This window comes from Burkholderia sp. JP2-270, from assembly GCF_003233675.1.
Lineage (GTDB): Bacteria > Pseudomonadota > Gammaproteobacteria > Burkholderiales > Burkholderiaceae > Burkholderia > Burkholderia pyrrocinia_C.
Genome location: NZ_CP029826.1, coordinates 518,097 through 575,000 on the forward strand (window position 1 = coordinate 518,097; position 56,904 = coordinate 575,000).

Annotated in this window: 52 protein-coding genes and 2 pseudogenes (2 of these 54 running past the window's edge); 37 read left to right on the forward strand and 17 right to left on the reverse strand. The window is 65.8% G+C overall.

Translation table 11 applies throughout. The features are described from left to right. The 3 genes from DM992_RS35005 to DM992_RS35015 all read left to right on the forward strand — a co-directional run. Window positions 1-363 carry the 3' end of a DMT family transporter gene (locus DM992_RS35005; RefSeq protein WP_111020839.1) on the forward strand. Its footprint begins 537 nt before the window's first position, so only the last 363 of its 900 coding nucleotides appear in the window; its start codon lies beyond the left edge, outside the window; the stop codon is at window positions 361-363. 631 nt (window positions 364-994) lie between these two features. After that, window positions 995-2,149 carry a branched-chain amino acid ABC transporter substrate-binding protein gene (locus tag DM992_RS35010; protein WP_111020840.1) on the forward strand — a complete coding sequence of 385 codons (1,155 nt, stop codon included), beginning with the start codon at window positions 995-997 and terminating at the stop codon, window positions 2,147-2,149. 87 nt (window positions 2,150-2,236) lie between these two features. Continuing rightward, complete coding sequence (locus DM992_RS35015; protein WP_111020841.1) at window positions 2,237-2,539, forward strand: XRE family transcriptional regulator; 303 nt, start codon at window positions 2,237-2,239, stop codon at window positions 2,537-2,539. A gap of 93 nt (window positions 2,540-2,632) precedes the next feature. On the opposite strand, the gene DM992_RS35020 is transcribed toward DM992_RS35015, so the two are convergent. After that, a complete protein-coding gene (locus tag DM992_RS35020) occupies window positions 2,633-5,680 on the reverse strand; it encodes an FAD-binding and (Fe-S)-binding domain-containing protein (RefSeq protein ID WP_111020842.1) in 3,048 nt (1,015 codons plus the stop codon). Between the two features lie 152 nt (window positions 5,681-5,832). On the opposite strand from DM992_RS35020, the gene DM992_RS35025 reads away from it, so the two are divergent. Further along, window positions 5,833-6,720 carry a LysR substrate-binding domain-containing protein gene (locus tag DM992_RS35025; protein ID WP_111020843.1) on the forward strand — a complete coding sequence of 296 codons (888 nt, stop codon included), beginning with the start codon at window positions 5,833-5,835 and terminating at the stop codon, window positions 6,718-6,720. Between the two features lie 22 nt (window positions 6,721-6,742). Here the strand turns inward: DM992_RS35025 and DM992_RS35030 are convergent, their stop codons facing one another. Continuing rightward, complete coding sequence (locus DM992_RS35030) at window positions 6,743-7,594, reverse strand: LysR substrate-binding domain-containing protein (RefSeq protein ID WP_111020844.1); 852 nt, start codon at window positions 7,592-7,594, stop codon at window positions 6,743-6,745. Between the two features lie 106 nt (window positions 7,595-7,700). Here DM992_RS35030 and DM992_RS35035 point away from each other — a divergent pair, with 106 nt between their 5' ends. Then, the gene (locus DM992_RS35035; RefSeq protein ID WP_111020845.1) at window positions 7,701-8,348 is read left to right on the forward strand and encodes a LysE family translocator; all 648 of its coding nucleotides are present in this window, start codon (window positions 7,701-7,703) and stop codon (window positions 8,346-8,348) included. A gap of 60 nt (window positions 8,349-8,408) precedes the next feature. On the opposite strand, the gene sfnG is transcribed toward DM992_RS35035, so the two are convergent. Together sfnG and msuE are read right to left on the reverse strand one after the other, a co-directional pair. Beyond that, on the reverse strand, window positions 8,409-9,512 hold the full coding sequence (gene sfnG, locus DM992_RS35040) for a dimethylsulfone monooxygenase SfnG (RefSeq protein ID WP_111020846.1): 1,104 nt from the start codon (window positions 9,510-9,512) through the stop codon (window positions 8,409-8,411). A gap of 35 nt (window positions 9,513-9,547) precedes the next feature. After that, entirely contained in the window at window positions 9,548-10,108 is a 561-nt protein-coding gene (gene msuE, locus DM992_RS35045; protein ID WP_111020847.1) for an FMN reductase, read from the reverse strand. Between msuE and DM992_RS35050 the strand changes: the two genes are divergently transcribed. From DM992_RS35050 to DM992_RS35060, 4 genes are all read left to right on the forward strand, one after another. After that, on the forward strand, window positions 10,095-10,274 hold the full coding sequence (locus tag DM992_RS35050) for a hypothetical protein (protein WP_111020848.1): 180 nt from the start codon (window positions 10,095-10,097) through the stop codon (window positions 10,272-10,274). The two genes, msuE and DM992_RS35050, sit on opposite strands and share 14 nt — an antisense overlap. A 202-nt stretch (window positions 10,275-10,476) precedes the next feature. Then, window positions 10,477-10,707, forward strand: a complete 231-nt coding sequence (locus DM992_RS42020; protein WP_162631809.1) for a hypothetical protein — start codon at window positions 10,477-10,479, stop codon at window positions 10,705-10,707. Beyond that, the gene (locus DM992_RS35055; protein WP_111020849.1) at window positions 10,704-11,861 is read left to right on the forward strand and encodes a sigma 54-interacting transcriptional regulator; all 1,158 of its coding nucleotides are present in this window, start codon (window positions 10,704-10,706) and stop codon (window positions 11,859-11,861) included. Before DM992_RS42020 ends, DM992_RS35055 begins: the two co-directional genes overlap by 4 nt. A gap of 238 nt (window positions 11,862-12,099) precedes the next feature. Continuing rightward, the gene (locus DM992_RS35060; protein WP_111020850.1) at window positions 12,100-13,800 is read left to right on the forward strand and encodes a dihydroxyacetone kinase family protein; all 1,701 of its coding nucleotides are present in this window, start codon (window positions 12,100-12,102) and stop codon (window positions 13,798-13,800) included. Between the two features lie 87 nt (window positions 13,801-13,887). Here the strand turns inward: DM992_RS35060 and DM992_RS35065 are convergent, their stop codons facing one another. Next, window positions 13,888-14,748: a MaoC family dehydratase N-terminal domain-containing protein gene (locus DM992_RS35065; RefSeq protein WP_111020851.1), complete on the reverse strand. Its 861-nt coding sequence runs from the start codon at window positions 14,746-14,748 to the stop codon at window positions 13,888-13,890. 314 nt (window positions 14,749-15,062) lie between these two features. Between DM992_RS35065 and DM992_RS35070 the strand changes: the two genes are divergently transcribed. From DM992_RS35070 to DM992_RS35105, 8 genes are all read left to right on the forward strand, one after another. Continuing rightward, complete coding sequence (locus tag DM992_RS35070) at window positions 15,063-15,542, forward strand: MarR family transcriptional regulator (protein WP_111020852.1); 480 nt, start codon at window positions 15,063-15,065, stop codon at window positions 15,540-15,542. Continuing rightward, a complete protein-coding gene (locus DM992_RS35075) occupies window positions 15,539-17,671 on the forward strand; it encodes an FUSC family protein (RefSeq protein WP_111020853.1) in 2,133 nt (710 codons plus the stop codon). Before DM992_RS35070 ends, DM992_RS35075 begins: the two co-directional genes overlap by 4 nt. 34 nt (window positions 17,672-17,705) lie before the next feature. Beyond that, window positions 17,706-17,918 (forward strand): DUF1656 domain-containing protein, encoded by a 213-nt coding sequence (locus tag DM992_RS35080; protein WP_011350409.1) that lies wholly within the window; start codon window positions 17,706-17,708, stop codon window positions 17,916-17,918. A 1-nt stretch (window position 17,919) separates the two neighbouring features. After that, the gene (locus DM992_RS35085) at window positions 17,920-18,897 is read left to right on the forward strand and encodes an HlyD family secretion protein (RefSeq protein ID WP_111020854.1); all 978 of its coding nucleotides are present in this window, start codon (window positions 17,920-17,922) and stop codon (window positions 18,895-18,897) included. After that, entirely contained in the window at window positions 18,894-20,402 is a 1,509-nt protein-coding gene (locus DM992_RS35090; RefSeq protein WP_111020855.1) for an efflux transporter outer membrane subunit, read from the forward strand. The genes DM992_RS35085 and DM992_RS35090 overlap by 4 nt, the downstream gene beginning before the upstream one ends. 189 nt (window positions 20,403-20,591) lie before the next feature. Further along, a complete protein-coding gene (locus tag DM992_RS35095; protein ID WP_111020856.1) occupies window positions 20,592-21,017 on the forward strand; it encodes a TOBE domain-containing protein in 426 nt (141 codons plus the stop codon). A gap of 84 nt (window positions 21,018-21,101) precedes the next feature. Continuing rightward, complete coding sequence (locus tag DM992_RS35100; protein WP_111021604.1) at window positions 21,102-21,704, forward strand: nitrogen fixation protein NifQ; 603 nt, start codon at window positions 21,102-21,104, stop codon at window positions 21,702-21,704. 59 nt (window positions 21,705-21,763) lie between these two features. Beyond that, on the forward strand, window positions 21,764-22,129 hold the full coding sequence (locus DM992_RS35105; RefSeq protein ID WP_111020857.1) for a bleomycin resistance protein: 366 nt from the start codon (window positions 21,764-21,766) through the stop codon (window positions 22,127-22,129). Window positions 22,130-22,264: 135 nt separating this feature from the next. Here DM992_RS35105 and DM992_RS35110 read toward each other — a convergent pair whose 3' ends face one another. Both DM992_RS35110 and DM992_RS35115 read right to left on the reverse strand, forming a co-directional pair. Next, a complete protein-coding gene (locus DM992_RS35110; protein ID WP_111020858.1) occupies window positions 22,265-23,326 on the reverse strand; it encodes a DMT family transporter in 1,062 nt (353 codons plus the stop codon). Window positions 23,327-23,824: 498 nt separating this feature from the next. Next, a complete protein-coding gene (locus tag DM992_RS35115) occupies window positions 23,825-24,523 on the reverse strand; it encodes a ProQ/FinO family protein (protein ID WP_111020859.1) in 699 nt (232 codons plus the stop codon). A gap of 752 nt (window positions 24,524-25,275) precedes the next feature. Between DM992_RS35115 and DM992_RS35125 the strand changes: the two are divergent. Further along, window positions 25,276-25,754, forward strand: a pseudogene (locus tag DM992_RS35125) (DUF2889 domain-containing protein). A 61-nt stretch (window positions 25,755-25,815) separates the two neighbouring features. Here DM992_RS35125 and DM992_RS35130 read toward each other — a convergent pair. Both DM992_RS35130 and DM992_RS35135 read right to left on the reverse strand, forming a co-directional pair. After that, window positions 25,816-26,307, reverse strand: a complete 492-nt coding sequence (locus tag DM992_RS35130) for an NAD(P)H-dependent oxidoreductase (protein WP_111020861.1) — start codon at window positions 26,305-26,307, stop codon at window positions 25,816-25,818. Window positions 26,308-26,504: 197 nt separating this feature from the next. Further along, window positions 26,505-27,158: a TetR/AcrR family transcriptional regulator gene (locus DM992_RS35135; RefSeq protein WP_111020862.1), complete on the reverse strand. Its 654-nt coding sequence runs from the start codon at window positions 27,156-27,158 to the stop codon at window positions 26,505-26,507. Between the two features lie 83 nt (window positions 27,159-27,241). Here DM992_RS35135 and DM992_RS35140 point away from each other — a divergent pair, with 83 nt between their 5' ends. The 3 genes from DM992_RS35140 to DM992_RS35155 all read left to right on the forward strand — a co-directional run bounded on the left by DM992_RS35140 (window position 27,242) and on the right by DM992_RS35155 (window position 32,216). Next, the gene (locus DM992_RS35140; protein WP_111020863.1) at window positions 27,242-28,369 is read left to right on the forward strand and encodes an MBL fold metallo-hydrolase; all 1,128 of its coding nucleotides are present in this window, start codon (window positions 27,242-27,244) and stop codon (window positions 28,367-28,369) included. Window positions 28,370-30,496: 2,127 nt separating this feature from the next. Continuing rightward, window positions 30,497-31,192, forward strand: a complete 696-nt coding sequence (locus DM992_RS35150; protein ID WP_006759638.1) for a ParA family protein — start codon at window positions 30,497-30,499, stop codon at window positions 31,190-31,192. Beyond that, window positions 31,185-32,216 carry a ParB/RepB/Spo0J family partition protein gene (locus tag DM992_RS35155; protein WP_111020864.1) on the forward strand — a complete coding sequence of 344 codons (1,032 nt, stop codon included), beginning with the start codon at window positions 31,185-31,187 and terminating at the stop codon, window positions 32,214-32,216. Before DM992_RS35150 ends, DM992_RS35155 begins: the two co-directional genes overlap by 8 nt. Window positions 32,217-32,309: 93 nt before the next feature. On the opposite strand, the gene DM992_RS35160 is transcribed toward DM992_RS35155, so the two are convergent. Next, on the reverse strand, window positions 32,310-33,626 hold the full coding sequence (locus DM992_RS35160; RefSeq protein ID WP_072440344.1) for a replication initiation protein: 1,317 nt from the start codon (window positions 33,624-33,626) through the stop codon (window positions 32,310-32,312). 1,976 nt (window positions 33,627-35,602) lie between these two features. Further along, on the reverse strand, window positions 35,603-35,824 hold the full coding sequence (locus DM992_RS42025; RefSeq protein WP_162631810.1) for a hypothetical protein: 222 nt from the start codon (window positions 35,822-35,824) through the stop codon (window positions 35,603-35,605). Between the two features lie 400 nt (window positions 35,825-36,224). Here DM992_RS42025 and DM992_RS35165 point away from each other — a divergent pair, with 400 nt between their 5' ends. Continuing rightward, window positions 36,225-36,536 (forward strand): DUF4148 domain-containing protein, encoded by a 312-nt coding sequence (locus tag DM992_RS35165; protein WP_111020865.1) that lies wholly within the window; start codon window positions 36,225-36,227, stop codon window positions 36,534-36,536. A gap of 179 nt (window positions 36,537-36,715) precedes the next feature. Here the strand turns inward: DM992_RS35165 and gcvA are convergent, their stop codons facing one another. Next, a complete protein-coding gene (gene gcvA / locus DM992_RS35170) occupies window positions 36,716-37,621 on the reverse strand; it encodes a transcriptional regulator GcvA (protein ID WP_111020866.1) in 906 nt (301 codons plus the stop codon). A gap of 140 nt (window positions 37,622-37,761) precedes the next feature. Between gcvA and DM992_RS35175 the strand changes: the two genes are divergently transcribed. Together DM992_RS35175 and DM992_RS35185 are read left to right on the forward strand one after the other, a co-directional pair. Continuing rightward, on the forward strand, window positions 37,762-39,060 hold the full coding sequence (locus tag DM992_RS35175) for an adenylosuccinate synthase (RefSeq protein ID WP_111020867.1): 1,299 nt from the start codon (window positions 37,762-37,764) through the stop codon (window positions 39,058-39,060). 299 nt (window positions 39,061-39,359) lie between these two features. Continuing rightward, a complete protein-coding gene (locus tag DM992_RS35185) occupies window positions 39,360-40,301 on the forward strand; it encodes a LysR family transcriptional regulator (RefSeq protein WP_111020868.1) in 942 nt (313 codons plus the stop codon). A 351-nt stretch (window positions 40,302-40,652) separates the two neighbouring features. Here DM992_RS35185 and DM992_RS35190 read toward each other — a convergent pair whose 3' ends face one another. The 3 genes and pseudogenes from DM992_RS35190 to DM992_RS35200 form a co-directional block, all read right to left on the reverse strand. Then, entirely contained in the window at window positions 40,653-41,366 is a 714-nt protein-coding gene (locus DM992_RS35190) for a dienelactone hydrolase family protein (protein WP_111020869.1), read from the reverse strand. A 297-nt stretch (window positions 41,367-41,663) separates the two neighbouring features. After that, a complete protein-coding gene (locus DM992_RS35195; RefSeq protein ID WP_111020870.1) occupies window positions 41,664-41,975 on the reverse strand; it encodes a DUF4148 domain-containing protein in 312 nt (103 codons plus the stop codon). A gap of 319 nt (window positions 41,976-42,294) precedes the next feature. Continuing rightward, window positions 42,295-42,456: pseudogene (locus DM992_RS35200) on the reverse strand (helix-turn-helix domain-containing protein); the annotation flags it as partial. Between the two features lie 7 nt (window positions 42,457-42,463). Here DM992_RS35200 and DM992_RS42470 point away from each other — a divergent pair. From DM992_RS42470 to DM992_RS35215, 3 genes are all read left to right on the forward strand, one after another. Next, window positions 42,464-42,655 (forward strand): catalase, encoded by a 192-nt coding sequence (locus DM992_RS42470; protein WP_343212489.1) that lies wholly within the window; start codon window positions 42,464-42,466, stop codon window positions 42,653-42,655. Window positions 42,656-43,068: 413 nt separating this feature from the next. Next, the gene (locus tag DM992_RS35210; protein ID WP_111020871.1) at window positions 43,069-43,524 is read left to right on the forward strand and encodes an antitoxin Xre/MbcA/ParS toxin-binding domain-containing protein; all 456 of its coding nucleotides are present in this window, start codon (window positions 43,069-43,071) and stop codon (window positions 43,522-43,524) included. Then, window positions 43,521-44,000: an RES family NAD+ phosphorylase gene (locus DM992_RS35215; RefSeq protein ID WP_111020872.1), complete on the forward strand. Its 480-nt coding sequence runs from the start codon at window positions 43,521-43,523 to the stop codon at window positions 43,998-44,000. Before DM992_RS35210 ends, DM992_RS35215 begins: the two co-directional genes overlap by 4 nt. Window positions 44,001-44,031: 31 nt before the next feature. Here DM992_RS35215 and DM992_RS35220 read toward each other — a convergent pair whose 3' ends face one another. Further along, complete coding sequence (locus tag DM992_RS35220; protein ID WP_111021607.1) at window positions 44,032-44,970, reverse strand: site-specific integrase; 939 nt, start codon at window positions 44,968-44,970, stop codon at window positions 44,032-44,034. A gap of 226 nt (window positions 44,971-45,196) precedes the next feature. Between DM992_RS35220 and DM992_RS35225 the strand changes: the two genes are divergently transcribed. From DM992_RS35225 to DM992_RS35265, 10 genes are all read left to right on the forward strand, one after another. Beyond that, complete coding sequence (locus DM992_RS35225; RefSeq protein ID WP_111020873.1) at window positions 45,197-47,182, forward strand: gamma-glutamyltransferase family protein; 1,986 nt, start codon at window positions 45,197-45,199, stop codon at window positions 47,180-47,182. 79 nt (window positions 47,183-47,261) lie between these two features. Next, window positions 47,262-47,801, forward strand: a complete 540-nt coding sequence (locus DM992_RS35230; RefSeq protein ID WP_239511526.1) for a hypothetical protein — start codon at window positions 47,262-47,264, stop codon at window positions 47,799-47,801. Between the two features lie 137 nt (window positions 47,802-47,938). Beyond that, entirely contained in the window at window positions 47,939-48,481 is a 543-nt protein-coding gene (locus tag DM992_RS35235) for a hypothetical protein (RefSeq protein ID WP_111020874.1), read from the forward strand. A 377-nt stretch (window positions 48,482-48,858) separates the two neighbouring features. Continuing rightward, window positions 48,859-49,638, forward strand: coding sequence for a hypothetical protein (locus DM992_RS35240; protein ID WP_111020875.1), 780 nt, complete (start codon window positions 48,859-48,861; stop codon window positions 49,636-49,638). Between the two features lie 124 nt (window positions 49,639-49,762). Next, entirely contained in the window at window positions 49,763-50,002 is a 240-nt protein-coding gene (locus DM992_RS42030) for a hypothetical protein (RefSeq protein WP_162631811.1), read from the forward strand. Window positions 50,003-50,081: 79 nt separating this feature from the next. Further along, the gene (locus DM992_RS43115; RefSeq protein WP_162631812.1) at window positions 50,082-50,174 is read left to right on the forward strand and encodes a CbrC family protein; all 93 of its coding nucleotides are present in this window, start codon (window positions 50,082-50,084) and stop codon (window positions 50,172-50,174) included. Window positions 50,175-50,228: 54 nt separating this feature from the next. Next, entirely contained in the window at window positions 50,229-51,479 is a 1,251-nt protein-coding gene (locus tag DM992_RS35250) for a DNA repair exonuclease (protein WP_111020877.1), read from the forward strand. Window positions 51,480-51,482: 3 nt separating this feature from the next. Next, complete coding sequence (locus DM992_RS35255; RefSeq protein ID WP_111020878.1) at window positions 51,483-54,953, forward strand: YhaN family protein; 3,471 nt, start codon at window positions 51,483-51,485, stop codon at window positions 54,951-54,953. Between the two features lie 121 nt (window positions 54,954-55,074). After that, a complete protein-coding gene (locus DM992_RS35260) occupies window positions 55,075-55,599 on the forward strand; it encodes an HD domain-containing protein (protein ID WP_111020879.1) in 525 nt (174 codons plus the stop codon). A 9-nt stretch (window positions 55,600-55,608) separates the two neighbouring features. Continuing rightward, a complete protein-coding gene (locus DM992_RS35265; RefSeq protein WP_111020880.1) occupies window positions 55,609-56,295 on the forward strand; it encodes a DUF429 domain-containing protein in 687 nt (228 codons plus the stop codon). Between the two features lie 186 nt (window positions 56,296-56,481). On the opposite strand, the gene DM992_RS35270 is transcribed toward DM992_RS35265, so the two are convergent. Continuing rightward, on the reverse strand, window positions 56,482-56,904 hold the 3' portion of the coding sequence (locus DM992_RS35270; RefSeq protein WP_111020881.1) for an ATPase. Its footprint extends 48 nt past the window's final position; only the last 423 of its 471 coding nucleotides appear in the window; its start codon lies off the right edge, out of view; its stop codon occupies window positions 56,482-56,484.

A 56,904-nucleotide genomic window follows, 5' to 3' on the forward strand; every position in this document is an offset into this window, starting at 1 on the left:
CGGCGGCTGATTCCCGTGTACGGCGCGCTGCCCTGCGCCGCGTACACACTGCTGGCCGGCGCGCTGCTGCTCGCGCCCTGGTTGCCCGGCGCGCTCGACTCGCTCGCCGGCGCGTCGCACGACACGACGCTGGCGGTATTGATCCTCGGCGTATTTCCGGCCGCACTCGGTTACGCGACCTGGACCTTCGCACTCGGCTACTTCGGCGCGGCGCGCGCCGCCAACTTTCTCTATCTTACGCCAGCGGTGGCGACAGCCCTGTCGATGGTGCTGACGGGCGAACGGCCTGGCAGCGAGACGGTGTGCGGCGGCCTGCTGGCGATTGCAGGCGTGGTCTTCGTCGCATTGCGCGGACGTTCGTAGGATCGCGGTTGCATCGGATGGCATGCCGGCCCGACGATCCGGAAGCAGGGCGGTCCAGGCGGGCCCCGACATCTGCAAAGCGGATGCATTGTACCGGCAGTCGACCCGCGCCAATTCGTCGGCTCTGCCCGGCTTGACCGTTAGTTGCATGTGAGAGGTGTCTCGCTCGATGAAGCTTTTCGATGAATCCGGGTGCGCGATTGCGAGCGTCCAAACTGTGCAGACAAATCGACCGAACAGTTCCCGACTGACCGCGTATCAGTGTCCATGGCTTCACCACCGCGACCAGCCGAATAATGGATGCGGCCGTAAGGCCATCGACAGCGAACCGCAGCCTGGCCGCCACGGCGCACGATTTCCGGCATCCGGAACCCGCGAAATCCGGGCGTCGAACCGGACCATGCCCGCCCCGTCACGCGATTCGCTGCAGCGCGCAAAATCGGCTTCGGATATATTCATACGAATTGCATGGTGCCGGGCGATAGCCCGCCCGCTCGCCCGGGCGGCCCGTCACACGGCCGGGTGCGATGCAAGTGAAGCCCATGATGGGTATAGAGACTCGTCCGATCGCCCCGGCCCGCAGCCGGCCGGTCGAGACGTCAAAGAAAGACATTCAATTCGGAGATGGCAGATGGAACGAAGCACTGTCGGCATGCGCTGCAAACCCCTGATCACCGTTGCACTGGCCGCCGCCGCGTTCGCGGCCGCGTCTACCGCGATGGCCGACCAGGTCGTGAAGATCGGCAGCGTCGAACCGACGACGGGCGGCATTTCGCACCTCGGCAAGGACAACGAGAACGGTGCGCGCCTCGCGGTCGAGGAAATCAACGCGAAGGGGCTGACGATCGGCGGCAAGAAGGTCACGCTGCAGTTCGACGCGCAGGATGACGCGGCCGACCCGCGGCAGGCGACGCAGGTCGCGCAGAAGCTCGTCGACGACAAGGTCGTCGCCGTGATCGGCCACCTGAACTCGGGCACGTCGATCCCGGCATCGAAGATCTACAGCGATGCCGGCATCGTGCAGATCTCGCCGTCGGCCACGAACCCGACCTACACGCAGCAAGGCTTCAAGACCACGTACCGCGTGGTGGCGACCGACGCGCAGCAGGGTCCGGCGCTCGCGAGCTACGCGCAGTCGAAGGGCGTGAAGAGCGTGGCGGTGATCGACGATTCGACCGCATACGGCCAGGGCCTCGCGAACGAGTTCGAGAAGAAGGCGAAGGCGCTCGGCCTGAAGGTGCTGTCGCACGACGCGACCAACGACAAGGCGGTCGACTTCCGCGCGATTCTCACGAAGATCAAGGGCGAGAACCCCGACGCGATCATGTACGGCGGCATGGACGCCACCGGCGGCCCGCTCGCGAAGCAGGCGAAGCAGCTCGGCCTGCGCGCGAAGATCCTGTCCGGCGACGGCGTGTGCACCGACTCGCTGGCCGAGCTGGCCGGCCCGGCAGCCGACAACGTGCTGTGCTCGCAAGCCGGCGCGGCGCTCGAGAAGATGCCGGGCGGCGCGGCGTTCGTCGCCAAGTACGAAAAGCGCTTCAACCAGGGCATCAAGTTCGACGCGCCGTTCGCGTACGACGCGGTCTACATCGCCGTCGACGCGATGAAGCGCGCGAACTCGACGGATCCGGCCAAGATCCTCGCGGCGATGCCGGCGACGAAATACGACGGCGTGATCGGCACGACGACGTTCGACGCGAAGGGCGACCTGACGCACGGAATCATCTCGATCTACGGCTACAAGACCGGCAAGAAGACCTTCCTCGACCAGGTCAAGATGTAACCCGCCAGTGCGCCGGCACGACGGGAACGCCACCCGTCGGCGCCGGCGCCGCGCGGGCCGAATTCTGAATCACGGAGACGAAGCAACATGTGTGCAATGGCGTATACCGAATTTCAGCAGGAGTTGAGAAAAGCGCAACTGACGTCGCGCGAGTTCGCGCATCTGATCCGGATGAACGAAAGCTCGATCACGAACTATTCGAGCAAGGGCACGGTGCCCTCCCACCTCGCGGTCATCGCGAAACTGATCGGCGCGCTGGCCGCGCACGAGATCGACTTCCGGCGCGTGATCCGGCAGATGCGGATCGAACCGAAACGGCCGCGCGGCGTCGGCGCGTTTCCCGCGGCCGACAAGCCGCGTGCGCGCAAGGCCACGAAAGCCGATTCCTGACTGGCCCTTTCGCATGCGTCGATGGCGGCACGGAGATCGCCGCTCGGCGCGCGATGCCGTCACGCGGGCAGCGCAGCGCGCGCCGCACGATCGTCACCCCGCCGCACGAACGTGATCGAGCAGCGCCTGCAACGGATGACGCAACTGCGTCGACGACATGCGCTTCACCTGGCTGCGGCATGAATACCCGGTCGCCAGCGCCTCTCCCTGGTCCTCCGGCGCATCGACGTGCGCGGCCCACGACTGCGAATAGATCGTCTTCGACGTCTGCAGGTTGCGCGCCTCGTGCCCATACGTGCCGGACATCCCGCAACACCCGGTCGCCTGAACCTGCAACCGCAGCCCGCGCCGCGCGAACACCTGCGCCCATTGCTTGCCGCTGTCCGGCGCATTGGTCTTCTCGGTACAGTGCGGCAGCAGCCGGTATGCACGGGACACGTCGCCCGCGCCGGCTTCCGGCAGCGCCTGCAACAGCCACTCCTGCGGCAGCGCAACCTTCGGCACATCGGTGAGCCCCGTCACCTTCAGGTATTCCTGTCGATACGTGAGCGTCATCGCCGGATCGAGGCCGACCAGTGCGACGCCCGACTGCGCGAGCGCCGCAAGCTGCGCGGCATTGCGGATCGCCGCCTTCTCGAACGCCCGCAAAAAGCCCTGCACATGCAGCGCCTTGCCGTTCGGCGCGAGCGGCGCGAGCCACACCTGAAAACCCACCCGCGCCGCCAGCTCGATCAGCGTCGCCAGTTGCTCGGTATCGAAATAGCGCGTGAACGTGTCCTGCACGATGACGACGCTGCGCGCGCGCTGCGCATCGCTCAACGCCGCGAGCGCGTGCGGATCGGCCGGCTTCACACGCCATTGCCGGATCACGGCCGCGAGATCGAAGCGGCTCAGCAGCGGGCTGTCGACCATGCCGACCTGCCGCTCCAGCAGCGTGCGCACCCACCCCGCACGCATCAGCCCGTTGTACAGCGCAGGCACCCGCGCCATCCACGGCATCGTGAATTCGAGCGAGCCGATCAGGTAGTCGCGCAGCGGCCGCTGATAACGACGGTGATACAGCTCGAGAAAGCGCGAACGGAACTCGGGCACGTTGACCTTGACCGGGCACTGCCCCGCGCACGACTTGCAGGCGAGGCACCCGGCCATCGCGTCGTACACCTCGTGCGAGAAATCGGCCGCGCCGCCGCGCGCGGCGCGGCTGTTGCGCCAGCGGGCGGCAACGCCGCGCAGGAACGGCTGCCGCGCGCGCGCCGCCGCGACGACGTCGACGCCGGCCTGTCCTTGCAGGCGCAACCATTCGCGCATCAGCGACGCGCGCCCCTTCGGCGAATGCACGCGTTCGCGCGTCGCCTTCCAAGACGGGCACATCGCATCGTCCGGATCGAAGTTGTAGCACGCGCCGTTGCCGTTGCAGTGCATCGCGGTGCCGTAGCTCTGCCATACGCGCTCGTCGATCTGCCGGTCGTGGTCGCCGCGCGTCGGCACTTCGTCGACCTTCAGCAGCCGCATCGTGTTCTCCGGCGGCGTCGCGATCTTGCCCGGGTTGAACTGGTTGTGCGGATCGAACGCGGCCTTCAGTTGCTGCAGCGACGGATACAGTTCGCCGAAAAACGCCGGCGCATATTCGGAGCGCACGCCCTTGCCGTGCTCGCCCCACAGCAGGCCGCCATGACGCTGCGTGAGTTCGGCCACCGCATCCGACACGGGCCGCACCAGCGCGGCCTGCCGCGGATCCTTCATGTCGAGCGCCGGACGCACGTGCAGCACGCCCGCGTCGACATGGCCGAACATCCCGTACTGCAGCCCGTGGCCGTCGAGCAGCGCGCGGAATTCGGCGATGTACGCGGCGAGGTTCTCGGGCGGCACCGCGGTGTCCTCGACGAACGGCTGCGGACGCGCCTCGCCCTGCACGTTGCCGAGCAGGCCGACCGCTCGCTTGCGCATCGCATATACGCGCTTCACCGCATCGTCGCCGGCCGCGAGCGTATGGCCGAGCCGCTCCACGCTCGTATCGGTGCGCAGGTGGTCGACGAACGCGCGCACGCGCGCATCTACGTCGTCCGCATCGTCGCCGCTGAATTCGATCAGGTTGATGCCGAGCGTCGGGCGCCGGTCGTCCTGAGGAAAATATTCGGCCACGCTGCTCCACACGAAGTCCTTCATCGCGAGCATCAGCACCTTCGAATCGACCGTCTCGATCGACAGCGGCCTGTGTTCGATCAGCGCGCGCGCATCGCGCAGCGCGTCCATGAAACCCGCATAGCGCACGTTGACCAGCACCGAATACCTCGGGATCGGCAATACGTTGAGCTTCGCCTCGACGACGAAGCCGAGTGAGCCCTCGGCGCCGCACAGCACGCTGTTCAGGTTGAAGCGGCCGTCGGGTTCGCGCAGGTGCGCGAGGTCATAGCCGGTCAGGCAGCGGTTGAGCTTCGGAAACTTCGCTTCGATCAGCGCCGCCTTGTCGTCGCTGATGCGCCGCGCGGTGCGGTAGACCTTGCCGACGCGGTCCTGCCGCGCACAGCGACGCTCCAGCTCGTCGTCAGCGAGTGCGTCGCTATGCAGGCGCTCGCCGCCCATCAGCACGAAGTCCAGTTCGAGCACGTGATCGCGCGTCTTGCCGTACGTGCAGCTGCCCTGTCCGCTCGCGTCGGTGTTGATCATCCCGCCGACGGTCGCGCGGTTCGACGTCGACAGCTCCGGCGCGAAAAACAGCCCGTGCGGCTTCAGCGCCGCATTGAGCTGATCCTTGACGACGCCCGCCTGCACGCGCACCCAGCGCTGCTCGACGTCGATTTCCAGGATCCGGTTCATGTTGCGCGACAGGTCGACGACCACGCCGTCGGTCAGCGACTGCCCGTTGGTGCCCGTGCCGCCGCCGCGCGCGGCCACCGCGACATCGCGATGCGCTGGTTCCGCGAGCAGCCGGGCCACCAGCCGGACGTCGTCCGCATGCGCGGGACAGATCACCGCTTGCGGCAGGCGCTGGTAGATCGAGTTGTCGGTGGCCTGCACCGTCCGGTTCGCATGGTCCGCGCGGATTTCCCCGGCGAACCCGGCGGCCTGCAGCGCGGCGAGAAAGTCACGGTACGCATTCGCGGGCGGGCTGGCAGGACGGGGCAACGGGGCGATCGACATGGGGTAAAGGCGCAAGGTGGGTGAACCGGTGTGCCCGCGTGCTCGTAAACATGAGTTTTGAGCAAGTTTCCGCGCAACCAGGAATTCCAGTATCTTTGGTACTTCCTCGAGAAACAAACGAATTCTCGCCCGGCGAATATTGCATAAAACTCATGAATTACCGTCGTCTCACCCCGTCGATGTCGCTGCTGCTCGTGTTCGAGGCAGCGGCGCGGCACGAAAGCTACACGCGCGCGGCCGAGGAACTGTCGCTGAGCCAGAGCGCGATCAGCCGGCAGGTCCAGACGCTCGAGGATCAACTCGGCGTGCCGCTGTTCCGGCGCGAGGGCCGCTCCGTGAAGCTGACCGAAGTCGGGCGCCGCTACTTCGTCGAGCTCAATGGCGCACTGGGGCGCATCCGCGGCGCGACGCTGCAGGCGATGTCCCACCAGGCAGGCGCCGGCACGCTGCGGCTCGCGACGTTGCCGACGTTCGGCTCGAAGTGGCTGCTGCCGCACCTGCACGACTTCTACGCCGCGCATCCGGGCGTGACCGTGCACCTTCATTCGCGGATCGGCGCGATCGATTTCCTCAACGACGACCTCGACGCAGCCATCACCGTCGGCGCGGACGACTGGCCCGGCCTGCACGCGCATCGGCTGTACAACGAGTTCCTAATCGCGATCGCGAGCCCCGATGCGGGCAGCCGTCAGGCCGGCGCGCGCGCGCCGGCCTGGGCCGCAAAGCAGACGCTGCTGGGCGTGACGAGCAACCAGCAGGCGTGGGCCGAGTGGTTCTCGCACTATGGGCTCGACCATCGCCGGATGCGTATCGGCCCGAGCTTCGAGCTGACGTCGCACCTGATCCAGGCTGTCCGTGCCGGGATGGGGATCGGGCTGGTGCCGAAGGTGCTGGTGGAAGACGAGTTGACCCGCAACGAGCTCGTGTCGATTGGCGACGCGATCACCAGCCAGCGCGGCTATTACCTCGTCTACCCGCCGGGAAACGAGACGCTGCCGTCGCTCGTCGCGTTCCGCGAATGGTTGCTGGAATCGTGCTGAAATGCCGCCGGCAACGTGCCGGTCACGCGCGCCATTCGCCGAGAATCTGCTCGGCGAGGTAGTCGCACGGCGGGCGCGCGGACTGCGCGCTGCGCGCGAGCACGACCTCGAGTTCGCCCAGCGGCGGCAGCCCGTGGCTCTCCGAAAGCTGGACGAGATGCTCGGGAATGCAGCAGCGCGCCAGCGGCGCGACGGCGAGCCCGGCCTCGACCATGCTGAGCAGCCCGAGGTAGCTCGGGCTTTCGTATGACATCCGGAACGGAATGCGCTGCCGGTTCAGCGCCTTGATCGCGTGATCGCGCGCCATGCTGCCGCCGTGCGTGAAAAACGCCACCGGCAGCGGCCGCTCTTCCCATACGTTCCGCTTCCGCGACCCGGTCCAGACGATCGGCTCCATCCGGATCAGCTCGCCGGTCACGCCCTTGATTCGCGTGAGACACGCGAGGTCGACCGTGTTGTCCTTCAGCATCGGCACGAGCGCGCTGCTCGGCTGGCCGATCACGCGCACTTCCACGCGCGGATGCATCGCCGCGAATTTGCCGAGCACCTGCGGCAGCAGCGACGAAATGTAGTCGTCGGGCACGCCGATCGTCACGCGGCCGCGAATCTCCGGGCGCACGACCGATGCCCACGCCTCGTCGCGCATCGCCAGCATCCGGCGCCCGTATTCGGCGAGCGTCCTGCCGTCGTCGGTGGCCGTTACGTTGCGCGTGTCGCGGATGAAGAGCGGCTTGCCGAGCGCATCTTCCAGCGCCTTGATCTGCATGCTCACCGCCGACGGCGACCGATGCACGGCCTGCGCGCCCTGCGCGAACGATCCGGATTCGGCCACGGCCACCACCATCGCCAGCACATCGAGGTCGAGCTTTTTCATTTCATTCAGATAATCTGATCAATCCGTTCAGTTTATCCCGTTTTACTGTTCACCTCCACGGTCGGACAATGAACCCCGTCAGCACTCGTCGCAGGAAGCGGAAAACATGCATACGTCCGGATCGCTCTACGGATTTCTCGTCATCGGCGGCATGCTCGCGGTCACGCCGGGACCGAACATGGTCTACGTGATGTCGCGCTCGATCGCGCAAGGGCGCGCAGCCGGGCTCATTTCGCTGGCTGGCGTGATGATCGGTTACCTGTTCTACATGTTCGGCGCGGCGTTCGGCATCACGACGCTGTTCATGAGCGTGCCCTATGCGGGCAGCGTGCTGGGCGCGGTCGGTGCGGCCTACCTGCTGTACCTCGCATGGCAGGCGGTCAGGCCCGGCGGGCGTTCGCCGTTCGAGGTGCGGGCGCTGCCGAACGAGCAGCCGCTGCGGCTGCTGGCGATGGGCGCGACGACCAGCGTGCTGAATCCGAAGCTCGCGATGCTGTTCGTGTCGCTGCTGCCGCAGTTCATCGACTACCGGCAAGGCAGCGTGTTCGGCCAGTCGCTGTTTCTCGGTTCACTGCTGATCGCCGCGTTCGCGTCGGCAAACGGACTGGTGGCGATCTGTTCGAGCAGCATCGCGAAATTCCTGCACGGGCGCCCGACGCTGCTGCTCGCGCAGCGCTGGGCGATGGGCCTCATCCTCGGCAGCCTCGGCGCGCAGATGGTTGTCGATGCATCGAAGATGGCTGGCGTGGCGTGAGTGTCGCGCCGGCGCGGCGCGGGCTCACGCAACCGCGAGCCGCGCGCCGGCCGGCATCCCTCACGCAGCCACCGCCTGCCGCTGCGCCTCGAGTTCGCGCACGAGCGGCAGCACGCGCTGCCCGAAGTACTCGACTTCCTCGATGAAATGCAGGAACCCGGCCAGCACGAGATCGACGCCGATCGCCTTCAGCGCGACGATCCGCTCGGCGATCTGCTGCGGCGTGCCGATCAGGTTCGTGCGGAAGCCGTCGTTGTACTGCACGAGATCCTCGAACGTGGATTTCGCCCAGTTGCCTTCGCCTTCCGGCGACGCCTTGCCGGCCTCTTTCACCGCATCGCCGAACGCATGCACGGCCTCGACGTGCGCGTGCCGGACGATGTCGTCGAGCACGGCCCGCGCTTCTTCCTCGGTGTCCCGCGCGATCACGAACGCGTTGACGCCGATGCGCACGCGATGGTTGTTCGCGGCCGCCTTCGCGCGGATATCGTCGATCTGCGCCTTCAGGTTCTCCGGTGTATTGCCGTTCGTGAAATACCAGTCGGACACGCTCGCCGCGTTGTCTCGCGCCGCGCGCGAGCTGCCGCCCTGGAAGATCTCCGGATGCGGTTTCTGCACGGGTTTCGGGCTCAGCGTGTAGTCGTTGAAGCGGTAGAAATCGCCCTTGAACGTGAAGTTGTCCTGCGTCCAGATGCCCTTCAGAGCCTGGATGAATTCCTTCGAGCGCCGATAGCGCTCGTCGTGCTCGAGCCACGGCTCGCCGATCGCGGTGAATTCGCCCTTGAACCAGCCGCTCACGACATTGATCGCGATGCGTCCGTTCGAGATGTGATCGATCGTCGCGAGCTGCTTCGCAACCACCGCCGGATGCCACGGCCCCGGCAGGATCGCGGCGAGCACCTTGAGCTTCGTCGTCGCATGCAGCAGCGCCTGGCTGAACGACACCGACTCGTGCTGGTATTCGGCGCCGTAGCCGGCCGTGAAGCGGATCTGGCTCAGCGCGTAGTCGAAGCCGGCCGCTTCGGCCGTGCGTGCGAGCTGCTGGTTGTATTCGAGGCTCCAGTCGGTACGCTGCTCGATCGTGCTGACGACGAGGCCGCCGCTGACGTTCGGCACCCAGTAGGCGAATTTGACGCCGTCGGCGGAAGGGGCGGTAAGGCTCATGAAGGTGTCCTGGTCGAAGGGAAAACGGAAGCGGCTTACGCGGCCGCGGCGGAAAGCGTATGCGGGCGCAGTTGCGGCACCGCGCGATCGACGGCGAGCGCGATGCGCGCGCGCAGCGCCGGGTTCGCGATTTCGTATCGGTCGAAATCGCTTTCGGATGCGTACACGCCGATCGGCAGCGTGCGCGCCTGGAAGAAGCTGAACAGCGGCCGCAATTGGTGGTCGATCACGAGCGCATGGCGCTCGCTGCCGCCGGTGGCGGCAAGCAGCACGGGCACGTCGACGAGCGCGTCGTGACGCACGAGGTCGAACAGGTGCTTGAAGAGTCCCGTGTATGACGCGCGATACACGGGGCTCGCGACGACAAGTGCATCGGCCGTCTCGATCGCGCGGATCAGCGCTTCGAGGTCGGCCGGCACCTGCGCGCGCGTCAGCGCACCGGCCAGCCGGCCGCCGATCTCGCCGAGTTCGATCAGCCGCGTATCGATCGGCAGCGCGGCGCCGAGCGCCGCGACGATCGCGTCCGTCAGCGCCAGCGTGCGCGACGGCCGCTGCAGGCCGCCCGATATCGCGACCACGTTGATGGCATTGCCCATCGGTTGCATTCCCATTGTCGAGTCGGGCGCCAACGCGCCCGTCACGTCATGGGCCCGCAAGGAGCGTGCCAATGCTGAGATCGCCGTGAAAAACGATCATCTGCATGACGAAATGCGTCGCGATCGACAGCCTGTCGCGGCGTATTCGCCGATCGCCGCACGTTGATAAGCTGGCCAGCCATCGCATCACAACCATATTCCGCAGCGAGATGAACTGTGAGAGACAGTCGTGCTGATTGGCTGCTGCCTGATCAGCAGCAGCGGCGGTTGTCGAAGGCGTCTTTCCGTTTCGGCGTGGAATCCGAAACGCACGCGGCGCCCGTTCGCAGCGATCGCACGCCGCCGCAATGCGGCACATCGTTGCAACAGTGTCGAAGCTGCTGCTTCATCGACATCTGCACGCCGCATTTCGCTTAACCGGGCGACATCGCGTCACGCAACTGCGTCCAGCGCAGCAATCCGGCATTGGTTATCAGAAATCGATGTTTCCCGCGTTGCGCAAAACGTTGAACACTCTGCTGATCACGCAGCACCTGATCAGCAACGTTCATCGCGACCCGGCCGATCCGTGCAGCGACCCGACGCCTACACAGCCATGACCTCCATTTCCGTATCGCCTCGTGCGGCCGACCTGCGCGTCGTCACACCGTCCCGCGACGAACCGGGCCCGTCTGACGCCCGGCAAACAGCCGAACGCCTCGCGCCCGTCCTCACGCTGCCCGACCGGCCCGCGCTCGCGACGTCGATCCGCGCCCGCGCGCAGGTGTTCGTCGATCCGCGTTCGGTCGCGCTGCTCGAACGGATTCGCCTCGTCGCACCGAGCGACGCGAACGTGCTGATCATCGGCGAGACGGGCACCGGCAAGGAACTGATCGCGCGCCACGTGCACAGCCTCAGCCGCCGCAGCAGCGGGCCGTTCGTCGCCGTGAACTGCGGCGCGTTCTCCGAAACGCTGGTCGAAAGCGAACTGTTCGGCCACGAAAAAGGGGCGTTTACGGGCGCGTTCAGCGCGAAACCGGGCTGGTTCGAAGCCGCGAACGGCGGCACGCTGTTTCTCGACGAGATCGGCGACCTGCCGCTGTCGATGCAGGTCAAGCTGCTGCGCGTGCTGCAGGAGCGCGAGGTCGTGCGGCTCGGTTCGCGCACGAGCATGCCGATCGACGTGCGCGTGGTCGCCGCGACCAACGTCGACCTGCAGCAGGCGGTCGCGACCGGGCATTTTCGCGGCGACCTGTTCTACCGGCTCAACGTCGTGCAGCTCGCGGTGCCGACGCTGCGCGAGCGGCCGGGCGACATCCTGCCGCTCGCGCGCCACTTCTTCGACGACTACCGCAGCCGCCTCGGCTACGGGCCGCGCAGCATCGATCCGCGCGCCGAGCGCAGGCTCGAGGCGCACGGCTGGCCCGGCAATATCCGCGAACTGGAGAACGTGATCCATCATGCGCTGCTCGTAAGCCGCCACGATGCGCTGCAGGACACCGACCTGCACATTGCATCACCGTGCATGCCGGCGGCCGCCGCGCGCGCGCCGGATTCGTCCGCCGCCGCGCAGGACGCGCTCGAACGCGCGCTGCGCGACCTGTTCGACGACGGGCACGGCAACCTGTTCGAACGCATCGAGGACACCGTGATGCGCGTCGCGTTCGAGTTCAGCCACCGCAACCAGATCCAGGCGGCGCGGCTGCTCGGCATCAGCCGCAACGTGCTGCGCGCGCGGCTGATTCGCGCGAACGAGATCGCAGCGGCGAAGTAGCAGCATCCCCTGGGCGGACCATCGTTCGCCCCGACACGGCACGATCGCGCCCGCGATCCGTGCAGCGACGTCCCGACCTGATGTATCGTGGCGCGAAGCGCGCGCCCGTCGCCGCATGCGGCCGGCGATGCCGACCCTGCCCGCGACAGTGCACCCGCACGATCGTCCGTTGCACGAAAGCCGTCCGGCGCCCGCGCGGGCCCGACCGAGCCCCGTTCACCCGTCAGGAACCGTCGCCATGAAAAAGCTTGTGAACCGCCCGTCCGACGTCGTGCGAGAAATGCTGGAAGGCATCGCGCGGCAGTCGCCGCATCTCGCGATCCTCGGCGACGAGCTCGTGCTCGTCCGCCAGCCGCTGCCCGAGCCGGCGCAACGGCCCGTCGCGATCCTCTCCGGCGGCGGCAGCGGCCACGAGCCCGCGCATGGCGGCTACGTCGGCGAAGGGATGCTGAGCGCGGCCGTGTGCGGCGAAGTCTTCACGTCGCCGTCCACCGACGCCGTGCTCGCCGCGATCCGCGCGAGCGCCGGCCCGAACGGCGCGCTGCTGATCGTGAAGAACTACACGGGCGACCGGCTCAATTTCGGGCTCGCCGCCGAACTCGCGCGGGCGGAAGGCATTCCGGTCGAGACCGTCATCGTCGCCGACGACGTGTCGCTGCGCAACCGTGTCGAGCGCGGTCAGCGGCGCGGGATCGCCGGCACCGTGCTGATCCACAAGCTCGCCGGCGCGGCCGCCGCGCGCGGGCTGCCGCTCGCCCGCGTCGCGGGAATCGCGCGCGACGCCGCGGCCGAGCTCGGCACGATGGGCGTCGCGCTCGACGGCTGCACGATCCCGGGCGCCGACAAGTCGGGCTTCAGCCTCGCCGATCACGAGATCGAGCTCGGCCTCGGCATCCACGGCGAGAAAGGCGTCGAACGCCGCGCGCCGCTGCCGGTCGACGCGCTGGTCGACACGCTGCTGTCAAGCATCGTCGCCGATCTCGTGCTCGACGGCGGCGAGCGCGTCGCGCTGTTCGTCAACGGTCTCGGCGCGACGCCGGACATGGAACTCGCGATCGTGCTGCGCGCCGCGTACGACAACCTGAGCCGGCGCGGCATCGTCGTCGCGCGCGTGTGGGCCGGCACGTTCCTGTCGGCGCTGAACATGCCCGGCTGCTCGATCTCGGTGCTGCGGCTTAACGAAGAACGCGCGGCGCTGCTCGACGCGCCGACGCAGGCGCGTGCATGGCCGGGCGGCGGTGCCGTGAATACGCACGTCCGCGTGGCCGCGGCCGACTCGCACGACGCGCCGCTGCCGCCGCTCGATGCGGCCGGCCGCGCGTGGGCCGCGCGCCTGCGGCCCGCGCTGCACGCGGTCGCGCAGACGCTGATCGATCACGAGCAGACGCTGACCGACCTCGATGCGGCAGCCGGCGACGGCGATCTCGGCGCGAGCATGCTGCGCGCCGCGCACGCGATTCTCGAACTGCCGGAAACCGTGTACGGCACGCCGGCCGGTGCGCTCGCGGCGCTCGGCGCCGCGTTGCGCCGTGCCATTGCCGGCAGTTCGGGACCGTTCTATGCGACCGCGCTGCTGCGCGCGTCGCGCCGGCTGGCCGATATCGCGGAGCCGTCGGCGCGCGACTGGGCCGCGGCGTTTCGCGGCGCGGTGGATTCGATCAGCGAACTCGGCGGCGCGCACGCCGGCGACCGGACGATGCTCGATGCGCTGGTGCCGGCCGCCGATGCATTCGACCGCGCGCTCGACGGCGATCGCGATCCCGCGAGCGCCTGGGCGGCGGCCGTCGAGGCCGCCGAACGCGGCGCGCAGCAAACGGCGCGCATGACGCCACGCGCCGGGCGTGCGAGCTATCTCGGCGAGCGTGCGATCGGCACGCCGGATGGGGGGGCCGTTGCGGTGTCGTACTGGGTGCGCGCGTTGCAGCCGCACGTGCGGTAAGCGCAAACGCGCCCGGGCGCGCCGTGCGCTACCTCGTCCGCCCGGGCAACAACGTCGCCGATGAATGGAGGGAACACAGCGCGTGCGCTATGCAACGGTCGCAGTAGCCTGCATCGTCAGCCAGCCATCCTGATCCTTCGCCCACAGCTCGATCGTCCGGCCGTCATCCGACGGCTTGCCGCACAGCGTAAACGGCTGCCCGTCGAAGGTCGGGCGCACCGCGCGGAACGCGAAGCTCGCGAGCGTCGCGTCGGGCCGTTCGCGATGCACGAGATCGACGAGCAGCATCGCGATCAGCGGGCCGTGCACGACGAGCCCCGGATAACCTTCTTCCTGCGTCACATAGCTGCGGTCGTAGTGGATGCGGTGACCGTTGAACGTCAGCGCCGAATAGCGGAACAGCATCACGGCGTCGGCGGTAACGATGCGCGACCACGTTTCGCCCGCGGGCGCCACGATGGGTTTCGACGCGAGCGCACCCGGCTGCGGCGCGTCGCGATAGACGATGTCGTGCTCTTCCTCGACGCACAGCTCGCCGTCGCACTCGATCCGGTGCTGCACCGTCACGAACACGAGCCGGCCGCCGCGGCCCGTCTTGTCCTCGATGTTCGCGATCGTCGATTCGCGCGTCGCGCTGCGCCCCGCGCACAGCGGCGCATGAAACGTCAGGCGGCCGCCGGCCCACATGCGGCGCGGCAGCGGCACGGGCGGCAGGAAGCCGCCGCGCTTCGGGTGGCCGTCGGGGCCGACTTCGGCCATCGGCGCGGCCGGCAGGAAGTAGAGCCAGTGCCACAGCGGCGGCACGACATCGCCGGGCGACGGGCGGTCGAGCGTGGCAGCCAGCGCGTTCAGCGGGAATGCGGTGATGTCGTCGCCGAGCGTTTCGGTCTTGCCGAGCCACGCGTCGATCGACGCCGCGTCGGCGGGCTGGGAGGATGAGGTCGGCACGTGTGAAGTCTCCGATGCGATTGCAATGGTCCTAATATGCGCGCCGCGCGCCGTTTCGCGAAGTCGACTTTCCCGAACCCTCGCTCCGAATTTTCCTGACGCGCAGCCCTGCCCGACGGATCTCGTCCGACTATTCAATATAGTCGCCGCACCTGCGCACGCGCCTCCCGGATACCCGCCTTACAGCTTGACCATCGCCGGCACGCCGCCTAAATTGCTTCAAACGGGCCGGCCGGGCTACCCGCGACATGACACGCGGGTGACAACAAACCGATAGTTTGCTATCGAATGTTTTTGCCCCTATCATCTCGCCCATGACCAATCTGCACGACCTCCGCCTCGCCGTCAGCAGCCTGCTCGTGCTGTCCGCGCGCAAGTGGCGCCGTACCAGCGACGGCGTGCTGAACGCGTACAACGTGTCCGAAGCCTGCGCGACGCCGCTGTTGATCGCCGGCCGCCTCGGCGAGAGCGTACGGCAGGGCACGCTCGCCGAACACGTCGGCATCGAAGGGCCGTCGCTCGTGCGCCTGCTCGACCAGCTGTGCGCGGCCGGCCTCGCGCGCCGTGACGAGGATCCGCACGATCGCCGCGCGAAAACGATCTCGCTGACGGCCGCCGGCCGCGCGGTCACCGCGAAGATGGAGGAAGACCTGCGCGTGCTGCGCGCACAGGTGCTCAAGGGCGTCACGCGCGCCGATCTCGAAACGACGCTGCGCGTGCTGAACGCCTTCAACGCGTCCGACGCGGCGCAGCCCGCGCCGCACCCGCCCCACGCCGCCGACTCCGCGTCATGACCTATCCGAGCCTTCGAGACTGGCTGTTCTCGGGCAAGACGTTCGCCGCGTCGATGCTGGCGCTGTACCTCGGCCTGTATTTCCAGCTGCCGCGCCCGTATTGGGCGATGGCGAGCGTCTACATCGTGTCGAACCCGTTCGTCGGCGCGACGCGCTCGAAGGCGCTGTATCGCGCGCTCGGCACCGCGCTCGGCGCGGCCGCCGCGATCTTCTTCGTGCCGCCGTTCGTCGAAACGCCGATCCTGTTCAGCATCATCGTCGCGACGTGGTGCGGCACGCTGCTCTACCTCGCGATCTCCGACCGCACCGCACGCAGCTACGTGTTCATGCTCGCCGGTTATACGATGCCGCTGATCGCGCTGCCGACCGTGACCGATCCGTCCACGGTATTCGACGTCGCGATCGCGCGCACCGAGGAAATCGTGCTCGGCATCGTGTGCGCGAGCGTGGTCGGCAGCGCCGTGTTCCCGAACCGGCTCGCACCGACGCTGATCGAGCGCACCGACGCATGGTTCAAGGACGCCGCGTTCTACGGTCGCGAGACGTTGTCCGGGCATATCGCCGGCAAGGCGCTGTCCGCGTGCCGGCAGCGCCTCGCGATGACGATCACCGGCCTCGAATTCCTGCTGAGCCAGTTGGGTTACGACCATGCGCATCCAAGCATCCTCGCGCGGGCGCAGGCGCTCGCGGGCCGGATGCAGCTGTTCCTGCCGCTGATGTCGGCGCTCGCCGATCCGCTGATCGCGCTAATGCGCGACCTGCACGTACGCCCGCCCGCGCTCGACGCGCTGCTGGCCGACGCCGCGAAGTGGTTCGACGCGCCGCTGCCGGCCGTGAAATCCGGCACCGACGGCGACATGGCCCACGATCCGGTCGCGGATGATCTGCGCAAGCGCATCGCCGCGCTGCAGCCCGCCGACGGCGCGCTGACGAGCTGGGACGGCGCGCTGCTGTCGAATGCGCTGTGGCGGCTGCGCCAGGTCATCGACATCTGGCAGGACTGCCGCTCGCTGCGCGCGCTGATCGCGACCGAGTCGGGCGTCTGGCAGCCGCGCTACCGACACTGGCGGCTGGGTGGCACCGAACGCTTCTTCGATCGCGGGATGATGCTGTTCTCGACGCTGACCGTCGTGCTCGCGATCGTGTTCGCGTGCTGGCTGTGGATCTCGTCCGGCTGGCACGACGGCGCGGCCGCCGTCACGCTCGTGGCCGTGTCGTGCAGCTTCTTCGCCGCGCTCGACGAGCCCGCGCCGCTGGTGTTCAAGTTCTTCCTGTCGACGGCCGCGAGCGTCGTGTTCGCGGGCCTGTACCTGTTCGTCGTGCTGCCGCACGTGCACGACTTCGCGATGCTCGTGCTGATGTTCGCGGGCCCGTTCATCCTGATCGGCACGCTGCTGCCGCGCCCGCAGTTCAACATGGTGACGATGCTCGTCGCGGTGAACACGGCCACCTTCATCAGCATCCAGAGCGCATACGAAGCCGACTTCTTCGTGTTCCTGAACAGCAATCTCGCCGGCGTTGCCGGGCTGCTGTTCGCATACCTGTGGACACGCGCGACGCGGCCGTTCGGCGCGGAACTCGCAGTGCGGCGCCTGCTGCGCTCGGGCTGGGAAGACGTGGCGCGCTCCGCATCGACGCAGCCGCTCGACGACCAGCGCAACCACGCATCGCGGATGCTCGATCGCGTCACGCAACTGCTGCCGCGTCTCGGCGCATCCGACGACCACCGCCACCCGTCGATCGAAAGTTTCCGCGACCTGCGCATCGCACTGAACGCGCTCGACCTGCGCCGCTCGCGCCGCCGGCTGTCGGGCGACGTGCCCGACGCGATCGATCGCGTGCTGGCCGGCGTCACCGACCACTACGCGCGCTGCGCGGCCGCGAACACGCGCCAGCCCGCGCCGCCGGCGCTGCTCGCGTCGATCGACGATGCGCTGCACCGCGTGGCCGGCCGCAACCTGCCGGGCACCGCACCGGCCGACGGCGGCACGGCGCCCGCGGCGCCGGCCACGCCCGCCACGCACCGCCGGCTGCGCGACACGCTTCACGCGCTCGTCGGCCTGCGCCTGTCGCTTTATCCGGCCGCGGCCGCGCAAGCGCCGCAGGCACCGGACGGAGCACGCGCATGATCCGGCTTTCCAACCTGTCTTTCCGAGCGCGACCATGATCGGCGAAATCGACATCTTCGGCGTATTCGTGCCGGCTCCGCTCGTGCTGATGCTGATCGCCTACCTGATCAACATCGTCGTGCGCGCGGTGCTTGAGCGCGTCGGCTTCTACCGCCTCGTCTGGCACCGTTCGATCTTCGACCTCGGCATCTACGTGTTCGTGTTTGCCGCCGTCGTGATCGTTTCCCACCATCTCGTGGCTACCTAACGTGAAAAAATCCTGGCTCTCGGCAGGGCAAATCCTGCTCACCCTGATCGTCGTCGTCGTGGCCGGCCTCGTGCTGTGGCGGATCATCAACTACTACATGTTCTCGCCGTGGACGCGCGACGGGCACGTACGCGCCGACGTGATCCAGGTCGCACCGGACGTGTCGGGCCTCATCACGTCGGTACGGGTCGCCGACAACCAGGAGGTCAGGCGCGGCCAGGTGCTGTTCGTGATCGACCAGGCCCGCTACACGCTCGCGGAACGGCTCGCCGAAGCGACGCTCGCGCAGCGCCGCGCGACGCTCGCCCAGGCGAAGCGCGAATACGCGCGCAACCTGCAGCTCGGCAACCTCGTCGCGAGCGAGCAGGTCGAGGAAAGCCGCACGCGCGTCGAACAGGGCGAGGCCGCAGTCGCCGATGCGCAGGTGTCGCTCGACACCGCGAAGCTGAACCTGCAGCGCACGACGATCGTGAGCCCCGTCGACGGCTACCTGAACGACCGCGCGCCGCGCGTCGGCGAATACGTGCCGGCCGGCCGCGCGGTGCTGTCGGTCGTCGACCGCAATTCGTTCCGCGTCGACGGCTACTTCGAAGAAACCAAGCTGCGCGGCATTCATATCGGCCAGCCGGTCGACATCGTCGTGATGGGCGAGCCGCATGCGCTGCGCGGCCACGTGCAGAGCATCGTCGCCGCGATCGAGGACCGCGACCGCACGCAGGGCGCGAACCTGCTGCCGAACGTGAACCCGGCATTCAGCTGGGTGCGGCTGGCGCAGCGCGTACCGGTGCGCGTCGTGCTCGACGAGGTGCCAGACGACTTCCGGATGATCGCGGGCCGCACCGCGACGGTTTCGATGCGCGAAGCCGACACGCGCCGCCGCGACAACGCGAAGCCGGCAGCCGCCAGCGCGACGTCGGCAGTCACGCCGGTATCGACGGCTTCCGGTACGGCCGCAAGCACGGCGGGAGCATCGCGATGAAACGGCACGGTCTGCGCCTCGCGGCGGCGCTCGCGCCGCTCGCGCTCGCACTCGGCGCGTGCAAGTCCGTCGGTCCCGATTACAAGCTGCCGCAGCAGGCGTACGTGAACGCGCCGCTCGCGAACCACGCGCTCGACGACGCGAACGGCACGCTCGTATCACGTGACGCGGTGCCCGGCAACTGGTGGCAGCTATACGACGATCCCGTGCTCGACGAGCTCGTGCGCGGCGCGCTGAAGTCGAATACCGACCTGCGCGTCGCCGCAGCCAACCTCGCGCGCTCGCGCGCGGCGCTGGAAGTCGCGAACGAACAGGGCGGGTTCTCGGGCGGTGCTGAGGCGGCCGTGCAACGCGCACAGGAATCGGCTGAACAGTACCTGCTCGAAAACAAGCTGCCGGTCGTCAACGAAGGCGCGGTCGGTTTCAACGTGTCGTACGAGATCGACCTGTTCGGCAAGCTGCGGCGCGGCGTCGAAGCCGCGCGCGCGGACAGCGAGGCCGTCAGGGCGGCCGGCGACCTGGCGCGCATCACGGTCGTCGCCGACGTCGTGCGCGCGTACGTCGAATCGTGTTCGGCCGGCGACGAGCTGGCGATCGCGAAGCAGTCGCTCGCGCTGCAGAAGCAGCGCGTCGCGCTGTCGCAGCGGCTGCGCGATGCCGGGCGCGGCAACCAGACCGACGTGACGCGCGGCGTGACGCAGGTGCGCACGCTCGCCGCCGACATCCCGCGCTTCGAAGGCCGCCGCAAGGTCGCGCAATACCAGCTCGCCGCGCTGCTCGCGCGCACGCCGGCCGACCTGCCGAAGGCCGTCGCCGAATGCGAACACCTGCCGAAGCTGCGCCAGCCGATTCCGATCGGCGACGGCGCCGCGCTGCTGCGCCGCCGCCCCGACGTTCGCGAAGCCGAGCGGCAGCTCGCCGCCGCAACCGCTCGAATCGGCGTGGCGACCGCCGCGCTGTACCCGTCGGTCAGCATCGGCGCGTCGGCCGGCTCGGTCGGCCTCGCCGCCGACCTGTTTTCGTCCACGACCAATCGCTGGTCGTTCGGACCGCTGATCAGCTGGTCGTTCCCCGTCAACGGCCAGCGTGCGCGTGTACGTGAAGCCGAGGCTGCGACGGGCGGCGCGCTCGCGCACTTCGATGGTGTCGTGCTGAACGCGCTGCGCGAAACGCAGTCGAGCCTCGCGACCTATGCCGCCGACGTGCAGCGCACCGATGCGCTGCGCACGGCCTACGAATCGGCGCGCCATTCCGCCGACGAAACGCACCGGCTCTATACGGCCGGCCGCGAGTCGTTCCTCTCCGACCTTGACGCGACGCGCACGCTGACGAGCGTGCAAGCGCAGGTCGCGGCGGCCGAAGGGCAGGTCGCCGCCGATCAGGTGCGGCTGTTCCTCGCGCTTGGCGGCGGATGGGACAGCGACAACGCGGCGACCGCACGGGATGCCCGGCCCGCCACCGCGCGTGCCGCCTCTGCCGCGTCGCCCCCCGCGGCGACCGAGTAATGGCTCAAGCGCCATAGGCCTCGGTATATGGCGCCGGCTTCGTGAAGCGCCTTGCGCAAAGGGGTTTCCTGATTCGCGGCATAGCATCCGGAGAACGACGGGGCGCTCGCGTTGACGGTAAACTGCGCGGTGCACTTCCATTCATCTTCCGCTGCCGCTCCGGCAGCGGCATCCCCTCGGAGAGTCATCATGCGAACCAGCGCCCGCAACCATTTCGCCGGCCGGATCAGCGCCGTCAAGCCCGGTGCCGTCAACGACGAGATCACGCTCCGCACGCAGGACGGCCTCGACATCGTCGCCGTGATCACTCACGGCAGCGCGGCTTCGCTGGGCCTCGCGGCCGGCACGCAGGCGTTCGCGCTCGTCAAGGCATCGTCGGTCATCGTGATGGTCGACGTCGACAGCAGCAAGGTGTCTGCCCGCAACTGCGTCGCGGGCACCGTATCGTCGGTCGCGAAGGGTGCGGTCAATTCGGAAGTCGTGATCCAGGCCGCAGGCGGCGCCGAAATCGTCGCGATCGTCACCAACGACAGCGTCGATCGTCTCGGGCTCGCGAGCGGCACGGCCGCGTCCGCGATCTTCAAGGCATCGAGCGTGATCGTCGGCGTCGAGTGATCGCGTGACGAGTGCGATCGCGATCCGGTTTGCGCCGCTCATTCGCGCGGGTCGCATCACCGGGCTGTCACGCAGGTGCGCACGATGACCGCCGCACACGATCGCACCGAACCGTCCTCCCAGGAACGTGCGTTACAGTCGCTGGTGCTCGCGGCGGCCAACGCCGATACGCCCGACGTACGCCTGTTCGGCGCCCTCGTTGCGGCACGCGCGCGCCGCAACGAACTCGCGCTGCTCGGCCTGTCTCATGATCAACTGGCCGGGCTGCTTGCCCGGCGGTTTCCGCACCTGCCTTGCGTCGATGCCGCCGCACTCGTATCGATGGTTGCAATCGCGCTGCTGCCATCCGCCCATGCGGCATTCGTCGCGACGCTGCACGCGCGGCTGATGGACGACGCGAATCCCGCCGCCGCCCGCGACGACGCCGACTGCCTCGCGTCGATCATCGCGCATGCGTGCCTGCGCCCCGATCATCTGTGGCGCGATCTCGGGCTCGACGGACGCGACGCCGTATCGGCGATGCTCGATTGCTATTTCCCCGCGCTCGCCGCGCGCAACGTCGCTCACCTGCGCTGGAAAAAATTCCTCGCCCAGGAAGTGGCGGCATCGCTCGGCATGCCGCCGGGGCCCGCCCCCGGATGCCCGGGCTGCAAAGATTTCGGCTTCTGCTTTCCTCACGCGCGATAACCGCAGCGGCGGCTGCGCTGCCCGCGCGTTTCGTCGCATCGCCCACCGGAGAATCCGCCTTGACCGACATTGCGAGCCCCAACCTGCCGTCGCGTGATTTCGAAACCACGTCCCGCTTCTATGAAAAACTGGGGTTCGTCGAAACGTGGCGCGACGACGGCTGGATGATCCTCAAACGCGGCAACCTGTTGCTGGAATTCTTTCCGCACCCCGAACTCGATCCGGCCGCGAGCTGGTTCAGTTGCTGCTTCCGGCTCGCGGATGTAGGCGCATTCTTCGACGACGTGCTCGCAGCCGGCATTCCGGAGCAAAGGACCGGCTGGCCGCGTGCGCACCGGCCGACACGCGAAGCGTGGGGCGGCACGGTCGGCGCACTGATCGATCCGGACGGTTCGCTGATCCGGTTGATCCAGACGGAAGACTAGGTTCGCAACCACTGTCGCTGCCGCGATCGAGCGGCGATGGAAATGCACGGGCGCACGATTCGATGCATCCCCCATAAACGGCCACCTTGCGATACGCATCGCATGCGTCGTGGCCGTTCGCCGCTTACGACGCAGTCAATGCCGATGCCTGTGATGAATGTCCGGGAAATGCGCGTGACTATGCGTGATCGGCAGATGCACATGCGGATGCGTGTGCGGTTCGTCGCCGTCGTACGGAAAGTCGTGCGTATGCTGGTGATGTTCGTCGTGCCGATGCCGGTGCGTATGCTCGAGCCGCTCGTGCGCATGCGTGTGTTCGTGCCGTTCGCGCACATGCAGCCAGATGCCGAGCGCCATCAGCGCGGTGGCGATCCAGAACGTCGCTGGCGGCAGCGCGGGCCAGATCAACAGCGACAGCACCACGCCGAACAGCGGCGCGATTGAAAAATACGCACCCGTGCGTGCGCTGCCGAGATGACGCAGCGCAACGACGAACAGCACGAGGCTGATCCCGTAGCCGCCGAGCCCCGTCAGCATCGCGGCGGCGGTGATCGGTCCGGCGGGCAGCGTTGCACCGGTCGCCAGCGCGATGGCGATGTTCACGGGCCCGGCGATCAGCCCTTTCGCGCATGCGATGACCATCGCGTCGTTCGCGGCGACCTTGCGGGTCAGGTTGTTGTCGATCGCCCAGCACAGGCATGCGCCGACGATCAGCAGCGCGCCGACCGGCACGCCGGCCCGGCCCGGCGTCCACGACAGCAGCGCGCCGCCCGCAACGATCGCGACCATTCCGAGGAACACCTGCACATCCACGTTCTCGCGAAACACGACCCACGCGATGACGGCCGTCAGCACGCCTTCGAGATTGAGCAGCAGCGCGCTCGTCGCAGCCGGCGTGCTCGACAGCCCGAGCATCAGCAACGCCGGGCCGGCCACGCCGCCAGCCGCGATCGCACCGGCCAGCCACGGCAGGTCGGCGCGCTGCAGCGGCGCGGCATCCGCGGCCGGTGCACGACGGTTGTGCAACCGGCGCAGCACGATCCCGATGCCGAGCCCGACGCCGCTGCCGAGATAGAACAGGCCGGCGACCATGAACGGCGACATTGCGCCGATCAGCGCCTTGGCGAGGGGTGTCGCGGCGCCGAACAACGCGGCCGCGGTGAGCGCGACGAGCATCGCGGAATGTCTCGGGTTCATGATCTGGGTTGAATTGACGTAAAAAACGGTGGCCGAGGCGTCGGGTCGGTTCGTGTCGGTGCAAGCCTCCCGCACCTTTCGAAATGCAAGCCACATCGCGCTGAACAACCTGCGCATGGCGTCACGATCCAGCCGGGATTATCGCGCGTCGTCATGTCACGATGGCCGGGCGGGGTCATTCACATGCCGATCGACGATCCCGATATCACTATTTTAGGAAACCGAATTATGTGACTGAAGTGCCATCGCAATCAGGCATGCGTACTATCCATGCGCAAACTTCGAAGTCGAAGCATCGCAGATGCAGCGCCGATTGACGGAATCCGTTCGTCCGGTTGCGTTGCCGGTCTGACGTCGCAGCGGGAGTGCCGGCGGGTCAACCGCCGATGGAGGCAGTCCTGACCTGCCCTTTCGAGGCAGGTCAGTCTGTCGCGTGATTCGCCGCATGCGACATGCATGCGGGTGAGCGCCGTACAGTCGACGGCGGCCCAGTACGCGTTACTCGTTTCCGGCCGTTTGCTGCTCGACCTGCTGCTCGACCTGCTGCTCGACCTGCTGCTCGACCTGCGGCGCGACGTCGGTCTGCGCTTCCGCGTTCGCCGGTTCCGGCGCTGCTGCTGCGGCCTCGGCCTGCAGCTCGGCCTTCGGCTGCTGCTGCGCGCCCTTGGACGATTGCGCCGCACCCTTACCGGGGCGGCGTGCCTTCAGCCGACGCGCCCGCGCGGCGTCATCATGCGTCACGCGCCCTGCTTCGTTGCCCTGCAGATCGACCCGCACTGCGTCTTCGACAAGGCACGACCAGTAGCGGTTGCCGCGGCACCACGTCGACATCGCTTCGCGCAGTTCGGCTTCATTGAGGCCCACGGCCTGAGCCTCGCGTGCGAGGTCGTCCCAGATGCCGACCTTGAGCGGTACTTTGGGGGCCGGATTCTTCGGGAACGCGCGCGGAAACTTCCGCTGCAGTTTGCCGATCGCAACGATGACCGGATCGACCGGCGCCGACGGCTTCGCCAAAGCGGGCTTCGCGCGGTGCTGCGCTTTGGCGCCGGCACCCGGTTTGGCCCCACGGACCGGCTGGTCGCCGGACTTCGGCTTCGCGCCGGCGTCCGTCGGCGCTGCAGGTCGCTTCGCGTTGCGCTCCTGCTTGGCCTTCGCTGCGAGCTGCGCCCGCAATTCGGCAAGTTGTTCAAAACCCATAAATTCAATCCACCAGGAATATAAGGTGTGGTTCGTGCGGCCATTCCGCGCGGCGCAAAAAGCTTCGCCGCCACGCGTGCGCCCCGTCTGCCGCCGATGCGGAACACTACGGGGCCGCATCGCGCACGCCACTCTGTTTTCAGGCACCCGGCCACGATGCCGGACAAGGCAGGAGGGAAGTATACCGGTACGCGCGACGGCCGGCTGACTCGTCGGTCTGCATTTGCTCGATCCAGCGTGCGGAAAATGCGTCCGCGCGGCCGTGTTGCGCATTATATGGATACGTTTCCGGAAGTCACGTCGTTCACAACCGTCGTCGAAAATCGGGCCAGTCACGAACGAAACGATCGGCGCGACGGCCGCCGCTGATCGTCACCCGACGCGTGGTGTTGCGCCTTGCGAAGCCGAAAACGATCGTGCTGCGCGAGCGCATCGCCGGCCAAGGCGACGATTCCGGATCGCGGACGGCGCCGTCGGCTGCATGCGAATCGGCGATCGCGGCAACGGAACGCACATGGCGATGGATCGACGCTGCCTGTCGTGACATCCCGGTACGCCCATCGACTGCACCGGACCCAGGCACGACTCGTTGCGTCCGCATCGATAGCGTGGCGTACGAAGATGCCGGAAAGTGCGTAGTATGGCCGGGTCAATGTCGTCGGCAACGGACCTTGGCCCGTTTGGCGGCGCCCCGGTCGGCGACATCCCTCTAGCCTGCTCAAAGAACCTGTTGTACGAAGCGGAGCGGATACATGGTTCTCCCACACGACATCCCGCACGACGGCATCACGCGCGAGGAGATTCACCATCGGCAGATCGACATGCGCGGCTATCGGCGCAGCGACGGCCTGTTCGAAGTGACGGCCAGCCTCGCGGACCGCAAGACCAGCGATTTCACGCCACCGGGCGGCACGCGGACGGTCGCTGCGCTGTCTCCGATCCACGATCTCGGCGTGACGCTGGTTTTCGACGTCGACATGGTCGTCCGCGCCGTATCCACGTTCATCCGGTCGCAACCACGGCCTATCAGACGATGGTCGGCGTGCGGCGGTCGTCGCTCGACGCCCGCGACCGAGAAGGCAAGCCGCTCAAGATCGACAGTTGCCATGCGTATGGCGCGTCGCGCGATCTCGTGAAACGTCTTTGGCCCGAATACCACCGGCCCGAGCCGGCGGCAAAAGGCAGCCAGGGTCCCGGCATTCGGCCGGTTCGGCGTCTGCAGGATCGGTGACGCGCATGGGTGCGTGCGTTGTCTGCACCGACCGGCGCCGCTGCTGCTGCCACTCCGAAAATCAGAAAACGCCCAGCGCAAGTCCCGCGGCAAGGCCCGCGCCGAGTTCGGCGCAGCGCGCACGATCATCGTCGTCGATCGTCTTCGGCGCGAGGATGCGCTCGGGCGTCTGCGCGTGAGTACAGACGATCAGGCCGGGCGCCACGTTCTTCAATCGCCAGCCGGTCGCGATCCGGTCGATCTGGCGCAGCGCGTTCTGTCCGTCGCTTCCCGCGCAGATCATTGCCGCGTACGGACGGCCATTCACGCGATCGAGCGCCGCGTAGTAGCAGCGATCGAAGAAGTCCTTCATCAGCCCGGACATCGACGCAAGATTCTCGGGCGTCGCAAACAGGTATGCGTCGGCGGCCAGCACATCGTCTGCGCTCGTCGCGTCCGCGCGCTGCAGCCTGACGTCGACGCCGGATTGCTCGCGCGCCGCATCGGCCGCCGCTTCGGCCATCTGTTGCGTGCCTCCGGTCATCGTGTGATAGACGATCAACAGCGTCTTCATTCGTAGTCGCTCGCGTCAGGCTTCAGGTGGGGCGGCGTATCACCGGTTTCCGTTGGATCGCCAGTGACCACGTGTGGGGGACGGTTGTGCGTTCGCTCTTGCGGATCAGTCGGTTTGCCGGCTCGGCAATGCCAGGCGTGTATTGATCGCGTGCATGACATCGACTTCGATTCGCGCATGATCTTCCTGATGTGCGGTCAATCCGGCGCGACGCATGATGCGTCGCCGTCGTCCTGACGCGCGTAGTACGCGAGAAACATGTCGGCAGCCGATTCCGCGACTTTCCGTTGCTCCGGCGCCGTGAGCGGCGGCTGGCCAATCGTCACCTGCGGCCAGAATGCAAATGCCTTCACGACACCATGCAACTGATGCGCGGCAAACACCGGATCGGTGATCGACAGGCGGCCGGCCACCGCTGCCGCACGCACCCAGACCGTCAGGTCTTCCTCGCGCTCGCCGAGGCGTTCGACCATGTCGCGCGCACGCTCCGGCGAATGGATGGCCGCGCCGATGGCGACGCGCGCAAGTGCAAGAAACGCATCGTCGCTCAGCAAGCGCAATTTGCGGTCCAGCAAGGCGAGCAGTTGCTCGCGCAGCGGGACGTCGGTGCGATAAGTCGGTGAACTCCCGGTTTGGGTCGCATCCCACAGCTTGTGCAGGATCGCGGCGAACAACGTTTCCTTGCCGGGAAAGTGGTTGTAGACCGTACGCTTCGACACGTCCGCGCGCGCAGCGATGCGATCCATGCTGGTTGCATCGTAGCCTGCAGCGAGAAATTCCTCGATAGCCGCGTCGATGATGGCCGCACGCTTTCGATCGGTCAGGCGTTGAGGGAGAGTGCTGGTATCCATACGGAAATTTTACACCGGGCAGTTTACTTACCCAGAAAATAAACTACACTCCCTAGTGTACTTTTATCTTCGAATGAACCGACATGGCATCGCCTCTTGTTTTGATTCACCGCATTCTGGGTTTTGCAGCCGCCAGGCGCGGACGCGCGCTGTCCGGCGGTTCGCCGCAACACAATGGCGAGCGCTTCAGCAATCTCGCGCCGCGTCCTGCCGAAGGTATCGGCAAGGCGCTCGGGATTGCCTGGAACATGCTGTTCAACAAGCCGAGCAATACCGTGCCGGCTGGCGCGCTGCCAGTCGATTTGCTGACCCGTGCACAGCTCGACGCGGCACCCGATCGCAGCCTGTACCGGCTTGGCCATTCGACGCTGCTGCTCAAGTTGCGTGGCGAATTCTGGCTGACCGATCCCGTGTTTGCCGAGCGTGCATCGCCGTTTCGGAATGTTGGCCCCAAGCGCTTCCATGCGCCGCCGATAGCGCTTGAAGATCTTCCGCCGCTGCGCGGCGTGATCCTGTCGCACGATCACTACGATCACCTCGACCGCGACACGGTGCTCGCGCTCGCGGCCACCACCGGCGTGTTCGTGACAACGCTGGGCGTCGGCGACCGCCTGATCGAATGGGGCATCGACGCGAAGAAGGTCCGTCAACTCGACTGGTGGCAGAGCGTCGACGTGGCCGGCCTGGCGCTGACCGCAACACCCGCGCAGCACTTCTCGGGGCGCAGCCTGTTCGACGGCAACAGCACGCTGTGGGCGTCGTGGGTCATCGTCGACGACGACCTGCGCATGTTTTTCAGCGGCGACACGGGCTACTTCGACGGGTTTCGTACGATCGGCGAGCGCCTCGGGCCGTTCGACGTGACGCTGATCGAAACGGGCGCATACGATGCGCAATGGCCGTACGTGCACATGCAGCCGGAAGAAACCGTTCAGGCGCACATCGATTTGCGCGGACGTTGGCTGATCCCGATCCACAACGGCACGTTCGATCTCGCGATGCATCGCTGGCAGGATCCGTTCGAGCGGGTAACGGCGCTGTCGATCGTGCGCGGCATCGAGTTGTCCACGCCCAGGATGGGCGAGCGCCTCGATCTCGACGAGCCGCATCGCGGCGAGCGGTGGTGGCGCACGGCAGACGAGCACGCGAACGCGCCGGCAGCAACGAAATCGCGCCGGTGGCAATTTTGCGCGTCGCAAGCGACGAAATAGATTCGCCTGTCGTGATGCCTTTCGTTCGGAAGCGCGGCGGTGCCGCGTTCTGGCCATGGCGTTTTCGGGGCATCTGGTCGTTGGCGGCTTGTCTGTCGATGCGATCACCCGAATCGGAAATGATGCACACGGCGCCGGCCCGACAGCTTCATTCAATAATATGGGGCACCGGTTGACCAGCCGCGACAGCAGGCTTCGGCAAATGCTGGCTGGTCCCATCTGCCAATTCGGCCGAAACCGTTGAGTGCCTAGCGACTGCCGTTTCGAATCTACGTTTCCATCGAAGGAAAGCGCCTACACACCGGATAGGCTGCATGATTGTCCACGGCTTCAGCCTCGTCGTTCAGGGCAAGAATCGGATAATTCGAGGGCGTTAACCTTATATCGACCACTCCAACCGCCTTCTGCTCGACAGATCGTTACGAGTCGACAGGTTCGCATGCAAGTTTAGATAGGCGGCTCAATCTTCCATCATTACTTCCACCAGCTCACCGACATGAGCGCGCAGAAGAATAGATGCGACCTCTCTGCTCAACCGATTTGCTGCGGCCGATGAGCCATCGGTCGGCTCCAGGAATTCCACAGCTCGTTGTATCGCGCGATGGGTGAAAAGCGTTGTCACGTGACAACTCGCGTTAAATGGTAGCGCTGGACATCAGATCAATGACTCGACGAGCCATCGTCATACACCGGACCAACACTCACTTGACGTTGTCTACGGTAGCGCCCCTCGGCTTGAAATGTATCAAAAATCACGAATGACGTATCAATCACAACAAAACTCACTGCCTGACTCCTAGCCGGCGTCAGTGGCGCATGAAAAAATCATGCGCCCCCAATTCCAAGGAGAATCGCGCCTGTTTTGCGTGAAACAGCATGAAGAATATGGCGCAAGCCATTGCTGGATAAGGGTTTCCGGCAACGCCCCATTTTTTGCAAATGTTTCACGATTCGACTTGTTTGTGCCGGCACACGGCCTTTGGCTACGGATTGCCGTCATTCCTGTGCCGTCTGTCGTCATGGCTGCGAATAGATACAGGATACGAAATGTGGGATACGGCATCGCGCCGGTTGTAGCACTGAAAGCACAGCGAACCTCGCACGCTCTCCTGTCGGACTATGCACGCACCAAGCCGGCGAGGGTCGCCCCATTAATTGGGGTCACATCACTCACATCGATAATCGTCTCCGCTTGAGTGCGGCTCACCAAGCGATCAGGGTATTCAGCCGCCATGAGAATGTCGGGACATCTTGGCCATCAGGACGGTCAAGATGAATGCCGCCTCAATCATCGGCGTTGCCTCTGACGACTGCGACTGCCGTCCTGCCGTCCTGCCGTCCTGCCGTCCTGCCGTCCTGCCGTCCTGCCGTCCTGCCGTCCTGCCGTCCTGCCGTCCTGCCGTCCTGCCGTCCTGCCGTCCTGCCGTCCTGCCGTTTTCTATGATGCCCGGACTGCCTTTGTTGTTACGTGACAACTTCCCGGACAACACAGATACCAACTGAACGTGGCGCCGGACATTACCTATAAATCCGATCCACCTTGATCTGCTTAATACATCCAGATTTGACCGATCAACACCGTTTCGAGAAGGTAGCAACGCCGTTGCGTTACATCCTAAGCCGCTTGTCACGTGACAACTCACCCTACAAGCACGCAATCGACCCACCCACTAGCTGGCCTATCGCGCGTTGCGAGAGCAACCGAAAGCGCACCTTCCGATCGAATCAACCTCTTCCTGTCGACACGTAACATCGGCTGCGACCAATTCCTGGCTACTTGTCACGTGACAACTACACCCTCAAGGACATTTGTGAACCGGCCAATCAGATTCGCAAGGGATTTTTGTTAGCACCAAAGGCAATGCCATCCCATAAGTGTCTACGTTCGAGTTTCATCATCGACACCAATGACCGTCGAATTTCCTTCAGCCCTTTTCACATTCTTCGCGACCGTAATCGACAATTTTATTTTTACTCGATCACTACTCACGATGGGCTCGTTAGCCGCTCGACCTACTTGTCACGTGACAACAACAACGATCTCCCAGATATGCATCACGTCGAACGCTTTTCTGGACATTTCGGTAACAACTGAATATATTACGCAAAACTCCTTGGAGGAATTTAATGGCTTTCAAGATCGCCGTCAGTAATCAAAAAGGTGGTACTGGGAAGACAACCATCTCCGTCAATATCGCGGCTGCGTTCGAGGCCGGTGGCAACAAGGTCGCGCTGATCGATGCCGACCCTCAAGGCACTTCCGTCCGATGGGTGACGAGCGGCGAGAACACCTTGCCAATGACGGTCCTTTCGCTGGCCCCCGCCGGTCGCGGCATCGGCGGCGAGATCAAGAAGCAGGACGCAAACTTCGACGTGATCGTCGTCGACTGTCCGGGCAACCTCGAAGATCCGCGCATCGCGTCCGTGCTCGAAGTCGCCGACTTCTGCCTCGTGCCGCTGTCACCGTCGCCCGCGGACCTGTACAGCACCGTCGCGATGATTCGCATGATCGAGTCGATGCGAGCCGTTCGTAACCCGAATCTTTCTTCCGCATTAATGCTGAATAGTGTTAATGGAAAAACTAAAATGCGTGAAGAAATTTTAAAAATTCTAAGAGCTGAAGAAATAGGAGAGCATTTGCTCGACAGCCAGATCGCGCAACGCGAGGTCTACCGTCAGACGTTCGCACTCGGTACCACGATCCATCATCACAATCGATACCTGAAGGGGCTGAAGGAAGCCCGCGCAGAAATCGAGAGGCTGGTCACGGAAATGGCCCAATACATCGCGTCGACGCGCGCTACCGGAGCCGCCCATGGCTAAGGACACATCGAAAGACAAGAAGCCGACCGGCAACCTGCATCTCGCGGCCGGCCTGTTGCGCGGGCTCGCGCAGGAAAACGCTGCACTTGAAACCCGCTTGCCCGAACCGCCGGCTGCACCGAATGTCGTCGACGCGACGCCCGCCGCCGTGCCCCCGGCCGCGGCCGCACCCGCCGGCACACCGGATCTTGGCGCGCCGCAGAAGGTGCTGGTCAAGGACTGCATCCCGAACCCGTTCAACCCGCGCGTGTTCTATTCGGAGTCGAGCCTGCACGAGCTCGCGCTGACGTTGAAACGGGAAGGGCAGATCGAGCCGATCAAGGTCACGCGGCTCCCGGAGTTTCCCGGCAAGCTCGTCGTGATCGACGGGCAACGCCGGCTGCGCGCGACGAGCATCAACGGCGACGAAATCATCAATGCCACGTTCCGCACGGACCACACGCCCGAGCAGCTCTATACGATCGCGTATCGGGCGAACCACGATCACGAACGCCAGACGATCTTCGACGATGCGGTCGCATGGAAGCGTCTCCTCGACGAGAAGGTCTTTCAGGACCAGAACACGCTCGCGGAGAAGATCGGCAAGGACAAGGCATCGATCAGCAAGACGCTGTCGCTCAACGCATTGCCCAACACGCTGCTGGAGCGGATGGCCAGCGCGAACGACGTGGTCGGCCTGCAGGCAGCGTACTTCCTGAAGCTGATCTTCGAGCGCCTGGGCGAACCGACGGCCGACCGGCTGCTCACGGCCGTAATCGACCGGAAGAAATCGGTCCGCGATCTCGAGAATTTCCTGCGTGCGCAGAGCGCCGACAACAAGAAAGCGGGGCGCACGCGCTACAGCGTTCGTCACGACTTCGCGCTCGAATCGCAAGCGATCGGCCAGTTGAAGACCTACCCGGACGGGCGTCTGGACCTGCAGCTCAAGGGCGTCGACACGTCCCACCAGGAAGCGCTCGCCGACAGGCTCAAGACCGTCATCGACGCCTACGTCGCCGAACTGGCAGCCGCCACGCAAAAGTAACTCGCCCAAGCAAAAGGCCTCGCATCCGCGTTGCGCCGCGAAACCGGACGATGAAGTCCGGCGCACGACGCCCTCCCGGTTGCGAGGCCTTGTTCAGTTGCTTGCGAGACTGCTTTTGAGCAGGAATTCCAGCAGGTCGTCCGAGGTCGGTTCGCCCCAGGTATCCAGCGCCAGCCATCGGAAAAAGCTGGTCTGCGCGAGCTTGCTCGCCTTCTTCTTCGGCGACAGCGTGAGATCCTTCGAGCCCGCCACCGTCTCGTTGTAGCGATCGATCAGCTTGGTCTGGTCGTCGATCTCCAGTTCGCGGAAATACGCGCCGGCTTCCTCTACCTTCGCCGCCAGATATTTGTCGCGAATCTGCTCCTGCTTGCTCTGCGCGGATTCCTTCGCCGGTGCGGCCGCTTCGGTTCCCTGCCCGTCGGCCAGCGTGTAGCCGTGCGTCAGCGCCTTGCGGAAGTATGCGGCCACGTTGTCGACCGGCGCCGCGTTCTTCTTCGTAGTCCGATTGAGCGTATAGGCAATCGCCGCCTTGATGCGCTGAACGCCGTATTGCGTGATCAGCCGGCGCGCTTCCGAACGCGGAATGCCGAACTTCGCAACCTCCTCGACCAGCGCTTCGTTCTTGACGTCGCCGTCTTCGACGGTATCGGCACTCTGCTTGCGCGTCACCTTGAACTGAACGGCTTCCACGCTGCGGCCAGACTTGTGTTCGATCAGCTCGAGCGTGTGATCCGATACTTCGTTCACCTCCTGAATGCACGGCACCAGGACCTTGCTCTTGAACAGCTTGTATTCCTTGTACGACTGCGACGCCTTGTCCTGGCCGAGAATGAGGTCACGGAATTTCGGCAGCGGAATCTTCGCGGTGATGCCGATCCCTTCGTAGCGCACCGTGTTTTCCCACAGCGCGAGCGAGTGCGAGCGCCGGAATTCGCGGGCGATCCGCATGTCGATCAGCGCGTAGATTTCCGGATTGAGCAGCTCGCTGCGAATCTGGTCGGAGAAGCTGTACTTCAGCACCGATTGCTCGAGCTCCGCGCCCGCGAGCAGGCCCGACGCTTTCCAGACCGTCGAACGGTCCGCGGCCAGGTAGTCCCAGTTGACGACGGTACTGATCAGCGAGTTGACCGTGTCCTTCACGTACTTCGTGTTGTTGCTGTTCAACCCGCTCTCGTGCGAAAGCGAGGCGATCGAGATCGAGAAACTCGTCCGGCCCGGCTCGAACGCCTCCTGCCGAAGCGCGTTCTTGATCAGCGAGCTGAACATCTTGCGCTGCTGCAGACCGATCTTTCCCGACTTGGGCGCGATATGAATCGCCTGGACCGCCTTGCGCAGCAAGTCGGGAGGCTCCGGTGTCTGAAACAGTGAAACCTGTTTGTCTGAGCCTTTGCTTGCGGGCTTGCGCGGCATCGTGATGTCCGGATAAGGTGACCTTGTTGAGAGCGGACTTTATACCTTCTCACGCCACAGGGCAACGCCCTTGCTCCAGCATCACTTGCAATATCACGGCTAACTTTTTGATAAAAAAGGGAAATTCACGATGAAGTAATCTTCGCGGGGCCCCATATCCATCTACCTTTTGGCCAAAATTCCTCCCAAAAGAAGCTACCTTTCGTGTCCGGCTACAGACACCCGGCACGAGATTTGCCCCAGGGAAGGTACCCATCCATGGGGGCAAACGAGCGGAATCGCGATCGACGACCGGATTCGTGGTGCCTTGCAGCACGCGGGTATTTTTCTCCCATAACTTGCTACCTTCATTGACTCCCATGAAAGGCTACCTGTCGGCAGTCTTCGACATGGCCGATTGCGTTACTTTCGGCCTCGAACGGAGAAATCGCTCCCATAAACGGCAACCATTTGGTTATCCCATAAAAGGCTACCTGTCCGCGACGTCGATCCTGCCTATGGGAGCAGCCAGCAGAGGGGTCCCGGTGAAACATACTCGACCGGCCCGATCGACCACCCATAAACGGTTACCATAGAGAGACACCATAAACGGCTACCCGAAAAAAATCGCTGTGCACGCAAGCACTTACGGATCAAAAAAAACGCCCCATAAAAGGCTACCTTCCTGCGTTCCCATAGACGGCTACCCAACTCGGGTTCATGCTGATTTCCCATAACCGGGTACGCTTGCCCCATATCCACAGCCCCGATTCCCCACAACGCGGTACCCAAAACCCCAAATCCACAGACCTGAAACCCCAAACCCTTCCACCTATGCTCCCATAAATGGGTACCGAACACCGATCAAACCCTTGTGGGATAAGGCTCTGAGCCGTCTAAAAGTAGTTAAAGAAGTAAACGTGGTTTACCAAAGATGTAAACACACATGTGCGGCCGCAGAAAAACAAGCCCCATAAACCGCTACCCATAGGACCCGTCCGCGGTCCACCAAGTGTTTCGATGCTTCGATTCAGCCCTGCTGGACAGCGGCCTGACGCCTCGTTTCACCAAGGCCGCAAGCCCGACAAGGCTTTCCGGAGAGGTGAGTGCCCACTCACAAACACCTAAAAGTAGAAACCTATGGGAGGAAATCGGGCAGAAATCACCGGTTTCCGCATTCAGGTTCCCATCTATGGGATCGAAAAGCCGGGACAGCGATGGTCCGTACTCCTGTGATCGACGGGCAAATCGGATCGGCGCCCGAACGCACGGACATCGTCAGATTCACCCACGGAAGTTCGAAATCATCCTGGACGGCACGCGAATGGTTTTTTGTACTCATGCTTCCCGGTCTGCAGACAAGTTTTTTGCCGGTCGCCTGTCGATGCTTCTCGTCACATTTAGCCTGTGGACCGTGCACAGAGGAAATAGACGCGGCTTGCATCCCCGCCCTGAGGTCCCGCAACTTTCTACCTTTGGATCGACCGAAGAGTAACGCTGTGCACTTGGATGGCAATGAGAGGGCAACACCGCCTCCCGGAAGCAAGAGTAGTCTCCGCTTCATCAGGCCGCACAGGTCGCCGGCTCCTGGGCCGATCTCGTGAAAGTGACGAGCCAACGTGAAGATGCAGTCGTTGAAGAAACTCACCGCAAACGAATTCGGGCAACGATCCCGAACATTCTCACCGTCAGAAGCTTCCTGGTCCCGTAAAAGCTCACCGACAACGCGTCCCACAGGTATATACAAGCTGTGCAGCCGCGGCATCCGCAAGGGATACGGGGCGGCCAAAATCGTCGAATGGAAAATCTGTGGCCTGCGCGCGCGTTGCCTGAAGTGTCCATGAGCAGAGTCGGGCTGGCTGACAAGCCTTGTCGCGGCATCAACACTACGCGCAACGTGTGCCGGACGAGTATCGCAACGCGTGTGCGGTTCCCCCACGCATTCGCGAGGGGGCCGGTCAATGTCTTCACCCTCCACCGAGCGTCAACCCATTTCGCTACACACACCAGACGACGATGAGCTTCACCGGCCAAGGTAACCATGCACGTCGCCTTCCGGTGTGGTAACGCGAGACGATCGCATCGATCACCGGACGAACCGAATCGTGGTCGTTTATGGGAGAACCCGTCTCTGAAGCCGCGTCGAGCGGCAACTTTGCACACAGATCGACAACTCCTGCGGTGATGGCGCTTCGTGTGATGAAGGTCACGGCAAGCATGAGCGTGTTGCTAACACCACCTATGAAACAACCATCTGCATGCGAGCAAGACACGACGATACGAATGTCATCGGAATCGCAATCTCGCATCACGCCATGTAATCGATCTTCATCACCGAAGCGTGCTGTACGTCCGACGTTTCCACTGCCTCGACCACGCGACCTTCACGCGTGCCGAAACGCGATATACCGTCCCTGCCAGCTCCGCGCGACGGTAGACCGACGTCCACGTGTTCTCCCATACGTGTATCCCCAACTCTGTTTGCACGTTGGCGCCACATTTTTCACGACGCGGTTATGATGCACAGGTCCCGATCACGACATGACGACCGATCAGGACAGGGGCGGTATCTCGATGGTCTTTCCAACCGTGATAATCATCAGAAAAGAGAGTTCAGCGATGCGAATCCAGATCAGAAAACTCACGCTGGCTGCTACCGCAGCCGCGTTCCTGTTCGGCTCGGCAGTTCCTGCATTTGCCCAGACCGACGCCGCCAGTGCGCCTGCTGCACAGGACGCCAAGGCGGCGAAGAGCCAGGCACGCAAGGCGGCCAGGGCTCAACGCAAAGCGGAGCGCAAGGCTGCGCGCGCGAAAAACACCGCCGAGCTGAAGAAGCTCGAAGACGCCGGTTACAAGCCGTCGGCCAACGACCCGAACTATCCGCAAAACCTGCAGAACGCGGAGAAGAAAGCCGCCGGCGCCAGCCAGTAAGCGCCGTTCGGCGGCAAGCCGTGGTACGATCTGCGGCTTGTCGCGTGCATCGCGGTCACGCGATGCACGTCAAAAGCGGTATGCCGCTCATGAACGAGCGCAAACTCGATCTGTGCATTTGCGCAATTTGATTCGGAATCCTGCATTGAATGGCGGGCATGACCGGCAGGTCGATGCGGTCAGTGCTGCTCGCCCGATGCGGCTGCGTTTCCCGTCACCTTCAGCCAGTCCTTGAATGCACGCACCGCATCGTCATCCGCGCGCGCGGATGCCACGTACGTGAAGTAGCGCCACGGCGGCAGCGCCGGTTCGCTGAACGGCTGCACGAGCCGGCCTTCGGCGATGTCGTCCGCGACGAGCGCGATCGGCCCCATCGCGACGCCGAGCCCATCGAGTGCGCCTTGCAGCGTCAGGTAGAAATGCTCGAGCGTGAGCGAATGTCGCGGCACGAGATTCGGATGCCCGGCCGCCGCGAGCCATTCGGGCCACATGCCGGGATAGGTCGCCGCGTGCAACAGCGTGAAGCCGGCGAGATCGGCGGGCGTATGCAACGGCCGGCCTTCCAGCAACCTCGGCGCACACACCGGCAGCCGGACTTCGGACAGGAATTCCTCCGCGATGTAACCGTCGGTGGCCTGCGGGCCGCCTCGAATGATCAGGTCGACCTTGTCGCGCAGCTTCTCGATCGGCTCGTTCGACGTCGACAGCCGTACCTCGATCGTCGGATGGGCGACCTGGAACGACGACAACTTCGGCACGAGCCAGCGCAACGAAAACGTCGCGGGCGCGCTGACGCGCAGTACGCGCTGCTGCGCGTGGCCGAAGTGCTGCGCGGTGGCGAGCGCGATCCGGTCGAACGATGCACCGACCTCGGCGAGATACGCGCGGCCGGCGTCGGTCAGTTCGACCCGCCGGTTGTGGCGTTCGAATAGCGGGCGTCCGAGCCACGCCTCCAGTTGCTGCACGTGCCGGCTGATCGCGCCATGCGTCACGCACAGCTCGTCGGCGGCAAGCGTGAAGCTGCCGAGTCGAGCGGCTGCTTCGAACGCGCGCAGCGAATTCAACGGAGGGAGACGTCGGGCCATTGCGTCGTTTCGCGTGAAATTTTCTCACGCGATAGTTCAGGTTTAATCGTTTGATCGGGCGATCCAGCTGCGCCAATATGGCACACAAACGGCCGGCCCGGCCGAACGAGTGTCTGAATTTCTCACATGGAGTGCGAAGCATGCCGAACGTGGTGGTCGTGGGTGCCCAATGGGGCGACGAAGGCAAGGGGCGCGTTGTGGACTGGCTGGCGGTTCAGGCCGACCTCGTCGCACGCTACAACGGCGGCCACAACGCGGGTCATACGCTGGTCGTCGGCGGCAAGACGTACAAGCTCGCGCTGCTGCCGAGCGGCATCGTGCGCGGCAAGCGCGGCGTGATCGGCAACGGCGTGGCGCTCGATCCGGAAGCGCTGCTCGCGGAGATCGCGCGGATGGCCGAGCTCGGGCTGTCGGTGACGCCGGACAACCTGTCGATCGCCGAGAACGCGACGCTGGTGCTGCCGATTCACCGTGCGATCGACCAGGCACAGGAGCGCTTGCGCCGCGAACCGATCGGTACCACGCTGCGCGGGATCGGGCCGGCCTACGAGGACAAGGTCGGGCGCCGCGGGCTGCGCGTCGGCGATCTCGCGGAACCCGGCCGGCTCGCCGACAAGCTCGACGTGCTCGTCGACCATCACAACGCGTGGTTCCGTGGCCTGGGGCTCGACGAATGGTCGCGCGACGCGATGCTGGCGACGCTCGTCGACCTCGCGCCGAAAATCCTGCCGTTCGTGCGTCCCGTCTGGGCCGACCTCAACGACGCGACCGATCGCGGCGAACGCATCCTGTTCGAGGGTTCGCAGGCTGTAATGCTGGACATCGACTGGGGCACGTATCCGTTCGTGACGTCGTCGGGCACCGTCGCATCTGCGGCAGCGGCCGGCACGGGCCTCGGCGCGTCGAAGCTGGGCCACGTGCTGGGCGTGACCAAGGCGTATGCGACGCGTGTCGGCGGCGGCCCGTTCCTCACCGAGCTGACCGACGCAACCGGCGAAACGCTGCGTGCGCGCGGGCAGGAATTCGGCGTCAACACCGGCCGGCCGCGACGCTGCGGATGGCTCGATGCCGCGCAGTTGCGCCAGGCGGTCAGGATCTCGGGCATCGATTCGCTGGCGCTCACCAAGCTCGACGTGCTCGACGGCTTCGAGTCGATCGAGCTGTGCGTCGGCTACGAACTCGACGGCGCGCGGGTCGATCATCTGCCTGCGAGCCTCGATGCGCAGTCGCGCGCGAAGCCGGTCTACGAACGGTTCGATGGCTGGCATGGCACCGTGAAGGGCGTGTGCGAGCGTACGGCGCTGCCGCGCGCGGCGCAGGATTTCATCGCGCGCATCGAAGCGGTCGCGGGCGCGCCGGTATCGATAATCACGACCGGTGCGGAGCGCGACGACACGATCGTGTTGCGTAATCCGTTCGATGAGGCGGCCGCCGCGTAACGTGCCGTCGATGGCGTAAATTGCGGATCGGCATCGTGGTCGCCGGGTAGTTTTTGCCGACCCGATGCCGTTCGCGTGCCGGCGTGTTCGACCGCGGATACGCGCAGCCCGGACGCGGTGCGAAGGGCAGGTCAGCGACACGATTCGGCGTCTGGATCACGCCGCACACGGCGAACTGGACACGCCTGCAGCGCTGCTGTACTGTTCCGCACAATTCGCGCCAGACCGGCCTGCGCCGGAGCCGCTGGCACCACGGCCGCACGGCGGCGCGCCGTGATCTCAATCCCGGGGACAGGCCGATGGACACGTTACAGATGATGCGCATTTTCGTCCGGGTCGCGGAGGAGGGCAGCTTCACGAGCGCGGCCCAGCGCCTGGACATCACGACGGCATACGCATCGCGTTCGGTCGCGCAGCTCGAAACGCATCTGCGCACGCGTCTGCTCAACCGCAGCACGCGCCGCATCGCGCTGACCGACGCAGGGCAGCGCTATCTCGATCGTTGTCAGCGCATCCTCGGTTATATCGACGAAGCGGAAGCCGAGGCGGCGGACGCACAGGCGAAGCCGTCCGGACGGCTGCATGTTCACGCGACGACGAGTTTCGGCCAGGCCTATGTGGTGCCCGCGGTCGTGCGCTACCGGCAGCGCTATCCGTCGGTCGCGGTCGAGCTGACGCTGTCGCAGCACGTGCCCGACATCATCGACGAAGGTTACGACGTGTCGCTGCAGTTGAGCACGACCGAGTTGCCCGATTCGGGGCTCGTGTCGCAGCGGCTCGGCGAGGTGCACAGCGTGCTGTGCGCGTCGCCCGCGTATCTGCAGGAGCGCGGCACGCCGCGCACGGTGCGCGAGCTCGAAGGGCATGCGTGCCTGCAGATCGTCACGCCGGTGTTTCCGCGCGATCGCTGGCATCTCGATGGCCCGGACGGTCACGAGACGTTCGACCTGCCGTTGCCCGATTTCCAGGTGAACATCGCCGATGCGCTGGGTGCCGCACTGCGCGCCGGCCTCGGGATCGGCTCGTTGCCGATGTCGTCCGCACTGCCCGCGCTCGCGAGCGGTGCGCTGGTGCGCGTGCTGCCCGAATACCGGTTGCAGAAGCTGACGGTCTATACGCTGTACGCGTCGCGTCAGTATCTCGACGCGAAGATTCGCACGTTCGTCGATTTCCTGCGCGAATGCGTGCCCGAAATGCTGTCCGCCGATGAGGCCGCGCTGGACGCGTCCTGCAAATCCTGAGTCAGCACTGCCGCTGTTCGTATGCGCGCTTTGCTCCGGAAAGCAAAATAATATGTAATCCTGTATTTAAGGCGGACGTTAGCGATGCGATCGCCCGGGTAAACGATGCCCCAGGAAACCGGCACTCCTTATGAAATCGCTTGCTTTCGATATCGAACAGCGTTGGTTCGATGCGCGGCGCCAACCTCCTGGAACGACATGGCAGATCGGCGATTCACAACCCGCCGCCGACTCCTTCATGCCGGCCCGGGCGCCGCCGCGCAGACGGTACCCGGCAAACAAAAACGCCACGGACTTTCGTCCGTGGCGTTTTTGTTTGCGCCGGCTTATCGCGAGCACGTCGATCGCGTATTACTGCGGCTTCGCCCACAGCGTGCGGCCGAAGAACGTCAACGTGCGATCCCACGCGATTTGCGACCACACCGGATCGAACTGCGTGCCGGAGATGCGGCCGGGGCCGACGGCCGTTTCGTTCGCGAATGCGTGATGTGCGAGATAGCGATGGAATTCGACACCGACCTGCGCATCGGTCAGCTTCTTTTCCAGCGCGTCGACCTGGTCGATCGCGAAGAATGCATCCTGCTTGGCCCAGTGGCCCATCAGCGGCACCTTGAGCTTTGCCGGATCGAGGTAGTCGAGCGGCGGGAAGCCGTACCACGTGACGCCCGCGTCCGCGTCGGCGAACTGCAGCGACAACAGCGTCAGCGCACCGCCCATGCAGAAGCCCGTCACCGCAACGCGCGGAGCCAGCGTCTTCAGATATGTGACGGCGCCGGGAATGTCCTGCGATGCGGCGTCGCCGAAATCGAGGCCGGTCATCAGGTGGTGTGCCTCTTCTTCCTCGACCGTCGACTTGCCGCGATACAGGTCAGGCACGAGCGCGAAGTAGCCGCAGCGCGCGAGGCGATCCGCGACGCCGCGGATCTGGTCGTTCAGCCCCCACCATTCCTGGATGACGACGACCGCGGGTGCGCCTTCGGTCTTTTCCGGCCTGGCGAGATAGCCCTGAAGTTCCTGGCCGTCCGGGCGGCGAAACGTGATCGTGGAACCGGATGTTTGAGACATGAAACCGCTCCTTTTCGGAAAATTCGATGAGTGCGGCATCGGGGCGGCCAGCGGGCGCGGTGACGATCGGGCATGCCGGGCGTCGTGGTTTCGCTCGCGTCCGTTTCGGCCGACACCGACCACGCGGCCATTCTATGCGCAAACGCCTGTTGTCTGCGTGAACGGCGCCACGCGGCGCGCGATCGACGGTCGCGATCCGGTCACGGAGCGGATCACCGAAAAGCAAACACCCCGCTCATCGGGGGCGGGGTGTTTCGTTTGCCGCGCGCTGATCGGAACGCGCCGTGTGCGTCGGGCTTACTGGCCGAAATACACGGAGTCGCGGCCATCCTGCTTGACCGCAATTGCGCGGCCGGCACGCATGCCTGCCGCGGCTTGTGCGCCGTAGCCGGTTTCATCGGCGTTCGTTATGCGGGCCTGTGCCGTCTGCAGCGCGCGGGGGTAGTACTGATCGGAGACTTCGGGCTTGTAGCCGGCCTGTTCGAGCTGGACGAGTTCCGCGCGCACCTGGGCACGCGTCAACTGGCCCGACGGGTTCGATTGTGCGAATGCGCCGTACGAGGCGGACAGGACGGTGGCGGCGACGACAGCGTAGATGAACGACTTCATGATGACCTCCGGTCTTGTTGATTTCGCGCTTCGCTTGTTGCGTTCAGCGGTTGATTGCATCGTAGCGATCGCGGTACCGGTCGGAAATACGCGTTCCAGCGAATAATTATTGCAACTGGGTAAACGATCCGTGGGGATTGGCGTTTTTGTCTGGTGGTTGCAGGCATGCCGGAGGGCTGTCGGCTCGCGCTGCATGGGGGCAACGCGCAGCCATTCAGGTCCTGAGGTGATCGATCGGCCGGTGGTCGCATGATGATCAATTGAATCGCATTCCGAAGTATCTGGGCGAAATGGTCTGCATATCTCATGCATTTCCGCGTCACTCGGTCAGGACTGCATGACGCTTCCGGTATTCGGCGGGCGCAATCCCGACGTGCCGGGTGAACGAGCGCCTGAGCGTATCGACATTCGCGAAGCCGCATTTCGCGGCGACCTGTTTCGGCGTGTCGTGTCCGATCTCGAGCTAGTGGCGGGCCGCCGTGTTGCAGGTGCGCCTGTTTTTCGCCGGAGATGCGCAGCGTTACCGTCTCGGCGTCAATTTCAATCGGATTCCGGTGAACCCGTCCGAGTGTCCGTTCAACAGCTGTCACCGTGACGGCGCGATGCGTACCGACGGCAATCTCGGCGGCACGCCGTCGTACTGGCCCAACAGAAAAGGTGTGTGGACGGATCGGCCGTAGTTGAACGAATTGCCGCTTGAACTCGATGGTGCTGCCGCGCACTGGGATCACCGCGTCGACGCTTGGAGACGTTGCCCTCGCAAGCGGAACAGGCGTAGCGGCCACGCTCCGTCGAAGCGTGCTCGAAAACGCTTCGCAGGCATCGCTGCGGGCAGAATTGACTTAATTCAGTAAAAAAGTTGTTACGTGACAATCATCGGATGTTTCTTTGACTTTATATACTGAAGAAATACATCCCCTCACCCAGGCGAATCTTCGATTCGCGACCGCCGGAATCTGCCCCCAGACAGCAGGCCCACATCCGCTTCCTTCGCCGACGCCTGACGGACAGGCCACAACGGCTCGCACAACCCACTCCCACAAGTCTTAGGCAAAACGCCTATAATGATTGGGCAAATTGCCGGAGAGAGGCCATGAGCACCATTGCATTCCATCCTTCGGGCGTCACACATCCGCGTCAGGCCGAATTCACGATTCTCGAGCAGTTGCTGGCGATCCGCGTCCGATCGGGCGCCGATCTTGCCGATCTGGCGAGCGCACGCGTCGACGTCTCGGTGATCGACCGGCTGTCGGAGCGCGGGCTGAAATCGGACGAACTGGCCTTCATCATCCCGCGCCGTACGCTGAGCCACCGTCGCCAGGCGCACGAACGCCTGTCGCCGGAGGAATCCGACAAGGCGATCCGCCTCGCGCGCATTGTCGCGCAGGCGACGGCCACGTTCGGCGACCAGGACAAGGCGATGGCGTGGCTGCGCAACGGGCTGCAGCGCTTCGGCGGCCGCACGTCGCTCGACATGGCGAGCACTGAGCATGGCGCGCGGCTCGTCGAAGAGGTCCTCACGCAGATCGACGAGGGGTACTTCGCTTGACGGCGCTGTGGCGGATCAGCAATTACGCCGACCTGAAAGGCATCGGCGGGTTGCGCGCCGGCGGGCGCTGGCATTTTGCCGGACAGCCCGTCGTGTATCTCGCCGAGCATCCGGCGCTCGCGCTGCTCGAGACGCTCGTGCATTTCGAAATCGCTACCGTTGCGCAATTGCCGAGCGGATACCAGTTGCTTCGTATCGAGGTGCCGGAATCGGTGGACGTCGCCGAGATCGCAGAAGGCGACGCGCCGGACGACTGGCGAACGAACGTCGACTGGACCCGCAGCGCCGGCACCGAATGGCTGCAAATGCAGCCGAGCGCGCTGCTGCGCGTCCCGAGCGTCGTCGTGCCGCACGCGCACAACTTCCTGCTGAATCCGCTGCATCCGGCCGCGTCCGAGATTCGCGTCGCGGAAGTCATGCAATCGCCGTACGACACCCGAATTCTGCGGCTGATCGAGTCGAAGCCGGGCGAATAGAAAAGGAATAGGGCCCGTGCCGTGCGCTGGTTCAACGCTCGTGCGCGGCGCGATCCGCAGCCGCATCGGGCGGCAGCGTCTGCCGGATGCGCGCGACCGTTCGCGTACTGACGAGGCCGAGCATGGCGCTGACATCGGCGTGCGCGTGGCCGGCGAGCAACTGGCGGCGCGCATACGTGTTGCGCAGCACGCGCGGGCTCATGTCCGCTGCGTGGAAGCCGATCGAGGTCAGCGCGTCGCGCACCACGAGCAGCAGAAACATGTCGTTCATCGCGCGACCGCCGCGCGGCGCGGGAAACAGCAGTACCGATGCCGGTGCGTCTGCCGAGCGCGCACGCCATGCGGCGAGCGGCGCCAGCGCGAACGCGGCGAGTTCGATCCGGCGCGCCGGCCGCGCGCGATTACGCGGCACGGCTAGCGCCGGCGGCAGCGCGTCGAGATCGGGCGCGTCATGCGTCGTCGCGCGAATCTCGGCGGACGTGATGCCGCTCGCGAGCAGCAGCGTGACGATCGCGCGATTCCGGCAGTCGGCCGGCGTGTCGTCCGATCGCGGCTGCACATGGCGCTGCAGCGCCGCGTCGGCGTCGGGCGGCAGGTAGCACGGCTCGGGCTCGCCGTCCGGCCACGCTAGATGGCGCGTCGTCCGGCCGGCCGGATGAATCGTTCGCACGCCAGTGTCGACCAAATGCCGGCCCAGCCGGTCGATCAGCTTCGCGTAACGCACGCGCGTCGAGGTGCCGGGAGCGCATGTGCGTTCGAGCTCCGTCAGGAAGGCTGCGACGTGGTCGGGCCCGAACGTGGCCAGCGACACGCGGTGCGCGATCAGATGGCGCAGGAACCGTTCGAACATCGCGACGTGCTGCACGACCGAGCGCGGCGCGAACGGCCGGCGGCCGGCGCCGGTCGCGGTGGTTTCCTGCCATGCGCGAAAGGCGCCGACGGGATCGTGAATCCAGCGATTCGTATCCATCCACGATTTATAGCCGGACGCGGTGACGCCGGCAATCGTCCCGATGTCCACTCCCACCCGGCCGGGCCCGTGCAACGCAACCGGTGCATCAGTGCGCGGCACGCGTCATTTCCTTATTGCGGAAAAAAAATTGTTCGTGGGACTATCGAACGCGTTGCCCGTGCACCGAGGGGGTTGCAGGCAGCGCGATGCCCATCGCAACGATCTAAAAGAACATCGACAGACAATGAACAGAACAGCGATTTTCCCGTATGCGTCCGTGTTGCTCGCGGCCGCCCTGCTGACCGCATGCGGCGGCGACGTCGAGAACGAAGCGGGTCGCACGCCGACACCTTCGACCGATACGAGCTGCCTCGCGGTCGACAACAGCGGCGCGACGGTGGTGGTGGGCTCGAACCAGCCAGGCGATCCGTCGCTGCCGGAAGCGTCGTCGGGTTATCGCACCGGGATGAAGCCCGTCTATGCGAAGACCTACCTGGTGGCGACGTCGAACGCTTACGCGAGCGCGGCCGGCTGCGCGGTGCTGAAGAAAGGCGGCACGGCCGCCGACGCGGCGGTCGCCGTGCAGGCCGTGCTCGGCCTGACGGTGCCCGAGGCGACGGGCCTCGGGTCGGGCGGCGTGCTGCTCTACTACGATGCGCGCGGCAAGACGCTGCAGGCATACGACGGCCGGGAAACCGCTCCGGCCGCCGCGACGGAGAACTACCTGCGCTACGTCGACGACACGACCGACCATTCGGCGCCGCTGCCGAACGCGCGCGCCAGCGGCCGCTCGATCGGCACGATCGGCGTGCCGCGGCTCATCGAGACACTGCAGCAGGATCACGGCCGGTTGCCGTGGCAGAACCTGTTCGGCGATGCGATCACGCTCGCGACCAACGGCTTCCCGATCGGCGGCCGGCTCGCCGACGCGATCGCGGCAAACGCCGCGAACCTGAAGCGCGACCCCGAGGCAGCCGCATATTTCCTGAATGCCGACGGCTCGCCGAAGACGCTCGGCACCGTACTGAAGAACCCCGCGTACGCGCACACGCTGACGCTGATGGCGCAGTCGGGGGCGAATGCGCTGTACACCGGGCAGATCGCGCAGGACATCGTCGCGAAGATCGCCACGACGAAGGGCGCGGACGGCTCGACGCTCACGCCGGGCAAGACGACCGTCGCTGATCTGGCCGCGTATCAGGCGAAGCGCCGCGAACCCGTATGCACGACCTATCGCAGCTACTGGGTGTGCGGGATGCCGCCGCCGTCGTCGGGTGGTATCGCGGTCGCCGCGGCGCTCGGCATTCTCGAGAACTTCGACCTGAAGTCGCTGAAGCCGACGGCGATCGATCTCGAAGGCGGCAAGCCGACCGTCGCGGGTGTGCACCTCGTCACCGAGGCCGAACGGCTCGCGTATGCCGACCGCGACAAGTACGTGGCCGATACGGATTTCGTGCCGTTGCCGGGCGGCACGTGGGACACGCTGCTGAACAAGCCGTATCTGAAATCGCGAGCGGCGCTGATCGACACGACCAAGAGCATGGGCACCGCCCAGCCCGGCAATTTCGGCGCGGTGCCGCTCGGCGTCGACACGACGCTGATCGAGCACGGCACGAACCAGTTCACGATCGTCGACGGCGACGGCAACGTGCTGAGCGCGACGACGACGGTCGAGTCGAGCATGGGCTCGTTTCACATGACCAACGGTTTCCTGCTGAACAACCAGTTGACCGACTTTTCCGCGAACCCGGTCGACAGCGCCGGCAATCCGGTGGCCAACCGCCTGCAGCCGGGCAAGCGGCCGCGCAGCTCGATGGCGCCGACGATCGTGTTCGGGCAGGCCGCCGACGGTTCGCGCGGCGGTTTCGTGATGGCGACCGGTTCGCCGGGCGGCGGCACGATTCCGCAATACGTGGTCAAGACGTTGGTCGGCGCGCTCGACTGGGGGCTCGATGCGCAGCAGTCCGCGGGGCTCGTCGATTTCGGCGCGAGCAACAGCCCGACGACCACGATCGGCGGCGAGCATCCGAACGTCAACGCGGCGAACAACGGTGCGAACGATCCGCTGATCACGGGGCTGCTCGCGCTCGGGCACAAGGTGTCGACGTCCGCGCAGGCGAGCGGCGTCAACACCGTGATGCGCGTGACGGTCGGCCAGTCGCCCGCGTTGCAGGGCGGCACCGATCCGCGTCGCGAAGGCGTGGTACTCGGCGATACGTTCCGGCCGTAACCGGGCGGAACGCGCACGGCCCCGATCTGCCTGTATCTGCCAACAGGCGATCGGGGCCGTGTTTCTTGAAGGGGCTGCAATGACGAACGCATGCCTGCTCGAACTGGATGCAGTCCTGTCGGCGCAGGGCTTTTTCGATTTTCTCGTCGATGTCGATTGCGACAGCGCGCCGGACAGTCGCGATGCCGAGCCGTTCGATGCGCAGTGGATGGCGGCATTCGACGCAATCGACGGCGATCCGGGTACGGCGATCGACAGGCCGGCAGTGGACGCATTGCGGGAGACGGTGTTCAAGCTCGCCTTCGGCGCATCGGGCAAGGGCGTGGCGGCGTGCGTATCCGACGACCTCGAACCGATCGCGAGGAGCCGTTTGTCGGGCCGCACAGACGATTGGCCGATACGCATGCTTTGGGGTGCTTATAAAAACGGCTGGTTTCCCTGCTCGCCGCTTCACTTTTGTGGTTTCCCGATGCGTGGCGATCGGGTGAATCGTGATCGCGGGGCGACCCGTGCCGTAAGCCGCGGGGTTCGTGCCCGCTCACAGGCCAATACGCCATCCGTCCCGCCGCAAGGCCCGATTGTCAAACAGTGTGAGTCAATCGTCAGCATTTGCAACTGAAGTAACAGTCCCCGCAAATCAATCGTTTTGCGCGTCGGCGCCGCTACATTAGCTCCACCTGCCGCACGTCGCGGCGAGGCATGCGACAAGCCGCACGGATGCGGCCCGCAGCAACAACGTCTTTGGGGAGAATGACCATGAACAAGATTCGTACGATTCTGCTGGGTGCCGCACTGACGGCGATGGCGACGTCGGCTGCCTTCGCACAGACGGCCCAGACCGGCGCAGAGGGTTCCGCAGGCGTCGGCGCACAGGTCCAGACGCCGCTGCTTGGCGGCGGCGTGGGCGTGCAGGCAGGTGCTGGCGCGAATGCGGCAGGCTCGGGTTCGGGCGCAGGCAACCTCGTCGGCGGCGCGCTGAACGGCGTCGGCAAGACGGTCGGCGGCGTCGGCGCGGCAGCCGGCAATGCGGTGGGCGGCGCGACCCAGGCGGTGGGTTCGGCAGCGGGTACGGCGAAGGATGCCGCGGCCTCGGCCGTACACTCGACGAAGTCGCACGTGAAGCACGTCGCGGGCACGGCAAAGAGCCACGTGCAAGGTGCGGTGTCGACGGCAGGCGACGTTGCGGGCGGCGCGAAGGCAAAGGCCGGCGAAGCGCTCGAAGGCGCGACGAACTCGGTGCAGGGCGGCGCATCGGTCGGCGTGAAGGGTTCGGCCTCGGCACAAGGCGGCGCGCTGTAAGCAGCACGCTTCCAATCACGGCCCGGCCCGCTTCGAAGCGGGCCGGGCCGTTTTTTATCGGCGCACACAGCGCGCCGTTCGACGTTCGTCGAAATACAGTGATGCATTGGCGTTCGCCACAAATCCGATGGCACGGCGGGCACGTGGGCGCTACCTGACGCACCGGGCACGAGCCCGCGACAGGCGACGCGCGCGGCCCCTGCCCGTTGCCCGCTCGCCATGCTTAAATAGCGGGGCTCCCGGTTGCCGGGCCGTCGCGATGGCCGCGCCGGCCGACGCGGGCAAGCATGTCCGATCGACATCGTGACGACAGACGACACCAAAACGGCGTTCCGGCCTGCCCGGCGCGGCCCGATAACATTCCGAGGCATCACGTCATGACCATCCTGTTCCGTCTTTTCGCGCTCGCCTGCGCGCTCTGGCTGGCCGCCTGCGCAGCGCCGCCCCCGCCGTCGGCAAGTACCGGCGCGTTCGCCGCATCACCGCAGGTTCCGGACGCCAGCGAACGCCGCGGGCTCGGCACCGCGTGGGGCGAGTCGGTGCGATCCGAAACCCGCAATGTCGAATTCGAACGCGCGGATCCGGCGAAGCCGGCGGATCTCGCGTCGGTCTACTACAACGATGCGCTGCCCGGACATCTTCCCGCATCCCAGGTGCGCCGGCTGCCGACCCGCGTCGCGCTTGCGAACGGCGACATCGCGCTGTCGTTTACGGACGAGAGGGGCGCGCCGCTGCGCCTCGCGCGCAGCAACGGCCGCTGGCACATGGCGGGCGTCGAGGGTTCGCGCTACATGATCGTGCTGCGCAACCAGGGGCGCCGTACGTTCGAAGTCGTGTCGACGGTCGACGGGCTCGACGTGCTGTCGGGGCGGCCGGGCAGCTATACGAACGGCGGGTACGTGCTGTATCCGGGCCGTACGCTGACGATCGAGGGCTTCCGCAAGAGCCGCGACGAAGTCGCCGCGTTCCGCTTCGCGGCGGTACCCGACAGCTATGTCGCGAACTCGAAGTACGGCGATGCCGCGAACGTCGGCGTGATCGGCGTAGCGCTGTTCGCGCAGAAGGAGAACGACGAGGAAGCGCTGCGCCGCAACGCGAATCCGTTCCCCGGCAACGACAACGGCTTTGCGCCGCCGCCCGTGCAGCGCGGCGAGTGACGGCATGCAGCGGATCGGCCGCGTTCGTCGCGACGAACGACGCACGCGGCGCGATCCGGAAACGGTATTACCCGGGTGGCACGCCGGCGCATACGACGAACCCGACGGCGATCTCGCGCGATCCATGCGAATACGAAACAGCCGGACGATATCGGTTGCGTCGAAGTCCGCGGTGCTGACGCTGTCGGTTTCCAAACGCCGGCGCCCGAATCGGCGCGTCTCGCCAGCGGCCACGCGATCGAATGGCCGCGACGTACCGGTCGGCATCGACATCCGGTGGGAATATCTCGCGCACGACGGCGCATCGCATCGCGTCTATCGTTTCGTGAACGGCACGTTTGCCGAAGTCGAGGTTCCGCAGTAAGACAGTCGCGCCAGGCACAATGACCGTTCGAATTCGCATCGCGTGCTTCCTCCACCATCCGGACCGACGGAGAACCCCCATGTCGTTACCCGCTTTCAGGTACCATCCGGACCCGCTGGCAACCGGCAGCGTGATCCGGTCGGACGCGCGCGGCTACCAGGATTGCGATTGACGGCCGGGCCTGCGCGAGCGGTGCCGCCCTTCGTTATGAAACAGAGGAATCTTCGTGAAGTTCATCCACGCGGCAGACATTCACCTTGACAGCCCGTTGCACGGCCTGAACGCGTATCCCGACGCGCCGGCCGCGCAGTTGCGCAACGCGTCGCGCGAGGCGCTGCGGCAACTCGTGGACCGCGCGATCGAAGAGGAAGTCGCGTTTCTCGTGATCGCCGGCGATCTGTACGACGGCGACTGGAAGGATCACAACACGGGCATCTTCTTCGGCCAGCAGATGGGACGCCTGCGCAAGGCCGGCATTCGCGCGTTCGTTCTCGGCGGCAACCACGATGCCGAAAGCGAGATGACGAAGAAGCTGACGCTGCCCGACAACGTCACCGTGTTCAGCCACCGCAAGCCGGAAACCCACAAGCTGCCGGAATTCGACGTCGCGCTGCACGGGCAGAGCTTCAAGGACAAGGCCGTCGTCGACAATCTCGCGATCGGCTATCCGGACCCGGTGCCCGGGTACTACAACATCGGCGTGCTGCACACGGCGCTCGAAGGCTACGCGGCGCACGCGAACTATGCGCCGTGCACGCTGGCCGAACTGCACGCAAAGGGCTACGACTACTGGGCGCTCGGCCACGTGCACGAATTCCAGCAATGGACGGGGCCGTCCACCGTCGTGTTTCCCGGCAACCTGCAGGGGCGCCATATTCGCGAGACGGGACGCCGCGGCGCGGTGCTCGTGACGGTCGAGCAAGGCCATACGCAGGTCGAGCGCCTGTATCTCGACGTGCTGCGCTGGGAAGCCGTGTCGGTCGACGCATCCGATTGCTTCACGGTCGCCGACCTGTCGAGAAAGATCGGCCAGTCGCTGGAGGCGCTGCTGACCGTCGACGGCCACGTGCCGCGCGCGGTGCGCGTGACGGTCACGGGGCGCACGCCCGCGCATGGGCTCTTTTTCGGCCGCGCGCCGCAACTGCGTGCGGAGGTGTTGAATCAGATCGGCATCATCGGCAACGAGCGGCTGTGGCTGGAGAAGGTCCGGCTCGCGACGTCCGCCGCCGATCATCAGCAGGGCGAGAGCGAGCAGCTTGAAGCGCTGGAGGATTTGAAGCAGATCCTGGCCGAAGCCGCGCATGATCCGGATTTCCTCGCGCTGCTCGAACGCGACCTGAAGCCGTTCGTCGGCAAGGTGCGCAGCGACGTGAAGGAGGAAGTGCCGTTGCTGACGATGGCCCGCGCGGGCAAGCTCACGGCGCTGGTCGAGCAGATCGGTCCCGCGCTGCTCGCGCGGCTGGCAAGGGGGGACTAAGCGATGCGCATCAGCCAGCTCGATCTGATCAAGTACGGCAAATTCACCGACGAAACGCTGCGGTTCCCGTCGGCCGGCGAGGATTTTCATGTGATCGTGGGGCCGAACGAGGCCGGCAAGTCGACGATCCGCACGGCCGTGTCCGAGTTGCTGTTCGGGATGAAGCTGCAGACGCCGTTCGATTTCCTGCACAGCACGCCTGAACTGCGGATCGGCGGCGTGCTCGAGAACGGCACGGGTGAGTTTGCGTTCCACCGTGCGCGCGGACGCAGTCCGTTGCGCACGCCTGCCGACGACAAACTTCCCGACGACTATCTGGCCGCCATCCTCGACGGCGCGACGCGCGAATTCTTCGAGCAGATGTTCGGGCTCGATCACGGGCGGCTGGTCGACGGCGGCCGCAGCATTCTCGACGCATCCGACAAGCTCGGCCAGGTGCTGTTCGAATCGGCCGCCGGTGTCGGCAGTCTCGGGCCGGTGCGCGAGGAGCTCGACGCGCGTTCGGTCGAACTTTGGGCGCCGCGCCGCAGCGGCAGTGCATTTGCGTTGGCCGAAACGTCGTTCAACGAAGCCGTGACCGAATTGAAGACGGTCCAGGTGCGCACGCGCGACTGGGTCGATCGCAAGGACGCGCGTGACGCGGTCGAACAGCAGATCGAGCACGCGCGCGCGGAGCAGCGCCGGCTCGAATCGCTGCGCTCGAAGCTCGAGCGCGTGCGGCGGCTGGCGCCGTACCTGAAGGAACTGACGGTCAAGGATGCGGCGCTGGCAGAACTGGGCGCGGTCGTCGAGTTGCCGCCGACCGCGTATGCGGACCTGCTGAAGGCACAGGGCGATCTCGCGGCCGAACAGAAGGTGCTCGAAGAGCGGCGTGCCGACCTGCTCGCGAAACGGCAGGCGCGCGATGCGATCGATGCCGACGCCGACACGCTGGCGCTCGAAGCCGACATCGAAGCGCTTGATCGGCTGCGCGGCGCCTGTATGAATCACGCGCAGGATCTGCTGCTGCTCGGCGCAGACGTCGAGCGGCACCTGTCCGCCGCGTTTTCGGCCGCCGCGCAACTCGACTGGCCGACGGACGAAGCGACGCTGCGCGCGTCGCTGCCGACGGCGCTGTCGCTGAAGACCGTCGCGAACCTGCTGCGCGAACACGGTGCGCTGCACCAGGCGCTCGCCGGCGCGCGCGAATCGCTCGACGAGCGCACGCGCGAGCTTGCGCAGGTGCAGGAGCAACGGGCGCGCCTGTCGACCGCCGACGTGCCGGAAGCGCTGCGCGCGGCGCTCGCCGATGCGCAAGGCTTTCGCAACAGCGGCCAGCGCGAACAGGCGCTCGAACACGAAATCGCCGCCGCCGAACGTACCCTGTCCGGCGCGCTCGATGCGCTCGGCCAGTGGCGCATGCCGGTCGACACGCTGCGCGCGCTCGACGTGCCGTCGGCGGCGCGGCTCGGCGCGCTGCTCAAGGAGGACAGCGAACGCGCCAGCGCGGCCGCGGCCGCGCGCGACGCGCGGGACGGCGCGCTCGAAGAGCTCGAGCGGCTCGAATTGCAGGAGAAGCATTTCGCGGAGAACCACAAGGTCGTCACGACCGCCGACGTGCTGGCGGCGCGCGCACGACGCGATGGCGCATGGGGCGACATCCGCAGCGGCGCCGTCGATCTGGCAACGGGCGCACCGGCGGTCGACGACGCGATTCGCCTGGCCGACGAACTCGTCGATGCGCAGCTCGGCGCGACGCAGGCGGCGGCGACGTTGCAGTCGCTGCGTCAGCAGGTCGAATCCGCGCGTGCCGGCGTGGCGCGCAGGCAGGCTGCGTCGGACGAACGCGAGCGCGAGCTGGCCACGCATCGCGACGCGTGGGCCGAACTCGCGACGACGGCCGCGGTACCGGGCATGCCGCTGGCGGCGATGGGCGACTGGCTCGCGAAGCGCGATTCGGTGTTCGCTGCGCAGGCCGATCTTGACCGTCAGCGCCGCGAATTCGACACGATTCGCGCGGCGCGCGCCGGCGCTGAAGCTGCGTTGCGTTCGGCGCTGCATACGGTGTCGCGAGGCAGCGAGACGGACGGACTGGCGGCACTCGTCGCCATTGCCGAGACGTTCGTGCAGTCGGCCGAGAAAGCGATCGCGCAGAAGGACAGCCTCGACGACCGCGCGCGGGAAGCCGAACGCGGATGCGCAATGGCGCAGTCGCGAGTCGGCCATGCGCAAGCAGCCTACGATGCGTGGCACGCGCAATGGCGCGACGCGCTGGCCGACGCGAAACTTTCCGCGAGTGCGGTGACGCTCGCAGCAGCCGAAGGCGCGCTCGGGCTCGCGAATGCGGTGACGGCCGAACTGGCCGATGCCGATGCGCCGCGCAACCGGATCGCCGCGATCCGCGCCGAGCTGGCCGCGCTCGAGGCCGGCGCGCGACGGCTTGCCGAAGCGCTCGCGCCGGAATGGCTGGCGAGCGGCGACTGGCTGGACGTTGCACGCAGGCTGGCGATGCGCCTCGCGGCCGCGAAGGAAATCGCGCGCGCGATCGAGCGTGCCGACGAGGCTGTGCGGCAGGCCGACGGCAAGGTCACGGATGCGGCCGCCACGGTGGCGGGCGCCGATGCACGCATCCAGCCGCTGCTTCAATTGGCCGGCGTGGCGTCGATCGACGCGGCGCTGCCGCTGGCCGAACGCTCGGATCGGCAGCGCCAGCTTCGGCAGGCGGTCGATGCCGCGCACGAGGCGCTGGTGCGCGACGGCGACGGGCTGTCCCGTTCGGCCGTCGAGGCGGAGGTCGCGGAGCAGGACATCGCCGACGTGCCGGCGCGTCTGGAGGCGGTGAAGCAGTCGCTGGGCGATGTCGGCAAGCGGTTGAACGAGCTCGCGCAGCAGCAGGTCGTGGCCGATCAGGCGTTCGGCGCGATCGACGGTCAGGCGAACGCGGCCGTCGCCGAATCGAAGCGGCAGGAAGCGCTGGCAGCGATGGGCGACGCCGCCGAACAGTATCTGGAGGCGGCCACCGCCAGCCGGTTGCTGAAGTGGGCGACGGATCGCTATCGCGACCAGAAGCAGGGGCCGATGCTCAGGCGGGCGGGCGAGATCTTCGCCGGGCTCACGCTGGGCGAGTTCGCGAAGCTGACCGTCGATGCCGAGCGGACGCCGCCCGCGCTGTATGCACGGCGGACGAAGGGAACGTCGGTCGAGGTCGCCGGGTTGAGCGAAGGGACGCGCGACCAGTTGTTCCTCGCGCTGCGGATCGCGGCGCTGGAGCTGCAGCTCGGCAGCAGGACCGCGCTGCCGTTCGTTGCCGACGACCTGTTCATCAACTTCGACGACGCGCGCGCGAAGGCCGGGCTCGACGCGCTGCGCGACCTGTCGACGCGAACCCAGGTGCTGTTCCTGACGCACCACGATCACCTGCTGCCGCTCGTGAAGGACGTTTTCGGCGCGCGGGTCAACGTGGTCGAGCTGCAGCGTGCGCCGGCCGGCGCGTGATGCGGGGTGCGCAGCGATGCCGGCGCGCGGAAAGGGTCATCACGTACAGGTAGTATGTGCGGTTCCGAAAAGCACGCGGCCGGTTCTGCCGGTCGCGGGACTGGCCACACGAGAGGGGAACATGAAAAAGCTGGTAGCCGCCATCGCGTTCGCGGCGGACAAGCATCGCAATCAGCGGCGCAAGGACGAAGAGGCGTCGCCGTACATCAATCATCCGATCGCGCTCGCCGACGTGCTGGCCAACGAAGCCGGCGTCGAGGACGAGCGCGTGATCGTCGCGGCCGTGCTGCACGATACGATCGAGGATACGGAGACGACCGAGCAGGAGCTGCTGCGGCTGTTCGGCAAGGACGTAGCGGACATCGTGATGGAAGTCACGGACGACAAGTCGCTGCCGAAGGACGAGCGCAAGCGCCTGCAGGTCGAGCATGCGGCGACCATCAGCCGGCGCGCGAAGCTCGTGAAGCTGGCCGACAAGATCTGCAACCTGCGTGACATCGCGCGGCATCCGCCCGCGGACTGGCCGCTTGAGCGCAAGCAGGCGTACTTCGACTGGGCGAAGTCGGTTGTCGATCCGATGCGCGGCGTGCATCCCGGTCTCGAGGCGATCTTCGACGCCGCGTACGGCGCACGGCCGGCGGACTGAGGCGTCCGCATGCGATCGGCCCGATCCGTCGGATCCGCCGCACGGCAACCGGCTGCCGTGGCGGGTGTTGACGTCGGGGGCGACAGGAAGCTATGCGATCTCGTGATCCTGCACGGGTCGACGGTTGTCTGCCGCGAACGGCGGATCGAGCCCGAGGCGTTGCCTGCGCTATGCCTCGCCCATGACGTCGTGGCCGTTGGCGTCGACGCGCCGAGCCTGTGGTGGGCGGGAAGCGGGCGCCGGGCGGCCGAACAGGCGCTCGCGCGCGAACGGATCTCATGCTTTCCGACGCCGTCGCGGGAGCAGGCGGTCGCGAGCACGTCGGGCTTCTTCGACTGGATGTTCATCGGAGAGCGTGTCTACTGCGCGCTCGCGGATGCCTATCCGTTGCTGACCGGCGCGCACTATGCGGGCGGGCGCGCGAGCTTCGAAACCTATCCGTACGCGATTACCTGCGCGATGCTGGGCAACGCGGTTGCATCGGCGAAGCAGAAGCGCAACCAGCGCCGGCAATTGCTGGCGCGGCTGGGGATCGACGTGTCGACGCTGCTATCCGTCGATGCGCGAGACGCGACCCTGTGCGCACTGACGGCGCAATACGTCATCGACGGGAACGCGCACGCGTATGGCGATGCGGAGGGCGGATATATCCGTGTGCCGATCGTGAGCGAGACGATCGTGCTCGACTCACTGTAGTTGCGACGCGCGCCCGCGGGCGCGCGCAGATCGCAGGATTGTCGTTGCGACAAGGTGAGCTTTTGCGGGAGGTATGCGGCTGGCATGACGACGAAAGTGCCAGGCAGCGATTGTCTGTCGGCACGCATCGGGTGCGGGCGCCCACGACATGACGCTGGTGTGCCGCGCGATCCCGAGCGGCACTGCTCAATCCTCGAGGATGGATTTCGGCACGCTGGACAGATCGCAGGCTTGCGCCTGTTCGAAGTAGCCTTCGGCGTCGTCGATCATCACGACCGCGACGTCGATCAGCTCGTCGAGCCGCTGCAGCAGCGATTCACGCCACTCGATGTCTTCGTCGCGCTCGGGCGTCTTGTCCATCTGCTCGATGATAGAGTCGGCCGTCTGCAGGAAAGGAATCGCCTGCTGATAGTTTTCGATCGAAACCAGCGCCGCATTGCGTGCGCCGATGAGCCGTTCGCGATGCTCGTCCGCGAGTTCGGATTCGCCGCTGATCCGCGGCAATACATCCGAGATGCGTTGCAGAAGCGGCGGGGCCTGTTCTTCGAGCAGGATGGCGCGCTCGCGCAGCGCTGCATATTCGTCGCGGAGATCGGCGTCGCCGGGTTG

Excerpts from the sequence above, each read along its gene's own strand:
- DM992_RS35010 (WP_111020840.1), top strand. The coding sequence starts at position 995 with ATGGAACGAAGCACTGTCGGCATGCGCTGCAAACCCCTGATCACCGTT.
- DM992_RS35015 (WP_111020841.1), top strand. The coding sequence starts at position 2,237 with ATGTGTGCAATGGCGTATACCGAATTTCAGCAGGAGTTGAGAAAAGCG.
- DM992_RS35020 (WP_111020842.1), bottom strand. The coding sequence starts at position 5,680 with ATGTCGATCGCCCCGTTGCCCCGTCCTGCCAGCCCGCCCGCGAATGCG.
- DM992_RS35025 (WP_111020843.1), top strand. The coding sequence starts at position 5,833 with ATGAATTACCGTCGTCTCACCCCGTCGATGTCGCTGCTGCTCGTGTTC.
- DM992_RS35030 (WP_111020844.1), bottom strand. The coding sequence starts at position 7,594 with ATGAAAAAGCTCGACCTCGATGTGCTGGCGATGGTGGTGGCCGTGGCC.
- DM992_RS35035 (WP_111020845.1), top strand. The coding sequence starts at position 7,701 with ATGCATACGTCCGGATCGCTCTACGGATTTCTCGTCATCGGCGGCATG.
- sfnG (WP_111020846.1), bottom strand. The coding sequence starts at position 9,512 with ATGAGCCTTACCGCCCCTTCCGCCGACGGCGTCAAATTCGCCTACTGG.
- DM992_RS35050 (WP_111020848.1), top strand. The coding sequence starts at position 10,095 with ATGGCATTGCCCATCGGTTGCATTCCCATTGTCGAGTCGGGCGCCAAC.
- msuE (WP_111020847.1), bottom strand. The coding sequence starts at position 10,108 with ATGGGCAATGCCATCAACGTGGTCGCGATATCGGGCGGCCTGCAGCGG.
- DM992_RS35055 (WP_111020849.1), top strand. The coding sequence starts at position 10,704 with ATGACCTCCATTTCCGTATCGCCTCGTGCGGCCGACCTGCGCGTCGTC.
- DM992_RS35060 (WP_111020850.1), top strand. The coding sequence starts at position 12,100 with ATGAAAAAGCTTGTGAACCGCCCGTCCGACGTCGTGCGAGAAATGCTG.
- DM992_RS35070 (WP_111020852.1), top strand. The coding sequence starts at position 15,063 with ATGACCAATCTGCACGACCTCCGCCTCGCCGTCAGCAGCCTGCTCGTG.
- DM992_RS35075 (WP_111020853.1), top strand. The coding sequence starts at position 15,539 with ATGACCTATCCGAGCCTTCGAGACTGGCTGTTCTCGGGCAAGACGTTC.
- DM992_RS35080 (WP_011350409.1), top strand. The coding sequence starts at position 17,706 with ATGATCGGCGAAATCGACATCTTCGGCGTATTCGTGCCGGCTCCGCTC.
- DM992_RS35090 (WP_111020855.1), top strand. The coding sequence starts at position 18,894 with ATGAAACGGCACGGTCTGCGCCTCGCGGCGGCGCTCGCGCCGCTCGCG.
- DM992_RS35095 (WP_111020856.1), top strand. The coding sequence starts at position 20,592 with ATGCGAACCAGCGCCCGCAACCATTTCGCCGGCCGGATCAGCGCCGTC.
- DM992_RS35100 (WP_111021604.1), top strand. The coding sequence starts at position 21,102 with ATGACCGCCGCACACGATCGCACCGAACCGTCCTCCCAGGAACGTGCG.
- DM992_RS35110 (WP_111020858.1), bottom strand. The coding sequence starts at position 23,326 with ATGAACCCGAGACATTCCGCGATGCTCGTCGCGCTCACCGCGGCCGCG.
- DM992_RS35115 (WP_111020859.1), bottom strand. The coding sequence starts at position 24,523 with ATGGGTTTTGAACAACTTGCCGAATTGCGGGCGCAGCTCGCAGCGAAG.
- DM992_RS35130 (WP_111020861.1), bottom strand. The coding sequence starts at position 26,307 with ATGAAGACGCTGTTGATCGTCTATCACACGATGACCGGAGGCACGCAA.
- DM992_RS35135 (WP_111020862.1), bottom strand. The coding sequence starts at position 27,158 with ATGGATACCAGCACTCTCCCTCAACGCCTGACCGATCGAAAGCGTGCG.
- DM992_RS35140 (WP_111020863.1), top strand. The coding sequence starts at position 27,242 with ATGGCATCGCCTCTTGTTTTGATTCACCGCATTCTGGGTTTTGCAGCC.
- DM992_RS35150 (WP_006759638.1), top strand. The coding sequence starts at position 30,497 with ATGGCTTTCAAGATCGCCGTCAGTAATCAAAAAGGTGGTACTGGGAAG.
- DM992_RS35155 (WP_111020864.1), top strand. The coding sequence starts at position 31,185 with ATGGCTAAGGACACATCGAAAGACAAGAAGCCGACCGGCAACCTGCAT.
- DM992_RS35160 (WP_072440344.1), bottom strand. The coding sequence starts at position 33,626 with ATGCCGCGCAAGCCCGCAAGCAAAGGCTCAGACAAACAGGTTTCACTG.
- DM992_RS42025 (WP_162631810.1), bottom strand. The coding sequence starts at position 35,824 with ATGCTTGCCGTGACCTTCATCACACGAAGCGCCATCACCGCAGGAGTT.
- DM992_RS35165 (WP_111020865.1), top strand. The coding sequence starts at position 36,225 with ATGCGAATCCAGATCAGAAAACTCACGCTGGCTGCTACCGCAGCCGCG.
- gcvA (WP_111020866.1), bottom strand. The coding sequence starts at position 37,621 with ATGGCCCGACGTCTCCCTCCGTTGAATTCGCTGCGCGCGTTCGAAGCA.
- DM992_RS35175 (WP_111020867.1), top strand. The coding sequence starts at position 37,762 with ATGCCGAACGTGGTGGTCGTGGGTGCCCAATGGGGCGACGAAGGCAAG.
- DM992_RS35185 (WP_111020868.1), top strand. The coding sequence starts at position 39,360 with ATGGACACGTTACAGATGATGCGCATTTTCGTCCGGGTCGCGGAGGAG.
- DM992_RS35190 (WP_111020869.1), bottom strand. The coding sequence starts at position 41,366 with ATGTCTCAAACATCCGGTTCCACGATCACGTTTCGCCGCCCGGACGGC.
- DM992_RS35195 (WP_111020870.1), bottom strand. The coding sequence starts at position 41,975 with ATGAAGTCGTTCATCTACGCTGTCGTCGCCGCCACCGTCCTGTCCGCC.
- DM992_RS35210 (WP_111020871.1), top strand. The coding sequence starts at position 43,069 with ATGAGCACCATTGCATTCCATCCTTCGGGCGTCACACATCCGCGTCAG.
- DM992_RS35220 (WP_111021607.1), bottom strand. The coding sequence starts at position 44,970 with ATGGATACGAATCGCTGGATTCACGATCCCGTCGGCGCCTTTCGCGCA.
- DM992_RS35225 (WP_111020873.1), top strand. The coding sequence starts at position 45,197 with ATGAACAGAACAGCGATTTTCCCGTATGCGTCCGTGTTGCTCGCGGCC.
- DM992_RS35230 (WP_239511526.1), top strand. The coding sequence starts at position 47,262 with ATGACGAACGCATGCCTGCTCGAACTGGATGCAGTCCTGTCGGCGCAG.
- DM992_RS35235 (WP_111020874.1), top strand. The coding sequence starts at position 47,939 with ATGAACAAGATTCGTACGATTCTGCTGGGTGCCGCACTGACGGCGATG.
- DM992_RS35240 (WP_111020875.1), top strand. The coding sequence starts at position 48,859 with ATGACCATCCTGTTCCGTCTTTTCGCGCTCGCCTGCGCGCTCTGGCTG.
- DM992_RS42030 (WP_162631811.1), top strand. The coding sequence starts at position 49,763 with ATGCGAATACGAAACAGCCGGACGATATCGGTTGCGTCGAAGTCCGCG.
- DM992_RS43115 (WP_162631812.1), top strand. The coding sequence starts at position 50,082 with ATGTCGTTACCCGCTTTCAGGTACCATCCGGACCCGCTGGCAACCGGC.
- DM992_RS35255 (WP_111020878.1), top strand. The coding sequence starts at position 51,483 with ATGCGCATCAGCCAGCTCGATCTGATCAAGTACGGCAAATTCACCGAC.
- DM992_RS35260 (WP_111020879.1), top strand. The coding sequence starts at position 55,075 with ATGAAAAAGCTGGTAGCCGCCATCGCGTTCGCGGCGGACAAGCATCGC.
- DM992_RS35265 (WP_111020880.1), top strand. The coding sequence starts at position 55,609 with ATGCGATCGGCCCGATCCGTCGGATCCGCCGCACGGCAACCGGCTGCC.